This is a genomic window from Streptomyces sp. NPDC014801, from assembly GCF_043082085.1.
Lineage (GTDB): Bacteria > Actinomycetota > Actinomycetes > Streptomycetales > Streptomycetaceae > Streptomyces.
The window spans coordinates 57,183-113,007 of the sequence record NZ_JBIBXG010000018.1; the positions used below are offsets into that span (position 1 = coordinate 57,183).

Annotated in this window: 51 protein-coding genes and 6 pseudogenes (2 of these 57 only partly in view); 27 read left to right on the forward strand and 30 right to left on the reverse strand. The window is 71.7% G+C overall.

The features are described from left to right. A protein-coding gene (locus ACF1AL_RS35580) for a hypothetical protein (protein ID WP_391780807.1) crosses the window boundary here: on the reverse strand, positions 1–319 show its 5' end (the start). The gene continues 1,151 nt to the left of window position 1, outside the view; only the first 319 of its 1,470 coding nucleotides appear in the window; the start codon lies at positions 317–319; its stop codon lies beyond the left edge, outside the window. Positions 320–1,065: 746 nt separating this feature from the next. On the opposite strand from ACF1AL_RS35580, the gene ACF1AL_RS35585 reads away from it, so the two are divergent. Continuing rightward, positions 1,066–1,644 (forward strand): LLM class flavin-dependent oxidoreductase, encoded by a 579-nt coding sequence (locus ACF1AL_RS35585; protein WP_391780808.1) that lies wholly within the window; start codon positions 1,066–1,068, stop codon positions 1,642–1,644. Between the two features lie 381 nt (positions 1,645–2,025). Here the strand turns inward: ACF1AL_RS35585 and ACF1AL_RS35590 are convergent, their stop codons facing one another. Next, positions 2,026–2,736, reverse strand: coding sequence for a CGNR zinc finger domain-containing protein (locus tag ACF1AL_RS35590; RefSeq protein WP_391780809.1), 711 nt, complete (start codon positions 2,734–2,736; stop codon positions 2,026–2,028). A gap of 64 nt (positions 2,737–2,800) precedes the next feature. Here ACF1AL_RS35590 and ACF1AL_RS35595 point away from each other — a divergent pair, with 64 nt between their 5' ends. The 4 genes and pseudogenes from ACF1AL_RS35595 to ACF1AL_RS35610 form a co-directional block, all read left to right on the forward strand. Further along, positions 2,801–3,565 (forward strand): AzlC family ABC transporter permease, encoded by a 765-nt coding sequence (locus ACF1AL_RS35595; protein ID WP_391780810.1) that lies wholly within the window; start codon positions 2,801–2,803, stop codon positions 3,563–3,565. Further along, the gene (locus ACF1AL_RS35600; protein ID WP_391780811.1) at positions 3,562–3,870 is read left to right on the forward strand and encodes an AzlD domain-containing protein; all 309 of its coding nucleotides are present in this window, start codon (positions 3,562–3,564) and stop codon (positions 3,868–3,870) included. The genes ACF1AL_RS35595 and ACF1AL_RS35600 overlap by 4 nt, the downstream gene beginning before the upstream one ends. Positions 3,871–3,945: 75 nt before the next feature. Continuing rightward, positions 3,946–4,249, forward strand: a pseudogene (locus ACF1AL_RS35605) (ArsR/SmtB family transcription factor). After that, positions 4,246–4,350: pseudogene (locus tag ACF1AL_RS35610) on the forward strand (VOC family protein); the annotation flags it as partial. The pseudogenes ACF1AL_RS35605 and ACF1AL_RS35610, both read left to right, overlap by 4 nt. An 80-nt stretch (positions 4,351–4,430) precedes the next feature. Here ACF1AL_RS35610 and ACF1AL_RS35615 read toward each other — a convergent pair. After that, positions 4,431–4,901, reverse strand: a complete 471-nt coding sequence (locus tag ACF1AL_RS35615; protein WP_391780812.1) for a ricin-type beta-trefoil lectin domain protein — start codon at positions 4,899–4,901, stop codon at positions 4,431–4,433. 192 nt (positions 4,902–5,093) lie between these two features. Here ACF1AL_RS35615 and fxsT point away from each other — a divergent pair, with 192 nt between their 5' ends. Beyond that, entirely contained in the window at positions 5,094–7,391 is a 2,298-nt protein-coding gene (gene fxsT / locus ACF1AL_RS35620; protein WP_391780813.1) for an FxSxx-COOH system tetratricopeptide repeat protein, read from the forward strand. Between the two features lie 226 nt (positions 7,392–7,617). On the opposite strand, the gene ACF1AL_RS35625 is transcribed toward fxsT, so the two are convergent. After that, positions 7,618–8,598: a LysR family transcriptional regulator gene (locus tag ACF1AL_RS35625; protein WP_391780814.1), complete on the reverse strand. Its 981-nt coding sequence runs from the start codon at positions 8,596–8,598 to the stop codon at positions 7,618–7,620. A 150-nt stretch (positions 8,599–8,748) separates the two neighbouring features. Between ACF1AL_RS35625 and ACF1AL_RS35630 the strand changes: the two genes are divergently transcribed. Beyond that, positions 8,749–9,990: a hypothetical protein gene (locus ACF1AL_RS35630; protein WP_391780815.1), complete on the forward strand. Its 1,242-nt coding sequence runs from the start codon at positions 8,749–8,751 to the stop codon at positions 9,988–9,990. Positions 9,991–10,068: 78 nt separating this feature from the next. On the opposite strand, the pseudogene ACF1AL_RS35635 reads toward ACF1AL_RS35630, so the two are convergent. Continuing rightward, positions 10,069–10,284 (reverse strand): annotated as a pseudogene (locus tag ACF1AL_RS35635) (hypothetical protein); the annotation flags it as partial. A 527-nt stretch (positions 10,285–10,811) separates the two neighbouring features. On the opposite strand from ACF1AL_RS35635, the gene ACF1AL_RS35640 reads away from it, so the two are divergent. Beyond that, positions 10,812–11,603 (forward strand): hypothetical protein, encoded by a 792-nt coding sequence (locus ACF1AL_RS35640; protein WP_391780816.1) that lies wholly within the window; start codon positions 10,812–10,814, stop codon positions 11,601–11,603. Between the two features lie 252 nt (positions 11,604–11,855). Here ACF1AL_RS35640 and ACF1AL_RS35645 read toward each other — a convergent pair whose 3' ends face one another. Then, positions 11,856–12,821, reverse strand: coding sequence for a LysR family transcriptional regulator (locus tag ACF1AL_RS35645; protein ID WP_391780817.1), 966 nt, complete (start codon positions 12,819–12,821; stop codon positions 11,856–11,858). Positions 12,822–12,892: 71 nt separating this feature from the next. Here ACF1AL_RS35645 and ACF1AL_RS35650 point away from each other — a divergent pair, with 71 nt between their 5' ends. Further along, positions 12,893–13,780, forward strand: coding sequence for an SDR family NAD(P)-dependent oxidoreductase (locus tag ACF1AL_RS35650; RefSeq protein WP_391780818.1), 888 nt, complete (start codon positions 12,893–12,895; stop codon positions 13,778–13,780). A gap of 43 nt (positions 13,781–13,823) precedes the next feature. Further along, complete coding sequence (locus ACF1AL_RS35655) at positions 13,824–14,753, forward strand: SDR family NAD(P)-dependent oxidoreductase (RefSeq protein ID WP_391780819.1); 930 nt, start codon at positions 13,824–13,826, stop codon at positions 14,751–14,753. Between the two features lie 84 nt (positions 14,754–14,837). Here the strand turns inward: ACF1AL_RS35655 and ACF1AL_RS35660 are convergent, their stop codons facing one another. Next, positions 14,838–15,380: a TetR/AcrR family transcriptional regulator gene (locus ACF1AL_RS35660; RefSeq protein WP_391780820.1), complete on the reverse strand. Its 543-nt coding sequence runs from the start codon at positions 15,378–15,380 to the stop codon at positions 14,838–14,840. A 76-nt stretch (positions 15,381–15,456) separates the two neighbouring features. Here ACF1AL_RS35660 and ACF1AL_RS35665 point away from each other — a divergent pair, with 76 nt between their 5' ends. From ACF1AL_RS35665 to ACF1AL_RS35695, 7 genes are all read left to right on the forward strand, one after another. Beyond that, positions 15,457–16,506 (forward strand): aldo/keto reductase, encoded by a 1,050-nt coding sequence (locus ACF1AL_RS35665; protein ID WP_391780821.1) that lies wholly within the window; start codon positions 15,457–15,459, stop codon positions 16,504–16,506. A 237-nt stretch (positions 16,507–16,743) separates the two neighbouring features. Further along, positions 16,744–17,037: a hypothetical protein gene (locus tag ACF1AL_RS35670; protein WP_391780822.1), complete on the forward strand. Its 294-nt coding sequence runs from the start codon at positions 16,744–16,746 to the stop codon at positions 17,035–17,037. 10 nt (positions 17,038–17,047) lie between these two features. Beyond that, the gene (locus ACF1AL_RS35675; protein ID WP_391780823.1) at positions 17,048–18,070 is read left to right on the forward strand and encodes an SDR family oxidoreductase; all 1,023 of its coding nucleotides are present in this window, start codon (positions 17,048–17,050) and stop codon (positions 18,068–18,070) included. A 967-nt stretch (positions 18,071–19,037) separates the two neighbouring features. Then, entirely contained in the window at positions 19,038–19,910 is an 873-nt protein-coding gene (locus tag ACF1AL_RS35680) for a universal stress protein (protein WP_391780824.1), read from the forward strand. A 249-nt stretch (positions 19,911–20,159) separates the two neighbouring features. Then, positions 20,160–22,958: a cation-translocating P-type ATPase gene (locus ACF1AL_RS35685; protein WP_391780825.1), complete on the forward strand. Its 2,799-nt coding sequence runs from the start codon at positions 20,160–20,162 to the stop codon at positions 22,956–22,958. Then, entirely contained in the window at positions 22,955–23,614 is a 660-nt protein-coding gene (locus ACF1AL_RS35690) for a potassium channel family protein (protein ID WP_391780826.1), read from the forward strand. Before ACF1AL_RS35685 ends, ACF1AL_RS35690 begins: the two co-directional genes overlap by 4 nt. Continuing rightward, on the forward strand, positions 23,611–24,270 hold the full coding sequence (locus ACF1AL_RS35695) for a potassium channel family protein (RefSeq protein ID WP_391780827.1): 660 nt from the start codon (positions 23,611–23,613) through the stop codon (positions 24,268–24,270). The genes ACF1AL_RS35690 and ACF1AL_RS35695 overlap by 4 nt, the downstream gene beginning before the upstream one ends. Before the next feature lie 41 nt (positions 24,271–24,311). On the opposite strand, the gene ACF1AL_RS35700 is transcribed toward ACF1AL_RS35695, so the two are convergent. The 8 genes from ACF1AL_RS35700 to ACF1AL_RS35735 are packed head-to-tail and all read right to left on the reverse strand — an operon-like array spanning position 24,312 to position 31,809. Next, a complete protein-coding gene (locus ACF1AL_RS35700; RefSeq protein WP_391780828.1) occupies positions 24,312–24,953 on the reverse strand; it encodes a V-type ATP synthase subunit D in 642 nt (213 codons plus the stop codon). After that, a complete protein-coding gene (locus ACF1AL_RS35705; RefSeq protein ID WP_391780829.1) occupies positions 24,950–26,422 on the reverse strand; it encodes a V-type ATP synthase subunit B in 1,473 nt (490 codons plus the stop codon). Before ACF1AL_RS35705 ends, ACF1AL_RS35700 begins: the two co-directional genes overlap by 4 nt. After that, positions 26,419–28,182 (reverse strand): V-type ATP synthase subunit A, encoded by a 1,764-nt coding sequence (locus ACF1AL_RS35710; RefSeq protein ID WP_391780830.1) that lies wholly within the window; start codon positions 28,180–28,182, stop codon positions 26,419–26,421. The genes ACF1AL_RS35705 and ACF1AL_RS35710 overlap by 4 nt, the downstream gene beginning before the upstream one ends. Next, the gene (locus ACF1AL_RS35715) at positions 28,179–28,706 is read right to left on the reverse strand and encodes a hypothetical protein (RefSeq protein WP_391780831.1); all 528 of its coding nucleotides are present in this window, start codon (positions 28,704–28,706) and stop codon (positions 28,179–28,181) included. Before ACF1AL_RS35715 ends, ACF1AL_RS35710 begins: the two co-directional genes overlap by 4 nt. Further along, positions 28,703–28,939: a hypothetical protein gene (locus ACF1AL_RS35720; RefSeq protein WP_366839220.1), complete on the reverse strand. Its 237-nt coding sequence runs from the start codon at positions 28,937–28,939 to the stop codon at positions 28,703–28,705. The genes ACF1AL_RS35715 and ACF1AL_RS35720 overlap by 4 nt, the downstream gene beginning before the upstream one ends. Beyond that, a complete protein-coding gene (locus tag ACF1AL_RS35725; protein WP_391780832.1) occupies positions 28,936–29,358 on the reverse strand; it encodes an ATP synthase subunit C in 423 nt (140 codons plus the stop codon). The genes ACF1AL_RS35720 and ACF1AL_RS35725 overlap by 4 nt, the downstream gene beginning before the upstream one ends. Continuing rightward, positions 29,355–30,863 carry a V-type ATPase 116kDa subunit family protein gene (locus ACF1AL_RS35730; protein ID WP_391780833.1) on the reverse strand — a complete coding sequence of 503 codons (1,509 nt, stop codon included), beginning with the start codon at positions 30,861–30,863 and terminating at the stop codon, positions 29,355–29,357. Before ACF1AL_RS35730 ends, ACF1AL_RS35725 begins: the two co-directional genes overlap by 4 nt. Then, positions 30,850–31,809: a V-type ATPase subunit gene (locus tag ACF1AL_RS35735; protein ID WP_391780834.1), complete on the reverse strand. Its 960-nt coding sequence runs from the start codon at positions 31,807–31,809 to the stop codon at positions 30,850–30,852. The genes ACF1AL_RS35730 and ACF1AL_RS35735 overlap by 14 nt, the downstream gene beginning before the upstream one ends. Positions 31,810–32,500: 691 nt before the next feature. Between ACF1AL_RS35735 and ACF1AL_RS35740 the strand changes: the two genes are divergently transcribed. Continuing rightward, complete coding sequence (locus ACF1AL_RS35740; protein WP_391780835.1) at positions 32,501–33,361, forward strand: CBS domain-containing protein; 861 nt, start codon at positions 32,501–32,503, stop codon at positions 33,359–33,361. 46 nt (positions 33,362–33,407) lie between these two features. Here the strand turns inward: ACF1AL_RS35740 and ACF1AL_RS35745 are convergent, their stop codons facing one another. The 10 genes and pseudogenes from ACF1AL_RS35745 to ACF1AL_RS35790 all read right to left on the reverse strand — a co-directional run bounded on the left by ACF1AL_RS35745 (position 33,408) and on the right by ACF1AL_RS35790 (position 44,919). Next, on the reverse strand, positions 33,408–33,653 hold the full coding sequence (locus ACF1AL_RS35745) for an acyl carrier protein (RefSeq protein WP_366839214.1): 246 nt from the start codon (positions 33,651–33,653) through the stop codon (positions 33,408–33,410). Positions 33,654–33,655: 2 nt separating this feature from the next. Next, a complete protein-coding gene (locus tag ACF1AL_RS35750; RefSeq protein WP_391780836.1) occupies positions 33,656–35,179 on the reverse strand; it encodes a 2-oxo acid dehydrogenase subunit E2 in 1,524 nt (507 codons plus the stop codon). Between the two features lie 2 nt (positions 35,180–35,181). Next, positions 35,182–36,177, reverse strand: a complete 996-nt coding sequence (locus tag ACF1AL_RS35755; RefSeq protein ID WP_391780837.1) for an alpha-ketoacid dehydrogenase subunit beta — start codon at positions 36,175–36,177, stop codon at positions 35,182–35,184. Next, positions 36,174–37,265 (reverse strand): pyruvate dehydrogenase (acetyl-transferring) E1 component subunit alpha, encoded by a 1,092-nt coding sequence (gene pdhA / locus ACF1AL_RS35760; RefSeq protein ID WP_391780838.1) that lies wholly within the window; start codon positions 37,263–37,265, stop codon positions 36,174–36,176. The genes ACF1AL_RS35755 and pdhA overlap by 4 nt, the downstream gene beginning before the upstream one ends. Next, positions 37,262–39,052: an acetate--CoA ligase gene (gene acsA / locus ACF1AL_RS35765; protein WP_391780839.1), complete on the reverse strand. Its 1,791-nt coding sequence runs from the start codon at positions 39,050–39,052 to the stop codon at positions 37,262–37,264. The genes pdhA and acsA overlap by 4 nt, the downstream gene beginning before the upstream one ends. 373 nt (positions 39,053–39,425) lie before the next feature. After that, positions 39,426–40,006 (reverse strand): annotated as a pseudogene (locus ACF1AL_RS35770) (alcohol dehydrogenase catalytic domain-containing protein); the annotation flags it as partial. Positions 40,007–40,109: 103 nt separating this feature from the next. Next, positions 40,110–41,720 carry an FAD-dependent monooxygenase gene (locus ACF1AL_RS35775; protein WP_391780840.1) on the reverse strand — a complete coding sequence of 537 codons (1,611 nt, stop codon included), beginning with the start codon at positions 41,718–41,720 and terminating at the stop codon, positions 40,110–40,112. After that, positions 41,717–42,283: a hypothetical protein gene (locus ACF1AL_RS35780; protein WP_391780841.1), complete on the reverse strand. Its 567-nt coding sequence runs from the start codon at positions 42,281–42,283 to the stop codon at positions 41,717–41,719. The genes ACF1AL_RS35775 and ACF1AL_RS35780 overlap by 4 nt, the downstream gene beginning before the upstream one ends. 166 nt (positions 42,284–42,449) lie before the next feature. Further along, entirely contained in the window at positions 42,450–43,925 is a 1,476-nt protein-coding gene (locus ACF1AL_RS35785; RefSeq protein WP_391780893.1) for an AAA family ATPase, read from the reverse strand. 103 nt (positions 43,926–44,028) lie between these two features. Continuing rightward, positions 44,029–44,919, reverse strand: coding sequence for a universal stress protein (locus ACF1AL_RS35790; RefSeq protein ID WP_391780842.1), 891 nt, complete (start codon positions 44,917–44,919; stop codon positions 44,029–44,031). A gap of 216 nt (positions 44,920–45,135) precedes the next feature. On the opposite strand from ACF1AL_RS35790, the gene ACF1AL_RS35795 reads away from it, so the two are divergent. The 5 genes from ACF1AL_RS35795 to ACF1AL_RS35815 all read left to right on the forward strand — a co-directional run bounded on the left by ACF1AL_RS35795 (position 45,136) and on the right by ACF1AL_RS35815 (position 48,542). Beyond that, entirely contained in the window at positions 45,136–45,567 is a 432-nt protein-coding gene (locus tag ACF1AL_RS35795; RefSeq protein WP_391780843.1) for a universal stress protein, read from the forward strand. Positions 45,568–45,702: 135 nt separating this feature from the next. After that, positions 45,703–46,320 (forward strand): hypothetical protein, encoded by a 618-nt coding sequence (locus tag ACF1AL_RS35800; protein ID WP_391780844.1) that lies wholly within the window; start codon positions 45,703–45,705, stop codon positions 46,318–46,320. A gap of 40 nt (positions 46,321–46,360) precedes the next feature. Then, positions 46,361–47,758 (forward strand): nicotinate phosphoribosyltransferase, encoded by a 1,398-nt coding sequence (locus tag ACF1AL_RS35805; RefSeq protein WP_391780845.1) that lies wholly within the window; start codon positions 46,361–46,363, stop codon positions 47,756–47,758. 10 nt (positions 47,759–47,768) lie between these two features. Further along, on the forward strand, positions 47,769–48,080 hold the full coding sequence (locus ACF1AL_RS35810) for a DUF1876 domain-containing protein (RefSeq protein ID WP_391780846.1): 312 nt from the start codon (positions 47,769–47,771) through the stop codon (positions 48,078–48,080). A 3-nt stretch (positions 48,081–48,083) separates the two neighbouring features. Next, positions 48,084–48,542, forward strand: a complete 459-nt coding sequence (locus ACF1AL_RS35815; RefSeq protein WP_391780847.1) for an Hsp20/alpha crystallin family protein — start codon at positions 48,084–48,086, stop codon at positions 48,540–48,542. 45 nt (positions 48,543–48,587) lie between these two features. Here the strand turns inward: ACF1AL_RS35815 and ACF1AL_RS35820 are convergent, their stop codons facing one another. Both ACF1AL_RS35820 and ACF1AL_RS35825 read right to left on the reverse strand, forming a co-directional pair. Then, on the reverse strand, positions 48,588–48,797 hold the full coding sequence (locus ACF1AL_RS35820; protein WP_391780848.1) for a hypothetical protein: 210 nt from the start codon (positions 48,795–48,797) through the stop codon (positions 48,588–48,590). A gap of 44 nt (positions 48,798–48,841) precedes the next feature. Beyond that, positions 48,842–49,297, reverse strand: a complete 456-nt coding sequence (locus ACF1AL_RS35825) for a Crp/Fnr family transcriptional regulator (RefSeq protein WP_386912061.1) — start codon at positions 49,295–49,297, stop codon at positions 48,842–48,844. A 264-nt stretch (positions 49,298–49,561) separates the two neighbouring features. Here ACF1AL_RS35825 and ACF1AL_RS35830 point away from each other — a divergent pair. Both ACF1AL_RS35830 and ACF1AL_RS35835 read left to right on the forward strand, forming a co-directional pair. Continuing rightward, a pseudogene (locus ACF1AL_RS35830) lies at positions 49,562–49,989 on the forward strand (universal stress protein); the annotation flags it as partial. A 1-nt stretch (position 49,990) separates the two neighbouring features. Beyond that, a pseudogene (locus tag ACF1AL_RS35835) lies at positions 49,991–50,155 on the forward strand (hypothetical protein); the annotation flags it as partial. Between the two features lie 55 nt (positions 50,156–50,210). Here ACF1AL_RS35835 and ACF1AL_RS35840 read toward each other — a convergent pair. After that, on the reverse strand, positions 50,211–50,666 hold the full coding sequence (locus ACF1AL_RS35840; protein WP_391780849.1) for a universal stress protein: 456 nt from the start codon (positions 50,664–50,666) through the stop codon (positions 50,211–50,213). 506 nt (positions 50,667–51,172) lie between these two features. Beyond that, the gene (locus ACF1AL_RS35845; protein WP_391780850.1) at positions 51,173–52,117 is read right to left on the reverse strand and encodes a helix-turn-helix domain-containing protein; all 945 of its coding nucleotides are present in this window, start codon (positions 52,115–52,117) and stop codon (positions 51,173–51,175) included. Between the two features lie 244 nt (positions 52,118–52,361). Here ACF1AL_RS35845 and ACF1AL_RS35850 point away from each other — a divergent pair, with 244 nt between their 5' ends. Then, entirely contained in the window at positions 52,362–53,852 is a 1,491-nt protein-coding gene (locus tag ACF1AL_RS35850) for an MFS transporter (RefSeq protein ID WP_391780851.1), read from the forward strand. Between the two features lie 222 nt (positions 53,853–54,074). Here the strand turns inward: ACF1AL_RS35850 and ACF1AL_RS35855 are convergent, their stop codons facing one another. Further along, a complete protein-coding gene (locus tag ACF1AL_RS35855) occupies positions 54,075–54,686 on the reverse strand; it encodes a hypothetical protein (protein WP_391780852.1) in 612 nt (203 codons plus the stop codon). Between the two features lie 413 nt (positions 54,687–55,099). Between ACF1AL_RS35855 and ACF1AL_RS35860 the strand changes: the two genes are divergently transcribed. Continuing rightward, positions 55,100–55,825, forward strand: the 5' portion of a protein-coding gene (locus tag ACF1AL_RS35860) for a sensor histidine kinase (protein WP_391780853.1). The gene runs 444 nt beyond the window's last position; 726 of the gene's 1,170 nt are visible here — the first part of the coding sequence; its start codon is at positions 55,100–55,102; the stop codon falls past the right edge of the window.

A 55,825-nucleotide genomic window follows, 5' to 3' on the forward strand; every position in this document is an offset into this window, starting at 1 on the left:
ACCGGGCGAGCGTGAGGGTGAGGCCGGGCCGCAGCAGCCCGTACGGGGCGACGCGGGGCATGTGCCAGCGCAGCAGATCCGGCGAAAGCCGGCGCAGGTCCGCGCGGAGGCGTCTGACCAGGTCGGTGCCGTGGCGGTGGCGCACGGCGCTCAGATCGAGATCGACGTCGATCCGGGCGGCGGCACAGGCCCCGGCCCAGTCTCCGGCCGCGCGGCGTGCGGTCGCGGTCTCGATCATGGACGGTGGCACGGCGTACTGACGTACACGCTGCCACATCAGCAGGCGGGGAGGGATGTCGTTCGCGGTGTGATGTGCCATCAGCACTCACCCGAAGCGAACGATTCCCCCCATCCATACGAGGAGTAGGTGATCATCTCCGTCAGCGTAACCCTTCCGAAGACGATCCGGCAGTCCCTTTTCCGGACCACGCGCCGCGGACCAGCGCGGTGTTGGCTTGTGCAGAGGAGAGGCGAGAGCGGGTGGTACATCCGCCCCGGACGCTCCAAGGTACAAAGGCCCGGACGGCGCCGACCTCGCCATCGAGGGCGCCGTAATTCCCGATGCCGTCGCCCAGGGCCTCGCCCTGGCCCGTAGGGGCGGTGCCAGGTCGTTCGCGGGGCTCAAGCCACAGAACCCAGCCAGTGGCAGGCTCCATCTGTGTCGGCCGGGGCCGCTCTTCGCCCCCCACTCAGTCGCCCTTCAAGGGACTGGGGAAGTTCAGCGAGCGAGGGGACGTCAATGAGCTTGGCTGCCTGTCGCGGCGGAGCATGTCGAAAAGGCGATGGAGTGGATCGCAGCCGAAGTCACCCCGCGACTCACCTGATGCCGTAGCGGGGGAGGCCGCCTGGTTGATCAAGCCGCCGCGTGGAGGAGGCGTCCGAGCCGGCGGATGCCCTTCGCGCTCGGCTGAGGCGAGATGGGCGTAAGCAGGGCCGGGTCGGCCTTGGGGTGGTGCCCGAGCCGGTCGGCATCATCGACGGGGACGGCATGGCGCGGGCCGAGGAGCGGTACGGCCGGTTGGACGTGCCGACGAGCAACACGGCGGTCACCCGAGTGACCTGGGAGTGGTCCGGCGACGCGGATCTGCGGCCGGTCCGGGAGACGAGGGCCGGCTGCTCCTCGGTGTCGCTCCTGGCTACCTCGAGCCGGAAATGGCCGCGGTGGGTGTGCGGCTTTCCGAGCGGGGCGGCCGCACCGACGAGTACCTGGACGCGATGCGGCAGTTGTGGAACGAGCCGCAGCCGGCGTTCCACGGCCGCTATGCGAACTTCGAACGCGTCGACGCATATCCGCGCCCGGTGCGTCCCGACGGCCCGCGGATCATGATCGGCGGGCACAGCCCGGCCGCGTACCGGCGGGCGGTCCTCAAGGGGCACGGCTGGATCGGCAACGGCAGCTCTCCGGAGGACCTGGAAACCCACCTCGAAGGTCTGCGCAAAGCCGTGGCGGAGGTGTCCCGGCCGGCGCAGCTGGGCCGTTTGGAGATCAACTTCATGCAGATCAACCCCGTCGAGGTGGACGCGGACAGCGCGCGGCGCTACGCGGAACTCGGAGTGGACCGGCTGCTGGTCTACCCGCTGCCGCTGGAGGACCCGGCCGAGGTGAGCGCGTTTCTGCAACGGCACGCCGATCTCACACGCTGACCGAGAGCGTTTCGGCGCAGTCGTGTGACGTGGGCGATCGGAGGTCCGTTCGCCGATCGCCCACGAGCGAAGTCGCTTCCAGCGGCCCCGGCAGATGCGGTCGACGAGCACCACGAGCGCGGTGATGCGGTACCCGCGTCAGGCATGCCGCGGCGCCCGTCTGATGGTCCGATAGCACTGCGGGCAGGACCGGGGCCTGCTGTGCAGGCTCGCCGTCGAACAAGTCGGCAGCGGCGCGCTGGGGGAAGGGGCCGGCCGTCGGACTCGGGTGCGGCGGGTCCGTGCGCGACTCCGCTCGCGCATGAGAGCAGTCGGCCGTCCGGCCGGCCGCTGTGGCCGAGCCCGTCCGCGAGCGGTCGGGGGAGGGGGGCGGTGGGTCGCTCAGGCGCGGGAACGGTGGTAGTGGCGGCGGGCGCGATCCCGGTTGCCGCAGTCGCCGGAGCTGCACCAGCGGCGCGTGCCGCTGCGGCTGCGGTCCAGGAAGAACCATCCGCAGCCCGGGCCCTCGCAGCGCCTGATCCGCTGCACGAGCGGACTGGCGAGGAGTTCGTCGGCCTGCAGGGCCAGGGCATGGGCCAGGTCCTCGAAGGCGGTCGCCCGTACCTGCCAGCGCAGCGGCAACACCGGTGGCAGCTCGGCCTCCTGACGGGCCCTCACGATCGACCGGCGCAGGATCTCCCAGGGACCGTCCGGCAGCGGGCTGCGCTCGGTCAACGCGTCCAGCACCTCCCAGAGGGCGCTCCGCAAAGTCTCCAGCCCGGCGAGATCGTACGAGGAGCGGGACGGATCATCCAGTTCCTCGCCGTCGGCCCCCGCGGCCCGCGCGCTCTGTTCACCGCAACCGCTTCGTTCGTCGGGCACGGTCGGGTGCGGCAGCTTCGTGGCTTCCTTGGCGGGGAACAGTCCGACACGGCCGGCCCAGCGGATCCAGGCCTCGACGCCTTCCACGCGGGCGACGCGGCGGTGGGGGTCCGTGCGCCAGGCGACGGTGTTCGCGAAGTCGAGGACGGGGTGTCCGCCGACAAGGGCCACCTCGGCATGGGTGGGGCGCGCCGCCGGTCCCTTGCCGGTCGTGTCCTGGGCTCTGTTCACCTGCACCAGCCTAACCACCCCCTATCTAATGGTCATAGGCGCTTATGGCTGTTAGGTTGTGCTTATGTTCAAGCAAGTTCCCCCGCACGAAGGCGCGTTACCCCGACAAGGACTGCGCGCGGGACTGCGCGTCGGGTGCACCCTCGGGACGGCTTCGTTCCTGCTGGCGGTGAGCTTCGGGGCGATCACGCAATCGCAGGGGTGGGCCGCTGCCGGCGCCGTCCTCTGCTCGATGGCCGTCTTCTCCGCTTCGGCACAGTTCGCGCTCGTCTCGACGCTCGGCGCGGGAGGCGGGGTGGCCTCGGCCGTCGTCGCCGCCGCCCTCGTCAACGCGCGTTTCCTGCCCATGGGTGTGGCGGCCTCCGGTTCCCTGCGCGGAGGGCGGTTGCGCCGGGCCGCGGAGGCCCAGGCGGTGGTGGACGGCTCGTGGGCCGCCGCGCACCTGGGGGGAGGCCGCTTCGACCGACGGGTGCTCTTCGCTGCCAGCGCCGTCCAATGGGGCCTGTGGGCCGCGGGCACGGCGCTCGGTGTGGTGCTGGCGCCCAGCCCCCATCTGCTGACCTCTCTCGGCCTGGACGTCGTGGCGCCCGCCATGTTCCTGTTCCTCCTTCTCGACGCGCCCGGGGCCGGCCGTCTCTACTGGACGACCGCGCTGCTGGGCGGAGTCATCGCCGCGGGACTGTCCTTCCTCCTCCCTGCCGGGCCGGCGCTGATCGGGGCTGCTTGCGCCTCCCTGCTGGCCCTGGCACGCCCCGTGCCGAAGGAGGACCGGGGCGGTCCACGCCGGCGGCAGACGAACGATCAGCCCGGAACGGAGCCCTTGCAGTGACCCCCTGGCCGGCCATCGCAGCCGTCGCCGTCCTCAGCTTCGCCCTCAAGGCTGCCGGCCCGACGACGCTCGGCGAGCGCGAGCTGTCCCCTCGAACTCGGGCGGTGATCTCCCTCATGGCTCCCGCCCTGCTGGCAGGACTCGTGACGACCGGTGTCGCCGGTGACAGGTGGCGCACGGTGGACCCCGCTCTCCTGGTGGCCCTGACGGCCGTCCCACTCCTGCGCCGATTCCGGCTGCCCCTGCCGGCCGTCCTCGTCGCCGCGGCCCTCCTGGCCACCGCCGTGCGTGGACTGACGACCTGACCACTCGGAGAGCCGACTCGGTGCCCGGCGGATCTCGACTTGACAGGCAAGGGAGAGCTTGCCCCTTCCGTGGTCGTGGCCGAACACCTTTTCAAAGCCATGGCCGACCCCGCCTGCCGCACCATCCTCGACAAGCTCGCGGCGCAATCCGGGCAGACACTGTTCGAGAGCTGCTCGCGGCTGAGCATGAAACATCAGCTCGGGATCTCGCGCCAGGCAGTCTCCGGCACCTCGCCGTGCTGGAAGCCGCCGGGCTCGTTGAGACCAGGCGGGAGCCCCGCTACAAGTTCCACGACCTGAATTCGGCCCCGCTGCGGCACAGATCACCGAGCGATGGCTCGTGCCCGACGCATCGGGACCGGTGGAGATCGCTCCATAAAGACCTATCTGGCCAGTGTCTTCGTCGACGACCAGGCCAGAGCCCTGCGTTTTTGCACCGAGGTCCTCGGCTTCGTGAAGAAGCACGACGTCCCGGTGGGCCCGCGCACTCTCGTGGAGGTTGCAGGGTGGCGGGCCGCCGGTGAGGGCGGCCCGCCCGGCTCACAGGGTCGGCCGCGGGGTCATACCGGGTCGATCACCCAGCGGGACGCCGTGCTGATGGTGGGCTGGAAGACGACCGTGGCCCCCACCCGTCCGTTCGCGTCCAGGTACTTGCCGCTCCAGTTGTGCTGGATGGACTTCGGGCTGCCGGACGTGGTCGTCCACTTCTGGTACGCGCCGCCGTTGCAGGGGAACGTGTAGACGTCCGTGCCGTTCCCGTCGAGGCAGTGGCCCGACGCCGGGTTCCTGAAGACGCCGCCGCTGATCTGCCACACCTGCTTCGCACTGCGGTCGCAGGTGCCGAGTACCAGGTCGCCCTTGCCGCCCGAGATGTTGACCTGGAGGCAGGAGTTGCTGCTGTTGCCGTTGATCACCTGGTAGTTCACGGCCGCCGCCTGGGCCGAGGCCGTTCCGCCGACCAGCAGCGCCGCACCGCATGCGAGCGCCGCCCCCGCGCCGGCGAGTCGGGTGAGGCTTGCCTTGAGTTCCATGGTTGATCCCCTCGTGGAGTTCAGGTCGTTGAGTGCTGTCCGTGCCGCCGTCCACGTTGACGGGTGGCGCCGCTCGGGCGCGGTGGTCCCGGAGGAGCCCGGATCAGCTGGTCGTTTCCGCTGGACGCGCCGCGTCCGAGGGCTCCGGAGTCCGGACGGTTCCGGAGAGCGGAGCGGGGGAAAACCGCGTACATGAGGGAACCTGGCTCACCACAAAGCTGGTTCGTCAACCGGTTGCAGCGGTTGCGCGCGTCCGCGGGCTCACCGGCCCAGGCGCTGTTGCTGGCCCACGACGAGCACAAGGTCCTCACCCGGTCGTCGCTGTCGGACCTGCTGGCGGGCAAGTTCAGCAGACCGCCGCCCTGGGAGCGGGTCGCGGCCTTTGTGACCGCCTGCGTCCGCGCCGCGCACGCCCGCCGGATCGACCTCTCCTGCGAGGAGGAACTCGCGCGGCTGCGGAGCGACCACGCCACGCTCACCGACCTGTTCGAGACCGCTGGCGGAAAGGACCGAGCGCCGGCGGCCCGCCTTCCGGGTCCGCGCCACCGTCCGGCGACCTACCGGCTTCCGCCGCGCAACACCCACTTCACCGGCCGCGACGCCACCTTGCGCGAGTTACGGCAGCGCCTGACCTCGGACGCCGAGGGCGCGATGCAGGTCGTGCACGGGCTGGGCGGCGTCGGCAAGACACAGCTCGCGGTCGAGTATGCCTACCTCTACCGGTCGAAATACCGGTTCGTGGCGTTCGTGGACGCCGAGGACCCCGATCTGGTGCCCTCGCAGTTCGCTTCGCTGGCCCGGGAGCTGGGACTGGCGGAGGTGACCTCGGAACAGGTCGTCCCCCGGGTCTACGGCGAACTGCGGGACCACCGGCCCTGGCTGATCATCTTCGACAACGGTGAGAGACCCGGCACGCTCCTGGACGCGCTGCCGTCGGGTGATGCGGGCAGCGGCGGCCATCTCATCGTCACGACCAGGCTGCGCGGCTGGTCGGGCAGAGCCGGCGTCGTCGACCTGGACGTCTTCTCGAGGCAGGAGGCGGTGGAGCTGCTGACCCGGCGGGTGTCCGGCATGACCGCAGCGGTGGCGGACCGGATCGCCGAGCACCTGGGGGACCTGCCGCTGGCACTGGAGCAGGCGGCCGGGTACATGGACTACCACCACACCGCGCCCGCGGAGTACCTGGCTCTGCTGGCTTCGCGGCTGGAGGACATGATCGCGCTGGGGGAACTGACCGACCGGCCCGCGGTGGTGGTCGCGACCCTGTGGCAGCTCAGCGTGCGCAAGCTGCAGAGCCGGCGGCCGCAGGCCATGCGGCTGCTGGAACTGTGTGCGCTGCTGGCACCGGAGCCGATCCCGCTGGACCTGTTCGGTGACGGCAAGGAACCGCTGATCGCGGCGGCTGCCGACCCGGTGGCGTGGGACACGACGGTCGGCGCTCTGGCCGGCCTGGGGCTCGCCCGGCGCGGCGCGTCCTCCCTGGTGCTGCACCGCCTGGTGCAGGCCGCCATCCGCGCCGCGATGCCGGACGACGTGCTCACCGACGCGCGCACGCGGCTGTGCCGAGCGCTGCTCGCGGCCGTGCCGCACGACATCCACGGTGACCCGCAGGCGCCGTCGCGATGGCAGGAACTGCTCCCGCACGTGCTCGCGGTGATCAAGGACGAGCCGCCGGCCGAGTGCGCTGCCCAGGCGGCGACGCTGCTGCGGCTGGCGTCCGCCTTCCTCCTCTCGATCGGGGAGCACTCGGTGGCACTGCCCCTGTGCGATCGGGCTCTCGCGATCGACGAATCGCTCGGACAGCGGGACGCGGAGATCGGCTTCGACCTGATCACCCTGGCGCAGATCCACCGGGACCGCGGCGCTCCGGAGCGGGCCCGTCCGCTGGCGGAACGTGCGCTGGAACTGCACGAGTCCTGTCTGCCGGCGGACAGTCCGGCCATCGCGACGGACCTGGCCACCCTGGCCCGGATCCGCCACCTCCTCGGTGATCACGAGGCGGCGGTGCCCCTGGCCGAACGGGCGCTGCGGATCGACGAGGCGGCGTACGGGCCGGACGACCCGTACGTGAGCTTCGACCTGATAGCCCTGGCCAGTGTCCACCTCGACCTGGGCGACCACGCCGTGGCCGTGCCGCTGATCTCCCGGGCGCTACGGATCCGCGAGGCCAGTTACGCGCCGGACCACCTGTACATCGGGTACGCCCTGCTCCTCAAGGCCCGGGCCGTGCACGCGCTGGGCGACCCGACCGCGGCGGCCCTCGCGCGCCGAGGCGCACGGATCCTGAACAGCCGGCTCGGCACGTCCCACGCCAAGACGCAGGACGCCCTCGCTCTGGCCGAGCGCTTGCTGGACGGAGGCAATTGCCGCGAACACGGGGAACGCTCCGCAGCCGCCCAGGCCCACGACACAGAGGCCGCCGCACCGGTCCCGGGCTCGCGTCCGACACGAATGCCGGGGAACGGTGACGCGATCCGTCGCGGGGGGTGACGTGTGGGGTGACCTTCTGTGGCGCGGTGTTGAAGCCGCGGATCGTGGAGGCCGGGGGCGCGCTGCGTCCAGTCGAGGGACGGCACGATTCCGGAGCCGGAGCCGGAGCCGGAGCCGGAGCCGGCCTTCCCGTGGCGTCCGGAGGACGGGCCGCCGCCCGTGGTGTGGACGTGGTCTCGTACGGATCGCCCGGCGCTGAAGGTGATGACGGCGACGGCGTGCATGTTCACGCCGTCGTCGGCGTGATCACTGTGCGGGCTGTCTCCAGCAGGGCGGACAGGACCGGCCGTTCCTGGGTGGTGGGCATCCAGGCGAGAGCGGCCGTGGACTGGGGCGCGTCGGCCACGTCCACGTAGGTGACTCCGGAGCGTGGGTACAGACAGCGCGCGGCGGCAGGCAAGAAGCTGATGGCCTGGCCGCGCGCGACGATGTGCAGCAGGCTCTCGATGTCCGCGGCCACGGGACCGAAACGTACGGGCGAACCGTCCGGGCGCGGGTTGACGGCCCAGTCGTCCCACCAGTCGCGCGGCGCCTGTGTCGGCATGTCGACCACCAAGTGGTCCGCGAGGTCTGCGAGGCTGACGGGCCGCTCGGTGGGGAGGGAGGCCAGGCGGTCCGCCGATGGCAGGCAGGCCACCCTGGGTTCGGTGGCCAGCCGGATCGTACGCAGCGCACGCGGCAGCGGGAACCTGAGCAGGGCTGCGTGTACGTCGCCGTTCCCCAGTGCCTCGAACTGGTTGCCGAACGACAGTGCGCGCAGTTCCACCGTGATGCGCGGCTGGCGTCTACGGAGTTCACCGAGGATGGTGTGGGTGTAGGGCATCGCCGCCTCGCCTGCGATGAACCCGAGAACCAGGTGGCCGCGCACCTGTCGCGCGTGCTCGGCGGCGCGGCGCCGTAACCGGGCCATGGCCCACACCGCTTCCCGGGCCTCGGGGACGAGCGCCCGGCCGGCGGGTGTGAGTGCCACCGACCGGCTGGTCCGGTCGAGCAGGGTGACTCCCAGCTTCCTCTCCAGCAGCCGGATCTGTCTGCTGAGGGTGGGCTGGCTCATGAACAGCCGGGCTGCCGCCCGGCCGAAGTGCAGCTCCTGTGCCAGCGTGAGGAACAGACGGAGCTGGTGGGTGCTGGGATCCCGGTCGCCGCCCAGGAGCTCGAGGCCGTCCTCCTCCGGAGACGGCTGGTGTCCATCCGGAACGCCTTCCATAGAACAAAGGTTATCGATCAGGCGGCAAGAGTGATGAAAGAGCTGTGGTCGCCCCAGACGGGCTGGGTGAAGGATGGTTCGCGGGTATCGTCCCGCGCCGACGTCACAGACCGAAGGAGGCATGCACCGGTGAGGAGGAACCTGCTGTCCATGCGTGCCACCTGGCGTCGGCGGTACGCCTTCTCGGCCGTCACGGCGGTGACCGTACTGGTCGCCGCGCTGGCAAGCTGCACCTCGCCCGGTGGGGACACATCCGACGATGTCCCGTCGATGAGCGACCTGATCCAGCCGATACGCAAGACTTCCGCCCTGCACTGGAAAGGCACCTGGCGAGCCGGCATCGGGAAACTCGACCCGGACACCCTCCAGCCGGACGACGCCGACGTGACAGCAGACCTGCGCGCGCTCGGCCACGGCGAGGTGTTCGGCACCATCACCGTCAGCGGCGCCGGCGCCCAGGTTCTCCAGCTGGACGAGAAACACCAGTTCATCAAAGCAGGCGCCGACTTCTGGCGCAGGATGAACCAATCCCTCATCCCCATCACCGACCTGGCCGGCCAATGGGTCGCACAGGAAGACGACCCTCAGGATTTCGGCCTCGACCTGAACCGCCTGGTCCCTGCACAGCTCGCCACCCGCCTGTCCGCCTACACCCCGCCAAGCCCCATACCGAGTGACCCCCTGGACGACCCGCACAGCTCCTCGACAACCCCCGACTGGCGCGCTGCCCCCAGCGACAGCCCCGCACCGCGCCCACGTCCGGCCGGCGTGCCAGGCGACGCCCTCCGCTTCGACATGGACGGAGGGGTCAGCGGGCTGGAGGGCGAACCGGACGGCTCGTACTGGTTCACCGCGCGAGCACCCCACCATCTTCTCGGCTACTCCGGCGACGGCTGGGCCAGCGATGCGCAACTCACCGTCACACAGGCCGGCGCCAAGGATGCCTACGCCGATCTCGCCGCCGCCCTGCGAAGCATCCCGGCCACCGTGACCACCAACAGCATCCACGACGGCCTGGACGTAACGCTGCCTGAAGAGGTGACACCGTGCGCGCGAGGGGCCTGCCTTCCCGTGCGGGTGCCGGTGCGGGTGCGCAACGACTCCTCCACCCACACCATCGGCGAGAAGATCACCGTCACGCTCTACGGCACGGGCGACTTCACGTCCCCGGACGCGATCAAGGACCCTGTAGGGGACTGCTCGTTCACCGTCCCACCGCTCAAGCCCGGCACGTCACTGACCCGGATGTGCACCTTCAACGACCAGCGGATCACCCGCATCCTCGACGGGCACCCGTACGTGTTCTTCCGCGTGGACGCTGCCGGCATCACCACCAAAGCCACCGGACCCAGCGAGGCCAAGGAGTTGGCACAGCGACTGCCCGAACAGTGAGGAACTGCCCGAGCACTGTCTGAGGTCCTCGGGCGGCGGAAGACCGGAGGCCGTGGAGGCCGCTGCGGTACTGATGCCGGAGGTGTCGAGCCACTGGCCGTCGTCGAGCATCAGCAGGAGGGGCCGCTGTGCGGCGAGCGCGAGCAGATCGAGCACGGCGATGCCGAGGGGCATGACCGAGGGAGGTGAGGCCTCGCTGCCGCCGAAGACGACGTCGAACACCTGCCGGTGGCCGGCCTCCAGGCGGTCGATGTGGGAGAGCAGCGGATGGAGGAACTGGTGCAGACCGGCGAACGCAAACCCTCGTCCCGTCATTGAGTCCTCCTGAGGTCTGCACTCGGCAGGCGCGCCTCCTGCGCAAGGCGGATACGGTCCGCCGCAGCAGACGACGCGCGGCCGCCCCTCGCCGGGCCGGCACGCACGTCATGACGACAGCGACCGCCACTCTCCCCGCCTGCGCCTGTCTGGGGCCGCCGCACCGCCCATGCCATCGCCCTGTGCGCCGTCCCCTCCGGGCAGCGTCGCATCGCCATGGCATCCGGCATCTACGTGGCTGCAGCGACCAGGTGCTGCGCGACGTCTTCGACATCCCCGACTGGGCAACGCCTACGTCATGCCCTGCGGACGTATGACCTCCGTCGGCGGCACCACCCGCCGGAACAGCGTCCCGACTCGTCTGGCACCAACCGCTCCACCAGATCCGTCACGCACGGCTCAACGAACGATCACGCCATCAGAAGCGGTGTCTTGGGTCGCCTTGGGACATGACCTGCTCCAGATCGGTTATGGTCGCGATCGCCTGTGCAACAAGGGGAGTTGACATGAGTAGCCCGGACGAATACGAGGCGACGGCAACGAAGGCCGGCCTGGGTGAAGTGGTCGCGGTGCACCCGCGGTACCGGCCGGTGACGCTGGCGATGCAGGCGTGGATCGGCGGTGCGGCCTTGGCCATCGGCATGGGCGCCGGTGTGGCCGTCGGCACGTGGTGGCCCCTGGCGGCGGCCGTCGTCGTGGCGATCGCGGCCGGGATCGCGTATGGGCGCCTGGCACCGGTCCAGGGACTGCAGGCCGTGTTGGTGTGTCAGGGTGGTCTGCTCCTCGACGCCGAGGCCGGGCCGGATCGCATCATCCGCTGGGACGACATCCGGGCCACCGAGTACACCCCGGAGAGCTACCGGGACGAGCGACTGGGGGCCGGCCAAACCCGGACCACCCGCACCTACGAGCAGGGCACGATCTGGATCACTGCGGCCGCCGGGCCGATCACTCTGCTGCACGTGCGGCGCATGGCCCGGCTGTTCGAAGAGATCGACGACCGGATCATTCCGGCCATCCAGGTCGACCTTGACGAGACGATGCGTGCCGAGGGAAGCGTTCAGTTCGATCGCGGTCGGCTCGCCGTCACGCCCGCCGGGCTGGTCCACACGCCGCCGTACGGGCAGGGCGGGGAGTTCGCGTGGTCCCAGGTGCGGTCCGTGAAGGCGGCGAGCCACGGCGAACTGGAGATCAAGGTGACGGGCCAACCTCCGATCCGGTTCGGACTGTTGAACGCCCGGGCGGCCGTGGAATGGATCGAGGAACTGCGCTCGGCGGGCGGCAGCGGCCGGCCCTGAGAACGGAGACCGGAGCCACCGCTCGTGAACCGCTCACGGAAACAGAGGCAACGGCCCAGTGGAGTCCTCCCCGGCGGGGAAGCCTTCGGGGTCGGCGTCCTGATCCGTTACCACCTTCTCGGCCCTGTCATGGGTGTCTGATGTGTGGACGGGACCCAGTGGCGCGGCCTGGGCACCAGGAGTGCGCACCGTCTCGGGGCTGAGGGCGGCCCCTTGGGCGGGTTCGGGTGGAGGGTGGCGGCTCGGGGACGGTCAGGGTGCGGTTGGCGTTGGGCCGTCCGGTGGCGAGGAGCGCGGAGTGGGCGTGTCTGCGTCGAGGGCTGCGGCGCGCAGAGCGGCCGCCACGCGTGTGACCGGCATACTCGGCGACTGGGGGAGTCGGGCCAGGAGCAGCCGGCGTTGTTCCTGGGGGCCGCCTCGGACGGGGAGGATGCGTACGCCCGGTGGTGCGGCCGGGGCGAGGGTGGCAGGCACGGTCGTCAGTCCCAAGCCGGCCGCGACGAGGTGGAGCTTGGCGAGCCAGTCACGCGCGGTGTGCGCGATGTCGGGCCGCTCGTCCAGGCCCGGCCACACACCCATCAGCCGCTCTTCTCCCGAGGAGGAGCCTGCGATCCAGCGCTGCCCGCGCAGGTCGGCCACGTCGACGAAGTCGCCGCGGGCGAGCGGGTGGGTGGCCGGCAACGCCAGACGCAGGGCCCGTTCGGTGAGGGTCTGCAGGGCGAGCGGCGGCGTTTCCGTGTCCGGCGGCCTGAACGGCGGCGCGGAGGCGAGCAGGGCCAGATCGAGACTGCCGGCCCGCAGGGCGCGCACCAGCGCCGGCGTGCTTCCCTCCCGGCCGACGACGTGCAGGTCGGGGTCTGTCCGGCGGAGGGCGGCAAGGGCCCGCGGCACCAGCACCGCCCCCGCGCTGGGGAACCATCCCAGGCGGACGGTCCCGGTCTGACCGGGCAGGCCGGACAGTTCGCGTGCGGTCGCTTCGACCTGGTCGAGCACGATCGTGGCGCGGTTCATGACGACGCGGCCGGCTGCGGTGAGCCGTACTCCCTGGCGCCGCCGCTCCAGCAGTTCGGTACCCGCCGCCCGTTCGATCGCCGCGATCTGGCGGGACACCGCCGACTGCGTGTAGCCCAGCGACGCGGCGGCTGCCGTGAAGGTCCCCTGCTCGGCGACGGCGCGGAAGACGCGCAGGGCGGTCAACGACACATCCGTGAAGTCCATGACGTTTACGCATACCACACGTGAAAAACTTTCGTTGGACTCATGGATCGCGGGCTCCTAGCGTGGCGTGCATGACTGCTTCGCGCACCGCCCTGGTCACGGGCGCCAACCAGGGGCTCGGCCGCGCCCTCGTCGAAGGACTGGCCGCCCGCATGAACCCGAACGACCTCGTCCTGCTCACCGGCCGGAACCCCCAGCGGGTGGCGGACGCCGCACGCGAGGTCACAGGACTGCCCGGCACGCGTGCCCGAGTCGAGGGCCGGGTCCTGGACGTCACCGACACCGATGCCATCGCCCGTCTCGCCGAAGAGGTCCGGGCCCGGTTCGGAGGAGCAGACGTCGTCGTCTCCAACGCGGTCGCACGCCTGTTGCCCGACGAGCCGCAGGCGGAGCGGGCGGACGAGTTCATCGACGTCTCCAACATCGCCACCCATGCGGTCCTGCGTTCCTTCGGACCAGTCCTGCGGCCGGGCGGCCGGCTGCTCGTCGTGGCCAGCAGCCTGGGCACCCTCGGCCACCTCAGCCCTGGGCTCCACCACCTGTTCGACGGCGCGAGCCTCGACCAGGTTCAGTACGCCGTAGAGTCCTGGCGCAGCGCCCTCCACCACGGCACCGCACAGGAGGCGGGCTGGCCCGTCTGGCTGAACGTGCCCTCGAAGGTGGCGCAGGTCGCCGCCGTCCGCGCGGTCGCCGCCGAGCGCCGCAAGCACGACCTTGCCACCGGGACTTTGATCGCGGCCGTGTGCCCCGGCATGGTCGACACCGCCACGTCGCGCCCCTGGTTCAGCGACTACAGCCAGGCCCAGTCACCGGCCCAGGCCGCCGAGGCCCTGCTCGACCTGATCTTCACCGACGGCGTCGACCCCGCCTTGTACGGCGAGTTGGTCCGTTTCGGCAAGGCCCTGCCCTGGCGCGGCGGCACGCCCCCGGTCGAACAGGACCGGATGCTCACCCCTTGACAGGCCGTCCACTCGCTCTGCAGCACACCGCAGGAGTTCATTCATGGGTTCCCTCACCACCCCGTTCGGTTTCTCCAGCACCGCAGCGGAAGTCTCGGAAGGCATCGATCTGACCGGCCGTCGTGCGGTGGTCACCGGCGCCTCCTCCGGCCTCGGAGCCGAAACGGCCCGGGCCCTGGCCGCCACGGGCGCGGCTGTCACCCTCGCCGTGCGGGATGTGACGGCGGGTAAGCGTGTCGCCGAGGACATCACCGAGTCGACCGGCAATCAGGAGGTGCGTGTCGCGCCCCTCGACCTGGTCGATCCCGCGTCGGTCGCCGCCTTCGCCGCCGCCTGGCGGGGCCCGCTGCACGTCCTGGTGAACAACGCGGGCGTCATGGCCTGCCCCGAGCAGTACACCGAACAGGGATGGGAATGGCAGTTCGCCACCAACCACCTCGGTCACTTCGCCCTGGCCACCGGCCTCCACGACGCTCTGGCCGCCGACGGCAACGCGCGCATCGTCGTGGTGAGTTCAGCGGGCCATCAGCGGTCACCGATCGTGTGGGATGACGTCAACTTCGCCTTCCGCCCCTATGACCCGTGGCTCGCCTACGGCCAGTCCAAGACCGCGAACGTCCTCTTCGCGGTCGAAGCCACCCGCCGCTGGGCCGATGACAACATCACCGCCAACGCCCTCATGCCCGGCGCCATCTACACGAATCTGCAGCGTCACACCGGCGGCCGCGGCAGCGGCAGAGTCCCCGCTCACCTCATCAAGACCGTCCAACAGGGTGCGGCGACCTCCGTGCTCCTTGCCGTCTCACCTCTCCTCGAAGGCGTCGGCGGCCGCTACTTCGTCGACTGCAACGAGACAGAGGTCGTCGACCGCCGCTCCGGCACCCTGCACGGCGTCGCCCGGTACGCCGTCGACCCGGACAACGCCCGACGCCTGTGGACCCTGTCGCAGGATCTCCTCGCACGCACGTACTGAGCAGTCGGCCGGACGAGCGCCGCGGGCCCTCCCTGCGGCGCTCGTCCGGAGGGGAAGCCGTCGGCAGGGTTCCGACGAGCCCCCCTAGCGCTGGGATTGGGTGCGCAGTCCGTCGAGGATGAGCGCGAGCATCCGTGGTGCCCGGTCTTCGGGGCTGGACGCGGCGCGCCAGAGTGCGCCGGTGAGCTGGAGGAAGTCGCCGGGGTCGGCGTCCGTGCGGATGCTTCCGTTCTTCTTGCCGGCGTCGAGGATCTGTGTGATCGCGGCGATGACCGGTCCGTAGCTCTGCTCGCTGATCGCCTGGTGTGCGCTGGGGCTGAGCGCGTCGCCGAGACCGTGTTTCCTTCGCATGGCCTCGACGAGGTCGGTCGTCCATCGGCGCAGCGCTTCGAGCGGGGGCATGTCGGCCAGCAGGTCGGGCACGGTGCCGACGATGCGTGTGACCTCGTCCTGGTAGACGGCCAGGACCAGCGCCTCGCGGGTGGGGAAGTTGCGGTACAGCGTGCCCGCGCCGACGCCGGCACGCTGGGCGACCTGGTTCATCGACGTGGCGCTGTCCTCGGCGAACGCCTCGCGGGCGGCTGCCAGGATGCGCGCTCTGTTCTCGCGAGCGTCTGAACGGACCACGGGACCTCACCTTGCTAAGTGGAGAGCTCTCCACTACGGTATCCGGAGAGTTCTCCGCTTACTTTAGAGGGGCATCATGCGCTACATCAAGCTTGGCTCCACCGGCCTGGACGTCTCACCGATCGCGATCGGCGCCATGACCTACGGCGAGCCCGACCGGGGTCATCCCGTCTGGTCGAAGGGCGAGGAGGAGGCGCGCCCGCTCATCAAGCACGCGCTGGAGGCGGGGATCAACTTCTTCGACACCGCGAACCTGTACTCGTACGGCTCCAGCGAGGAGATCCTCGGCCGCGCGCTCAACGATTTCGCCGACCGCGACGAGGTGGTGATCGCCACCAAGTTCCGGCACCCGATGCGGCCCGGTCCCAATGGCCGTGGTCTGTCGCGGAAGGCGGTCATGACCGAGGTCGACCACTCCCTGCGCCGCCTCGGCACGGACTACATCGACCTCTACCAGATCCACCGCAACGACCACGCCACCCCGTGGGAGGAGACGCTGGAGGCGCTCAGCGACCTCGTGAAGGCCGGCAAGGTCCGCTACCTCGGTGCCTCGTCCATGCACGCGTGGGAGTTCGCCAAGGCGCTGCACCTGCAGAAGCAGAACGGCTGGGCGCGCTTCGTGTCCATGCAGAACCACTACAACCTGCTCGCCCGTGAGGAGGAGCGGGAGATGATCCCGCTGTGCCTGGACGAGGGGGTCGGCACGATCATCTGGTCCCCCCTGGCCCGCGGCCGCCTCGCCCGCGCCTGGGACGACGCCCGCTCGACGGTGCGCTCCGAGACGGACGGCGCCTACGCGGACATGCTCTACTCGCCCGCGCAGGAGTCCTCCAACCGCGCGATCACCGACGCGGTCGGACAGGTGGCGGACGCTCACGGAGTCACCCGCGCACAGGTCGCGCTCGCCTGGCTGCGCCGCCAGCCGGTCGTCACCGCGCCCCTGGTCGGGGCCGGTTCGATCCGGCAGATCGACGAGGCCGTGGCCTCCCTCGACATCGAGCTCACCGACGACGAGGTGCGCGCCCTGGAAGCCCCGTACACGCCGCGCTACGACTGGCAGGGCATCTCCGACGAGGCCGAACTGGAGGCCATCCGCAGGCGCGTCCCCGGCATGGCCCCTTCATGAACCCCATCGTCCGCTCCGCGCAGCCGCCCGCGCCGGAGCCCTCCTCATCCTCCTCGGCCCGCTCGTGTCCTGGCTCGCCGAGTTCAGCACCGCCGCCGCATGGCAGAACCCGCCGTAATAGCCCCCGTACAACTGGGTCAGTCACCTCGGCCTGACCGGCCCGGCACAGACCGCGTTCGGACAGGTCGCGAAGTAGCCCGTCTGATCCCGTTCCACACCTTCGGCGCGCAGGGTGTCATGCTCGCCGGCAACATCATGGCGATCGCCGTCGGAACCGTCGGATCCCGGATCGGTCTCGGCAGAAGCCGGTCGATCACGATCACCGTGCTCGGCACCACCGGACTGACCGCGTTCCCCCTCTTCATGGCCGACGTGTCCACCGGCTGGATGTCGAGCATGGGCATGTTCGAGCGCGCCGTGATCTACCCCATCATGATCGGCCACGCCCTCCTGGGAAGCAGCCTGGCCGCCACCCGGCGACTTCGTGCGACGCGGTCGCCGTCACCGCCCCGAGCACAAGTCGCCAACTGAGGAGACACAGATGACACAGGTACTGGTCACCGGAGGGACAGGATTCATCGGGAGCTGGTGCATCCTGAGCCTGCTCGACGCCGGACACGCCGTACGCACCACGGTCCGCGACCTGCGGCGCGCGCCGGCACTGCGCTCCTGGCTGCACGCAGCCAAGCCGTTCGACGACGAGCGTCTCACCGTGGTGCGCGCGGACCTGCAACACCCCGACGGTTGGGACGACGCCGTCGCCGACTGCGACTTCGTCCTGCACGTAGCCTCACCGACCCTGCGCGGTACGCCGGCGAACGACGACGAGATGGTGCTCCCGGCACGGGAAGGCGTCCTGCGGGTACTGCGCGCCTCCCGCGACGCCGGGGTGCGCCGGGTCGTCCTGACGAGCGCCTTCGGTGCCATCGGCATCGGCCACCCCCCGCGCTCCACTCCGTTCAGCGAGGCGGACTGGACCAACGTCGACGGCGACATCCCGCCGTACCAGCGGTCCAAGACGCTCGCCGAGCGCGCCGCCTGGCAGTTCGTCGAGGACGAAGGCGGTGGTCTGCAACTCTCGGCGGTGCATCCCGTGGGGGTCCTCGGACCCCTCCTCGGCCCTGACGATCCGCCGTCCCTGCGCCTGGTGCGCAGGATGCTCGAGGGACGGGTCCCTGCCTGCCCTCCCTTCGGGATGGGCTACGTCGACGTGCGTGACGTGGCGGACCTGCACCTGCGCGCGATGACCCATCCGGCAGCCGACGGCGAGCGCTCTCTCGCGATCGCCGGGCACAGCCTGCGCCTCGTCGACATCGCACGCGTTCTGCACGACCGCCTGGGCGAGCGCGCCGCGAAGGCCCCGACCCGTGAGCTGCCCGTGTGGCTCACGCGCGCGCTGGGTATCGTCAACCCCGAACTGCGGCTGCTGCGGCACCAGCTCGGCCGGAATCTCGACGCCACGAGCGCCAAGGCGGAACGCCTCCTGGGGTGGCGGGCGCGCCCCATCGAGGACACCATCGCGGAGACCGCCGACAGCCTGCTCGCCCACGGCATCGGGACATGACCGGCTCGTCATCGGACCCACCGCAGGCGGGAGGGAGGAGTAGTCGGTGGAGTGGGGCGGCTTCTCAAGGAGTGGTCATGGCCGCTGGGGGAGTGGTGAATGGTCCGACGCCAGGGCGGCGGATTTTCCTCGGATATCACTGTAGGCGTCGATGCCGTGCGCGAGTACGAAGCAGCCGTAGTCAGCGTGGGGATGGCCGGCCTCTGTGAGTCGGTGCGGCGGTCGAACTTCGTGGTCTGAGTTTCGCGCGGTCTTGGGTGACGCGGTCGGGCAGGTTCGACGGGGGTCAGTCGTCGTCATCGCGGGCACTGCCCTTCGTTGCCACGGACCACGGCAACGGAGTCCACCAGGGCCTGACCCACCGAGCCGAGCGGGAGCCCCGTGAAGCCGCCGCGGCCGCGAGCGCCGGCCACGACCAGCTGCGCCTCACGGCCGGCCCCGATCAGGGCCGGCGAATCCGGCAGGCGCCAGGCGAGGCTCCACGGCGATCCGAGGATGGCGCTCTTGTCACGGGCCAGACTCCCGTCCAGGGCTTGAGACGGCCCGCGCGCTCCACGTTTCCCACACGTGGAGCGCGAGCAGGCCCACGCCGCGCAGTGACGCTCCGGTGAAAACGCACTCGACGGCATCCGCGCCCGCCGGAGCGCCGTCAACCGCCCAGTCCGCGGCTGCCGACCACGACGAGCGAGCGGTGCCTGACTCGATCTTCAGCATCACCAGCGGTCACCGGCGGTGACCTTCGCGTTCTCTCCAGCCGGCACGGCTCCGCGGGGCCGCTGCCCGGCCTTGACCAGTGTCCCCTCCACCAGCTCACGCAGCGCATGTCCGCCTTCGCGCCTTCACCCTCCGCCAGGATGCGGCGCCCCGCTTCGAGACCCGGCACACCCACGTGGCGGGCCTCGCCGGCAGGGGTGAGGCTGGAAGCACAGCGAGCAGCCCGGCGGCGCGGAGAACTGCTGGAGGCATCATGAACGGTGCGGACGGGCGTCGGCCGATCGTGGTGGGCGTCGACCCCGATCGTTCGAAACGGCTGGCGCTGGCCTGGGCCGCCGACGAGGCGGACCGGCGGGGCTTGCCGCTCCGGCTCGTCCACGCCCAGGGCGTACCGACCCGCGGGTACCGCTCGGGGGAGGTGCGCCCCTCCTGGGAGGAGTGGAACAGGGCGCTGCACGGTCTGGGTGAGCAGACACTCGAGGAGGCTGCCGGCTTCGTCGAGTCCCGGCGGCCGGCGGTGGAGGTGTCGACGCTTCTGGCGGAAGGAGAGCCCGCGTGGGTCCTCCGTGAGGAGGCTCGGACAGCCGCCCTGGTCGTGGTGGGCTCCTGGCACCTGAGCAGGCGGCGCGAGATGTTCTCCTCCGCCTCCGTGGCGCTGCCGCTCACCGCCCACGCTCCCTGCCCGGTCGCCGTCGTACCGGAGCCGGAGCACGTCACCCAGCAGCCCGCGTACTTCGTCGTCGGTGTCGACGGCAGTCCGCATTCGGCTGCGGCCGTGGACATGGCGTTCGAGGAGGCGGCCCTGCGTGGGGCGCTCCTGCGGGCCGTGTACGTGTGGCATCCGCCGCTCCTCGGCGTGCTGGACGAGGACGCGGCTGTGCGGGAGTGCCGCCGTGTGCTGGCGGAGACGGTCGCGGGCCGTACCGCGACGCACCCGGAGGTGGAGCTGCATCACGAAGTCGTCCGTGGCCACCCGGTGCAGGTACTGACGGAATCCTCGGAGCACGCCCTGGGGCTGGTCGTGGGGACCCGGGGGCATGGAGGGTTCACGGACATGCTGCTGGGCTCGGTGAGTCAGGGCGTGCTGCACCATGCCCGCTGTCCTGTCATCACGGTTCCGGCGTGAGCCGGCGAACGGTCCGGCAGCCTGCCCCGGACGGCCCTGGCGGCGCCGGACGGCCCGGCACACGATGAGAGAGCGCCGCCGATCGGGGGCGGCCGGGCCGGCGACCCGCCCGCCGACCTCCTTGGAGTCCGCGATGGAAGCCTCAGCCACCATCCTCCGCCCGACCCGCTCGGCCCCGTCGGCGACGAGGACCTCGCCACTGTGCGGGCGTGGATGATGCGCACGGGTACGGACCCGCTGGTGCGAGGCGTGAGGAAGGACGAAGGGGCCGGTGCCACGTCCGGTTCCGGTCCGTTTCCCCCGGTGCGGGAACTCACCGCCGGTGATGTCTTCGCCTCGCTGGACACGTCCCGGCGGGGCCTGTCGGCGGCGCAGGCACGGACCCGGCTGGGGCGGTACGGGCCCAACGAGCTTCCCCGTGCGCAGGGCCGAGCCGTGTGGCGACAGCTGGGAGCGCAGTTCACGGACCTGTTCGCGGTCGTGCTGATCGTCGCCTCGGGGATCACCTTCCTGGCGTACGGGCTGCAGGAGCCGCGGGACGTGGGCACCCTGCAACTGGCGGTGGCGATCCTGGGGGTCGTGGTGTTGAACGCCGCCATCGGCTTCGCCCAGGAGTACTCGGCCGAGCGCACGGCCGAGGCGCTGGAGGCGATGGTGCCCCACACCTGTCGCGTGGTGCGTGGCGGTGAACGGCTGGAGGTCCCCGCCCGGGAACTGGTGCCGGGCGACGTGGTGGTGCTGGAGGCCGGGGACGCGGTGTCGGCGGACTGCCGGGTGGTCGAGGCGCATGAGCTGGAGGTGAACAACGCACCGTTGACCGGGGAGAGCAACGCCGTGGCGCGCAGCGCGGAACCCGTGACGGCCGGCCCGCCGCTGGAGGCCCGCAACTGTGTTTTCATGGGCACCGACGTCGTCGCCGGCTCCGGGCGGGCCGTCGTCTTCGCCACCGGCGCGGCCACCGAGTTCGGGCGGATCTACCGGCTGGCCGCGGCGGCTCCCCGGCAGAAGACGCCGCTGCAGGTCCAGGTGGCCTCCATGGCCCGGCGGGTGGCGGGGGCGGCCCTGGCCATCGGCGCCCTCCTGTTCGCCGTGCGGCTGCCCACCGGGGAGTCCATGGTGACCCTGTTCGTGTTCGCCCTCGGGGTCATGGTGGCGCTGGTCCCGGAAGGGCTGCCCGCGACACTGTCCGTGTCGCTGGCGATCGGTGTACGGCGCATGGCGCGCCGCCAGGCCTTGATCAAGCAGCTGCTCGCCGTCGAGGCGCTCGGCTCGACCACGGTGGTGTGCACCGACAAGACCGGGACGCTCACCCAGGCGGAGATGACCGTCACGCAGGTCTGGGCAGAGGGCGTGCCGCACGCCGTGAGCGGTGTGGGGTACACGCCGAGCGGTGAGGTCGCCGACGCGGCGTCGGTGCGTGAGGTGCTGCGGGTGGCGGCCCTGTGCTGCAACGCCCGGCTGGTTCCGGCGGAAGGCCCAGGAGGCGGGGAGCACCGGCGGGTGCTCGGCGACACCACCGAGGGGGCGCTGTTGGTCGTCGCGGCCAAGGCCGGCCTCGACCTGGGCGCGGAGGAGGCGGCGGCTCCGCGCACCACGGAGTACCCCTTCGACTCCACCCGCAAGCTGATGACCACGGTGCACAAGAGGGGCACGGGCTACCAGGCGTGTGTCAAGGGAGCGCCCGGGGAGCTGCTGGCGCGTTGCACCCGTGTGGCCTGGGAGGGCCGGTGCGGGCCGCTCACCGCACAGGACAGGGCGGCGGTCGTCCAGGCGAGCGACGGACTGGCCTCCCAGGGGCTGCGGGTGCTGGCCGTCGCACGACGGGACGTGGACGAGCCCCGCCCCGCGCAGGAGGAGGCCGAGTCCGGACTGACGCTGCTGGGCCTGGTCGGCATGCTGGACCCGCCCCGCCCGGAGGTCACCGACGCGGTCGCCGCCTGCCGGCAGGCCGGCCTCCGGATCGTGATGGTCACCGGCGACCACCCGCTCACCGGGGAGGCGGTGGCCCGCAGGGTGGGGATCGTACGGCGGCCGGATCCGGTCGTGGTGACGGGCGCCCGGCTGGACACGATGGACGACGAGGCGCTCGACACGCTGCTCGCCGAGCCGTCGGAGCTGCTGCTGTGCCGGGTCAGTCCGGAGCACAAGATGCGTGTGGTCACGGCCTTCCAGCGGCGGGGCGAGGTGGTGGCGGTCACCGGGGACGGAGCGAACGACGCCCCGGCGCTCAAGCACGCGGACATCGGTGTGGCGATGGGAGCCTCCGGCACCGATGTCGCGCGGGAGGCGGCCTCGATGGTGCTGCTGGACGACTCGTTCGCATCCATCGCCGCAGCGGTGCGGCTCGGAAGGGCGGTCTATCAGAACATCCGCAAGTTCCTCGTCTACCTCTTCAGCCACAACCTCGGGGAGCTGGTCCCCATCCTGGCGGCGACCTTCGCCGGGTTCCCGCTGGTGCCCATCAGCGCGGTGCAGATCCTGGCGATCGACCTGGGCTCCGATGTGCTGCCCGCCCTGGCCCTGGGTGCGGAACCGCCGGAGTCCGACGTGATGGAGCGCCCGCCGCGCTCACGGCGGGAACGGCTCTTCTCGGCCCCCGTGGTGGGACGCATTGTGTTCCTCGGCGGCATCCAGGCGGTGTGCGTCACCGCCGTCTTCTTCTGGCACATCGATGCCTCGGGCATTCCGTTCGAGGACTTCACCAAGGAAACGCCCGCCTACCGGGAGGCGATCACCATGGTCCAGGCCGGGATCGTGCTCAGCCAGTTCTTCAACGCGCTCACCGTGCGCAGCGAGCGCCAGAGCATCCGCACGGTGGGACTGCTGTCCAATCCGGCCCTGCTGGCGGCGGGCGGCTTCGGTGTCGCCCTCATGGTCGCGATCAGCTGTCTGCCGCCGCTGCAGGCCGTTTTCAACACCGCCCCGCTCGACGCCGCCGACTGGGCGGTACTGGCCGGCCTCGGCACCCTGCCCCTGCTCGCGGACGAGGCCCGCAAAGCGTGGTTGCGCCGCCGCGACGAGCGCCGGATGACGGGAGCCCAACGGTGAAGGTGATCGTCGTAGGCTGCGGACGGGTGGGGTCCTCTCTTGCCGGTCTGCTCGCCGCGGAAGGGCACGACGTACAGGTGGTGGACCGGCGTGCCAAGGCGGCCAGGCGGCTGCCCGACAGCCCCCGCATCCGCTTCCACGAGGGCAACGGCTACAGCCGCGCCGTACTCACGGCCACAGGGATCGAGCATGCGGACGCATTCGTCACCGTCACCTCCCGGGACAACAGCAACATCGTCAGTGCGCGGACGGCGAAGGAGACCTACCGGGTGCCCGTCGTCCTCGCCCGCCTCTACGATCCCCGGCGCGCCGACCTCTATCGCGAGCTGGGCATCCCCACCATCTCCAGTGTGGGCTGGACGGTGCACCAGATCCACCAGATGCTGTTGCACCGCCATCTGCGCCCGGAACTCAAGTTCGGCAACGGTGAGACGCTGCTCGTGCGCTCCGAGGTGCCGGACTACCTCATCGGACGCCGGCTGGCCGAATTCGACGTCGACGGAGAGATCCGCGTCGTCGAGGTCACCCGCGCGGGCCGTTCCCGGATCCCCGCGCACGGCACGCCGGCGAACGCCGGTGACCTGGTCACCTTCGCCGTCGCCGCCACCGCGCTGGGCAGGCTGCGCGGCTTTCTGGACAAGGAGCTGGGGACGTGAACGTGCTCATCGCGGGCGCGGGACGCCTGGGCACCCAGATCGCCCAGGTCCTCTCCGCAGCCCGCAACGAGGTCACGCTGGTCGACATCGACGACGACCGCGTCGCCGAACTCCAGGGCCGGCTCCCGACGGTGCGGCTGGTCGCGGGGGACGCGTGCGAGCCGGCCCTGCTGGAGCACGCCGGTGTACTGGTCACCGACCTGGTCGTCGTCACCACCGGCAACGACGAGGACAACCTCGTCATCAGCCTGCTCGCCAAGCGGCGCTTCTCGGTGCCCCGCGTGGCCGCCCGGGTCAACGACGCCGACAACGCCTGGCTGTTCGACGCACGCTGGGGCGTCGACGTCGCCGTCCCCGCCGCCACCCCCCTGATCTCGCTCATCGAGGAGGCCACCGGGGCCACCGACACGGTCGCCCTGCTCCGGCTCAGCAAGGCCGGCGTCGACGTCATCGAAACGGCCATCACGCCGCAGTCCAGGGCGGTGGGCCAAGCCCTGGCCGACGTCCGGCTGCCCGACGGGACGGTGGTCGCGACGATCGTCCGCGACGGACAGCCCACCGTTCCGGATCCGGCGATCCGGCTCCGGGCCGGGGACGAACTCCTCCTCGTCTCGCACGCCGCGACCGAACAGGAGATCCACGCCGCATTCCAGTGACCCCCCAGGCAGGTGGAGGATTGTGGGCCTCACGCCGACGGTCACTGCCCGGCCCCCGATCCGCTCTCCCCGGCTTCCCCCGCGGCCCAGCGCCGCCGGACGCCGTCCTCGTGCTCGGCCTGTTCAAGGGCCAGGTCGGCCCGGTCGAGGGCCTCCCGCAGCCGGGGTATCCAGTGGCGGCGCAGGGCACGGACCCGGTGCCGCGTGCTGATCACCTCCGCACTCACCGACTCGGCGGCGGCGTGGGCCGCCGCGAACTCTGCGGCGGCACGCACGGCACGGCCGTATGCCGCCTCGGCGTGCACCAGGGCCGTGTTGGTGGGAGCGGAGGCGGTGGACGGACGGGGCGGTACGAAGAGGGAGACCGCCGCCGGATGACGTACTCCCATGGACGTGGCCCAGCGCACCGTGACCTCGGCGGGGCCGATGCCCATGGCGGCCGAGGCGAGAGCCTGTTCCCCGCCCAGGAGCAGTCCCCGCAGCAGCCAGCTCTCGGCCTCGGACAGCAGATCCCGCCAGGACCGGGCAGCTGCCTCCTCCGCGCGCTGCAGCCGCTCCTGTTCGGAGCGGAGGATGCGCAGTTTCTGCTCCAGCAGGTCGGCTCCCCGCTCGGCGACGTCGTGGCTGTGCCGCAGCCGCATGCGTCCCGCACGCCCGGGCGGCGTACGGCGGGTGCCGGTCACCGGGGAGCCTCCTCGCCGGGATCGTCGCGGGCACCGGCACGGCCGGAATCACCGGCATCGCCGGGAGCATCGGCATCGGTGAGTTCGTCGAGGTCCTTCGCCCCACGGGCGTCGAGGAGCCGGGCCGGGAGCATGGACAGCTGGCTGCGGGGCAGCGTGAGCAGTGCCTGCCAGCCGCGTTCCAACGAGGCGTCGAGGCCGCGCGGTGCGTCGCTGCGCTGCTCGGCGAAGTCCCGCAGGAACGCCTCCTCGAAGTTCAGGTAGCGGCGGTCGGTGGGGCTCAGCGCCGCCTGGCCGACAAGGTCCGCGAGATCGCGCACCTGCCGGGCCCGGGCCAGGGCGGCCAGCAACTGGGCGGCGACGTCGAGGTGGTCGTCGCGCGTACGGCCGGGGCCCGCTCCCTTGCGCATCAGGCGGGAGAGGGAGGACAGGGCGTCGAGGGGCGGGTAGACGCCCCGCGCGTGCGTCTCGGGCGAGAGCACGATCTGCCCCTCGGTGATGTAGCCGGTCAGGTCCGGCACAGGGTGGGTGATGTCGCCCGCGGGCATCGTGAGCACGGGCAGCACGGTGACCGAGCCGGGACGGCCCTTGATACGTCCGCACCGTTCGTACAAGGAGGCCAGGTCGCTGTAGAGGTAGCCGGGGTAGGCGCGGCGGGCGGGGATCTCCCCGCGGGCGGCGGAGACCTCGCGCAGCGCTTCGGCGTACGTCGTCATGTCGGTCATCACCACAAGGACGTGCCGTCCCTCGGTGAAGGCGAGGTGCTCGGCGACCGTGAGCGCGATCCGCGGGGTGAGGATCCGCTCGATGACCGGGTCGTCGGCCGTGTTCAGCAGCAGGACCAGTTCTCCGGCGGCGGACCGCTCTTCCAGGGCGTCGCGTACGAAGGAGGCGTCGGCGTGGGTGAGCCCCATACCCGCGAAGACGACGCTGAACGCCTCGCCGGCCGCGGTGGACTGGGCGGCGATCTGGGCGGCCAACTCCAGGTGCGGCAGCCCGGCCACGGAGAACACCGGCAGTTTCTGCCCCCGTACCAGCGTGGTCAGCGCGTCGACGGCCCCCACACCGGTGAGCACCGGCTCGGACGGCGGGTCGCGCCGCACCGGGTTGATGGGGGCGCCGCCCACCTCGGCGGTGTGGGAGCCGACGACGGGCGGGCCGCCGTCCAGGGGCTCGCCGCGGCCGTTGCAGACGCGGCCGAGCCAGTCGGTGCCGACCGGGACGCGCAGCGGGCTGCCCGAGAAGGCGGCCCGGACGCCCTCCGGGTCCATGCCCGCGGTGCCCTCCAGCACCTGGACGACCGCCAGGTCGCGGTCGGCGTCCAGGACCACGCCGTGGCGCCGCTCGCCCGAGGCGAGAGTGAGGTGGACGTATGCGTCCCAGCCGACCCCGGTCACGCCGTCGACGACAGCGAGCGGTCCTCGAAGCTCGCGCACCGATGTGTACTCGATCAGGTCGGACAGGCTCATGGCCGCATGTCCCCCAGCCTGGCGAGCATCGCGTCCCGCCGCGCCGCCACGCCGGTGGCGTCGTACGGGCCGGTGTCCTCCCGGGCACGCAGCAGGGGGCCGAAGTCGACCTCCTCCACCGAAGCCGCCGGGACACCGGAGTCCACCAGCTCGCGGCAGCGGTCGGCGACCGCGAGGACGGCGTCGGCCAGCGAGGCCGTCTTCTCCGGGCCGCAGTACGCGTCCTTCTCCGACAGCGCGCTCTGCTGCAGCACGCCCTCGCGCATCAGCCTCCCGGCCAGGACGCTGATGCGCTCCCGGGCCGGAAGAGCCGCGATGCCGATCAGTTCCACCAGGTCGGCCAGCCGGTCGGCCTCCGCGAGTACCGCTCCCACCCGCTCGCGGCGCCGGACCCAGGCCGGATCGCCGAGCGCGCGATGCCCGGCGGACAGGACCGGTACGTCCCGGGAGAAGGACCCGGCCCAGGAGACCGCCGGGTAGTGGCGGGCGTAGGCGAGGTCGCGGTCGAGGGTCCACAGGCAGCGGACGAAGCGTTCGGTGTGCGCGGTCACCGGTTCCGTCATGTCCCCGCCCGGTGGGGACACCGCGCCGATGACCGTCACCGAGCCGCGGGCGCCACCGAGAGTCATCACGGAGGCGGCCCGTTCGTAGAAGGCGGCGATGGCGGAGGCCAGACCGGCCGGGTAGCCCTCCTCCGCGGGCAGCGCGCCGGTACGGGAGGCGAACTCGCGCAGCGCTTCCGCCCACCTGGAGGTCGAGTCGGCGATGACCACGACGTCCAGGCCCATGTCGCGGAAGTACTCGGCGACCGTCATCCCCGTGTACACGCTTGCCTCACGCGCCATCATCGGCATGTTGGAGGTGTTGGCGATCGTCACGGTGCGGTCCGCGAGGCGTCCGCCCGTGCGAGGGTCCCGCAGTTGTGCAAGTTCGGTGATGACGTCGGCCATCTCGTTGCCGCGCTCCCCGCAGCCGACGTAGACGATGACGTCCGCGTCGCACCACTTGGCTATCTGCTGCAGCAGCATCGTCTTGCCGGTGCCGAAGCCGCCGGGCACCGCCACCGTGCTGCCCCGGGCCACGGGAAAGAGCAGGTCGATCACCCGCTGGCCGGTGGTGAGGGCCTCGTGGCTGTCGACGCGCTCCTTTACCGGGCGTGGCCGGCGCACCGGCCACAGAGCGCCGACCGTCACCTCGGCGCCGCCCACCACGGCCACCGTCGCGTCGCGCGCATGCTCTCCGGCACCGGAGATCTCCGCGACCTCGCCCGCGCAGCCGGGCGGCACGAGGACCCGCACCGGCACCGGTCCCGCGTCACGGATCTCGCCGAGCATCTGCCCCTCGGTCACCTGCTCACCCTGCGTGACCAGGGGAGAGAAGGACCAGGCGCGTTCCTCGCCAGCAGTCCGCTGCGTGCCGGGCAGCAGCCAGTCGCCGGCATCGGACAGGGGGCGCAGCAGACCGTCGAAGATCCCGCCGAGCAACCCGGGGCCGAGCCGGACCGACAACGGGCGGCCCTGGGGCTGAGCCGTCTGTCCCGGAGCGAGCCCCCCGGTGTACTCGTACGCCTGTACGGTGACCACGTCACCGCGGATGGCCACCACCTCGCCGGGCAGCCCGGCCGGGCCGATCGAGACCAGGTCGTACATCGCGATACCACTTGTGTACCCCAGCTCGACCAGCGGCCCGGTGACACGCAGGATCCGGGAGACCGGCTGCCGGGCAGCGGGCCGCCGACGCCGTCCACCGGCTTCCGTCATGGCTCCCACAGGCTCCGCACCTCCGCTCCCAGCCCAGCGAGCGTGCGATCGGCCAGCGCGGTGAGCGAGAGGTCGATCCGCTTGCCCGGCACCTCGGCCACCACACCCCCGTCGGGGTGCTCGCTCACCTCGGCGCCGGGCCCCAGGAGGCACCGGGCCCGGCGTTCCAGCCGCTCCCGCAGGGACGCGTATCCCTCGCTCCCGCGCAGCTCCCGAACCCGTGCGACGGCCTCGCGGCGCAGTTCCTCATATGCCTCCCGACGCGCGGCGAGCGTGTGTGCCCTGGCCTCCCGGCGGGCTTTGACAAGAAGGTCGCGGGCGGCGTCCGCGCCATCCGCCTCGCCCTGGCGCGCGGCCTCGTCGAGGACCGCCCGGGCCTCGGCGCGGGCCCGGTCGAGCAGCGTGGCCGCCTCCTGCTCGGCGCGGGCCAGGAGCGCTTCGGCATCGGAGTGAGCCGACCGCAGCAGCTCCGCCCGGACCGGGTGGAGTGCGCTGGTCGTCCCTTCGGGGGCCGGGGTCGTCATGGCGGCATCACGGCGGTCAGCGGGCGGTGGCTCCCGGCCGCCGCGGAGTCGGGTTTCAGCGCCTCGGCCGCGGCAGGGGTGAGGATCACCAGGTCGACGCCCTCGGGCAGACTCCGCCAGACCCGGCGCACGGCCTCGGCGTCGTCGGCGACGAGAACGTCCACTCCGGCCAGGGCCAGACCGGCCACACGGGCGCGCTCTCCGAGGGCGGCGACGCGCCCCACCGTCCTCACGCCTTCCCGATGAGGATGACGGCCACGACCAGCCCGTAGATGGCGATGCCCTCGGCCAGGCCGACGATGACCATGGCGCGGCCGAAGAGTTCGGGCCGTTCGCTGAGGGCCGCGAGGGCGGCCGCACCGGTGTAGGCGACGGCGATGCCGGCGCCTATCGTCGCGCCGGCCACCGCGATCGCGGCACCGATGAGGGCGGCGGACCCGGAACCGGAACCGGAGTTCTGCGCTGCGGTGCTCGCCGCCTGGGCGGATCCGCCGCCGAGCGCCAGTGTCAGCACCGCGGTGGCGGCCAGCAGGAGCACGGCGTCGGCGGCGACCATCCACCACAGGGCGGTGCGGCCCGAGCGCCGCAGCACCAGGCGTACGGCGACGAATCCCGCCACGACGACCGGAAGGGCCAGGAACCAGGTGATCACGGATACTCCTCCCTCGCCGGGGTGTGTGGGCCGGCCACGTGCGCGGCGAGCGGCCCGGCCGCGACGGCAGACGGCGTGCGGTGCTGCACGGGCAGATGCCAGGGCCTGAAGGGGCGGCCCTCGCCCTCGAAGAGGCGGGAGAACAGCTCGTAGAACTCCAGCCGGAGCGCCTGGACGCCCGCCACCAGCGCCTCCAGCGAGAAGGCCAGGGCATTGCCGAGCAGGAAGACGAGTGCGGCCGCCGCGACGCCGACCGGGCCCCGTCCGGCCAGCGCTGTCGTGCCTTCCCAGACGATGGAGCCGAGCGCCGCGTGCGTCAGGCCGAAGGCCGCGAGCCGCGCGAAGGACACGACGTTGGAGCCGATCCTCACCACGGCGTCGAAGAGCTGGATGCCGGTCTGTACGGCACCGCCCGGGCCGCCGGCCGTGGTCGTGTGCAGCCCCACCCCGGCAAGCACCAGGCCGGCCACGGCGATCACACCCCCCACCACGCCGTACGCCGCACGGCCGAGCCACACGTACCCGGCGACGACGGCAAGACCCAGGTAGAGCATCGCCCCGGCCACACCGGTTGTCGCGTACAGGGCCGTCGCCGGGCCGCCCTCCCGCCAACGGTTCGTGATCCCCGCGGCATAGGCGACGGCCAGCAGCACGGCACCGAAGGCGACCGCGGTGGCCAGCAGCCGCATGGGCTCGTCCAGCGGTTCCAGCCACAGCACGGGCAGAACACCGGTCGGACCGAAGAACTCGCCGTACGCCACTCCGGCCAGGGTGGCGGCCAGCCCGGCCCCGGCGACGAAGGGCCACAGCGGGCGCAGCGTCGCCGCCCGGCGTGGCCGGCCCGCCCGCAGCAGCAGCGCGAAGGCGACCAGCAGCAGCCCATGCCCGGCGTCGCCGAACATCAGGCCGAACATCACCACGTAGACGATTCCGGCGGCCATCGTGGGGTCCAGGTCGGCGTAGGGCACGGTTCCGTACGTCGTGACCAGCGGTGTGAAGGAGCGGCGTACCGTCGTCGCCGGGTGCGCCTGATGCGCCGGGGGTGCGGAGGCGGCTCCGGCGAGCAGAGTGGGCGGGTCGACGCCACGCGGGGTGCGCAGCGGCACCAGCGCGCCCCCGGCACCGGCGATGCGCGCCGTCGTGGTGCCCAGCTCCGCCTCGGGACACCAGCCGGCCAGTGCCGCGACCGCGCCGCGCCGGATCGCGCTGCCGAGACGTTCCTCCATCTGCGCCTCACCCGCCAGCAGGTCCGCCCGGCCCTCGCGCTCCAGGGTCTCCAGGTCGGGGGGAACCTCGCTGAGAACCGGTTGTGCCGGCTCGGCGCGCAGCCGCTGCAGCCGTCTCGCCGCGGGGCCGCGGACATCCGGCCCACCGTCGTCGGCCAGATCGATCTCGACGCAGCCCGCCTCGGCGATGCGCACCAGGCTCTCGCGCAGTGCCCGCTCGGGGGCGACGACGGCCACCCTGCGCATGCGGACCGGGATCGCCGACTCAGCCCGGAGCATCGAGCACCTCCGCGGGCCAGTCGCCGGGGCCGCCGCCCCGGGCCGCCAGTTCCAGCGCGCCGCGAGTGCGCCAGGCGTCGGCGGACAGCACTGCCACGGCTCCCACCACGGGCTCCGGCCCGAAGCGGGAGCGGCGCAGCAGCTCCCGGCCGTCCCGCTCGACGGCGTCCCACCACCGTGCCTCCGCCCGCCACAGATTCGCCGCCTCGTCGAGGCTGTTCAGCAGCCACTTCGCGGTGGCCGGCAGCGCCTGCCGGAAATCGGCGTACGACCCCGCCCGTACCGCCCGCCCGCCCAGCAGCCGGGCCGCCCGGCGGACGGAGACGTCCGGCAGGCGCCGGCCGACGACGAACACCTCACGGCCGAACAGCAGGGCGAGCCGGGCCGCCGCCCAGCGTGCCGCGTCGGGAACCTCCGTCGCGAGCCGTACGGCGGCGGAGACCCGCATGCCCGTGGCGACCGCGGCCGGGGAATCGCCCCCGGGGTCGCCCCACGGGGAGGCCGCCAGCGCGGTCCGCAGTTCCGCCGGCGTACGGGTGCGGGCGAGCCGTGTCCAGGCGATCGCCAGCGCGCCCAGGCGGTAGGGCGGGGGAGGGAGGCGTTGGGGGCCCGGCCGGCGCGGGTCGGCCGCGAGAGCCCTCAGGTGTTGTTCGGTGTTGGAGATCTCGAATCCGGCGGCGAGTGCCCGGACGGCGTCGGCGCCGGTGGCCGGCTGCCAGCCGGCGAGGACGCGCAGATGCCACAGCAGGGTCGTCGAGACCGCACGCTGGGCTTCGGCCGTGGTGGCGCCCGGGGTGACGTCGTGCCGGTACGCGGTGGCGGACAGGTAGCGCAAGGCGTCGTCCAACGTCCGGGAGCCGGCCACGTTCCGGACACCGTCCGGGCCCAGGCACCTGGTCCGCAGAGCGCGTGCCCGGGTCACACCGGCCACCCGACCGGCTCCCATCAGGGACACCCCCCGTGGGGTGTTCCGTGATCCCCGGCCCGGTCAGGTGCCGGTGGCGATCCCTCCCGCGCCGCGAGATCCTCCAGCACCCTGACGAGCACGCGCTCGACCAGTGGGGACGTACGAGCCCTGGCACGGCCACGTATGACGGCTGCCTCACGCTCGGCTGTCGCGCGCAGTGCCGCGGCCTCGCCCTCGGCGGCACGCAGCACCTGCTCGGACGCGTCCCCCCGTACCCGGCGGGCCTCCTCACGGGCGTGGGCAGCGATCATCTCGGCCTGCCGTTCGGCATCCCGCAGACGGGACGCGGCCGTGGCGGCGGCCCGCTCGCGCACGGCCCGGGCTTCCGACTCCGCCTCTTCGAGCAGGGCCAGCGGTGGTGCGAGTTCCGCGCGAAGCTCGGCGGAGCGGTCCGCGGGGACACCACCGGGCGCGGCACGGCCCGGCGAGGCTGCCGGCCGGAACCGTGTCAGAAAGTTCCGGAAACCCGCCACGAACTCTCCTCCAGGTCTGTCCAAGACCCCGTTCCCCGTGTCTTGGTGGCGCGCTTCCCAGTCTCCACGGTGGACGGAGACCTGTCGCGCCGCGCTGGGTCACGCGTCCCCCGGCGGGACCGTTCGGCCCGGAGGCCACCCCACCGGATCGATGTCAGACTGACCCCGTAGGTGGAGGCGTCCCCCGGGAGGCAGCCGTGAGCGACTTCGAGCACAGCTCCGCGGAGAAAGAGGCCCGCCGTACCATGCCTGGCCGCCCCTGGACGCCTCAGGAAGAACCGCGGCAGGACGCGCTGCGCCGCTATCTCGGAGCGGTCGCCGCCGCCGCGTCGGCAAGGAGCGCCGAGCGGTCCGAGCCTGCCGCCTCGGGTGAGGCACGAGACACGCCTGCCGCGGACGCGGACGCGTTCTCCGCCGAGGCTCCGGCCGTACCGCGCGTGCGGGACGTCATGCACGTTCCGGCGGTCTCGGTCCCCGGCGACATGCCGTTCCTGGACGTGGCCCGCGTCCTTGCCCGGGAACAGGTGAGCGCCGTACCGGTGGTCGACGCCGACGACCACGTGATCGGTGTCGTCTCGGAGTCGGACCTGCTGGCCAAGGCCGCCGTCATGGCGGAACCACACCGGCACGGACCCGTCGGCAGGCTGCGGCGACATCGCCTGTACGAGAAGAGCCAGGGCGACACCGCGGCCACGCTGATGACCTTCCCGCCGGTCACCGTCCATCCGGCGGAGCGGGTGTCGGACGCCGCCTGGACCGCTGCCCATGCGCGGCTGAAGAGGCTTCCCGTGACCGACTATCACGGTCGGCTCGTCGGTGTGGTGAGCCGACGCGATCTGCTGCGGGCCCTGGTCCGTGACGATGCCGAGATCCGCGCCGAGGTCGAGTCCCTGGTCGGCCGGTATGTGCTGGGGCCGCGCGCCGTCGATGTGACCGTGGAGAACGGCGTGGTGATCATGACCGGGAAAGTGGACAAGGCCGTGGTCCCCGAACTGATTGCAGCCGTACGGGAGATGGACGACGTGGTCGATGTCGTCGACGACCTCGAAGCGGTCTGAGCCATGGGTCGCCCCCGCGACCGGGGCCGACGGCCGCCTGCGCACGTCACGGCGTGTGGGCGACGAGGAAGTCGGCGCTGGCGGACAGCGTGGTGAGCCGGGGCGTGTCCTCGTCGTCGATGCGGACACCGGACCGTTCGCTGAGGACTTCCACAAAACTCAGGAAGTCCAGCGAGTCCATCTCCAGCACGTCGCGGAACGCGTCGTCGGGCCCCAGCGCGGCGACCTCCGCGTCGGGAACGACGGCGGAGATCGACTCCCTGACCAGGTCCAGTGCATCGGTACGGTTCATGTTCACAGTTGCTCCGGGTTCTGCAGCAGGCGGGTGACCGCCGTGAGGTAGCGGGCGCCGAGGGCGCCGTCCGTCGCCCGGTGGTCGGCCGAGAGCGTCGCCGTGACCACGGGCCGTACGCCCAGCAGGCCGTCCACGGCGCACGGCCGGTCGACCACCCGCCCGAAGCCGACCAGGGCCACCTGCGGCGGGTAGATCACACCGAAGACCGCTTCCACGCCCTGATCGCCGAGGTTGGTGACGGTGATCGTGGCGTCGGACACCTCGGAACCGCGCAGCCTGCCCGCGCGGGCCCGGGTGACGAGGTCCTTCAGGGCGGTCATCAACTGGGGGAGTGCCAGGGTGTCGGCGTGGTGCAGCGCGGGGGCGACGAGCCCTCCGCCGCGCAGGGACACGGCCACGCCGAGGTGCACGCCCTCGCCTGCTGTGAACCGGTCATCGGTCCAGAAGCCGTTCAGCTGAGGGATCTCCCTGGCAGCCAGGGCCGCCGCCTTGAGCAGCAGGGCGGCGGGGAGCAGCCGCTCACCGACGGGGCTGCGCCGGTTGCGCTCATGCAGCCAGTCCATCGCGGCGGCCATGTCGACGGTCGTGGAGAGGTAGTAGTGGGGGATGTCCCGGTTGGCGCGGGTCATGAGGCCGGCGATCGCCTGGCGCATGGCCGCCGCCCGGTCTTCGGCCGGGCGTGCGGCAGAAGACCTTTCAGCGGATGGACGCACCGGGGCCGCGCCGTCGTGTGCGGGTGGGGCCGGAGCCGACGGGCCCGGTGCTGCCGCTTGGCGTACGTCCGCGGCACGGACGGCCGACTCGCTGCCCGTCCCTGTCACCGTGGCGAGGTCGACGCCCAGTTCGGCGGCGAGCCGCCGGGCGCGGGGGGTGGCCCGTACGCGTGGCGGCCGGCCAGTGGCTCGGGCGGCCGCCGCCTGTTCGACGTCGGTCCGGGTGACGCGCCCCCCAGGACCGGAGCCGTGGAGTGTCTCCAGGTCGACGCCGCTGTGCTCCGCGAGGTGCCGGATCAGGGGGCCGGCCTCGAGGTGACTGTGCTGCCCGGCCGCGGCCGGCACCGGCATGGGGGCCAGGACGGGTACGGGGGGCGGGTTCGGGGACTCGGAGGGCTCGCCCTTCTTCGACACGTGGCGGACCGGCCGACGCCCGCCCTTCCCGGCTTCCGTGAGGCCCTCGGCTTTTCCGTCCTTCCCCGGCGTGCCGTCCTTCCCCGGCGTGCCGGCTTTCGCCGGTTTCCTCGGCTTGCGCGACTTCGTGCCCGCCTGTTCCGGCTCCCGCTGCTTCCTCTCCGTCGGGCCGATCAGGGCGAGCGGCGTGCCCACCGGCACCGTCGTGCCGGGCTCCACGAGCAGTTGGGTCATGGTCCCCGTCTCGAAGCACTCCACCTCGATCGTCGACTTCGCGGTCTCGACGACGGCGACCGGATCGCCCTTGTGGACGAGGTCACCGGGACCCACGAGCCACTCCAGGAGCGTGCCCTCGTCCATGTCCGCGCCGAGGGACGGCATGGTGAACTCGGCCATGATCAGTCCACCGCCCGGTGCGCCGCCGCGACGACGCCGGCGGTCTGCGGCAGGGCGGCTTCCTCCAGCCGCCGGGCGTACGGCATGGGCACCTCCGCGCTGCACACCCGCTCGACGGGTGCGTCCAGTTCATAGAACGATCCTTCCGCGATGCGGGCGGACACCTCCGCGGCGAGGCTTCCCGTCCGCCACGCCTCGTCGACCACCACCGCACGGTGGGTACGGGCCACGGAGGCGGTGATGGCCGAGTCGTCGAGAGGGCGGAGCGTGCGCAGGTCGATCACTTCGGCGCTGATGCCCTCGGCGGCCAGCGCGTCCGCCGCCGCGAGGACTTTGGGCAGGGAACCGCCGTACGTGATCAGAGTGACGTCGGTGCCGGGGCGGCGGATCGCGGCGTGGTCCAGGTCCACGGGTACGGTGGACTCGGGGAGTTCTCCGGACACGTTGTAGAGGCTGCCGTGTTCGAAGATCAGGACGGGGTCCGGGTCGGCGAGTGCCGGGGCCAGCATGTGGCGGGCGTCCTCGAGGGTGGCGGGGGCGAGGACGCGGATGCCGGGGATGTGCGCGTACCAGCCTTCCAGGCTGTGGGAGTGCTGGGCGCCGAGCTGCCGTCCCGCACCCGTGGTCATGCGGATGACCAGCGGCACGGGCAGTTGGCCGCCCGACATGTGCAGCAGGGTGGCGGCGTTGTTGAGGATCTGGTCGAGGGCGAGCAGGCTGAAGTTGACGGTCATGATCTCGACGATGGGCCGCATCCCGGCCAGGGCGGCGCCTATGCCGGCGCCCACGAACGCGGACTCCGACAGCGGAGTGTCGCGGACGCGTTCGGGCCCGAATTCCTCCAGCAACCCGAGGCTGACGCCGAAACATCCGCCGTAGCGGCCCACGTCCTCGCCCATGAGGAAGACTCGGTCGTCCGAGCCCAGGGCCTCCCGCAGCGCCTCGCGCATCGCCTCCCGGTAGGTCGTCTTCGCCTCGTGCGTTCCGTCGTCGCTCACGGTCGGCTCACCACCTCCGCCGAGGAACTCGTGACGTGGTGCAGCAGATGCTCGACCGGTTCCTCGGGCGCCTGTTCCGCTGCTTCGACGGCGTGGTCGATCGCGGCGGTGATCCGGTGCTCGATGCGGGCCAGTTCGCCGTCGTCCAGCTCACCGCTCTCGCGCATGCGCTCCGTGAGCAGGCCGACCGGGTCCCGGGACTTCCACCGCTCGATCTCCGGCTTGTGCCGGTAGCGGTCCGGGTCGTACATCGAGTGGGCGCGGAAGCGATAGGTCCGCAGCTCCAGGAAGTGCGGTCCCGTGCCGGCCCGGATGCCCTCCACGGCCCGTCGGGTGGCCAGTTCGACGGCCTCGACGTCCATGCCGTCCACGGCCCAGGCGACCATGCCGTAGGAGGCGGCGCGCATGGCCAGGTCGGTCTGCGCCTCGTGCCGCTCCAGCGCCGTGCCCATCGCGTAGAGGTTGTTCTCGCAGACGAGCAAAAGCGGCAGTTTCCACAGAGCCGCCAAGTTCGCCGTCTCGTGGAACTCGCCTTCGGCGAACGCCCCGTCGCCGAAGAAGCAGCAGGTGACATGGGACTGCCCGCGCATGCGGTCGGCCAGGGCGAGGCCCGCGGCGAGGGGAAGTCCGCCGGCCACGATCGCGTTGCCGCCGTAGAAGCGCCGGCTCGCGTCGAACAGGTGCATGGAACCACCCCGGCCGCCGCTGCACCCGGTGGTCCTGCCGTACATCTCCGCCATGACGGCCTCGGCCGTGATCCCGCGGGCCAGCGCGTGACCGTGTTCGCGGTACGTGGAGACGACCGCGTCCTCGGGTGTCAGGGCCTCGTTGACGCCGACGGCGACGGCCTCCTCGCCGATGTAGAGATGGACGAAGCCGCGGATCTTCGCCGCGCTGTACAGCTCGACACACCGCTCCTCGAAACGCCGGATGCGCAGCATCGCCTCCAGCAGGTCCGTCCGATGTCCGGCGGCACCTCGCCGCGGCAAAGACGCGGTGCGTGCGTTCCGCTTGGCCGTCCCGGCCTTCTTGCCGGACGTCCCCTGCGCCGGGTCCTTACGCGTGCGGGTAGGGCCCTCCACACTCATGCGGATCCCTCCAAGGTCGACAAGTCGCCTGCAGGCAGTCCGAGTTCGCGCGCACGCAGGAGTCGGCGCATGACCTTGCCACTGCGGGTCTTGGGCAGGTTCTGGTCGAAGGTGATCTCCCGGGGTGCGACGGCGGCCCCCAGCTTGCGACGGCCGAAGGCCAGCAGCTCCCGTTCCAGATCCGGGGTGGGCTCGACACCTGGCCGCAGTGACACGAACGCTTTGACGATGTTCCCGGCGACCGGGTCCGGCCGCCCGATCACGCCGGCCTCGGCCACCGACGGGTGCTCCATCAGTGCGCTCTCCACCTCGAACGGGCCGATCAGGTGTCCCGCCGACTTGATGACGTCGTCGGCGCGTCCCACGAACCAGTACCAGCCGTCCGCGTCCCGCCTGACCAGGTCACCGGTCAGGTACCAGCCGTCCGCGAACGCGGCGTCGTAGCGCTCCTTGTCGTGCAGATAGCCGCGGAACATCGACGGCCAGCCCGGCCGCAGCGCCAACTCGCCCTCAATACCCGGGACGTCCTCGTGGGTGACCCGGCCGTCGATGACCAGCGCCCGGCCGTCCTCGCCCTGCCTCAGCACCGTCGCGTCGATACCGGGCAGCGGACGCCCCATCGAGCCGGGCCGGATCTCGCAGGCCGCGAAGTTCGCGATCATGATGCAGCCGGTCTCGGTCTGCCACCAGTTGTCGTGCACCGGCAGGCCCAGCACGTCCCGCCCCCACACGACGGCTTCCGGATTGAGCGGTTCGCCGACGGAGGCGATGAAGCGCAGGGCCGACAGGTCGTAGGAGCGCGGCAGGTCGTACGGGCCGTGGCGTGGCGTGGCGCGCATGAGCATGCGCAGGGCAGTGGGGGCCGTGTACCAGACAGTGACCCGCTGTTCGCCGAGGATGCGGTACCAGCGCCGGGCGTCGTAGTCGCCCTCGTCGACGACGACCGTCACACCGTGCACGAGCGGGGCGATGATCCCGTACGACATGCCGGTGACCCAGCCGGGGTCGGCGGTGCACCAGTACACGTCCTCGGAGTGCAGATCGAGGGCGTACGCGGCGGTGGCGTGGTGGGCGACGACGGCCTCGTGGACGTGGACCGCGCCCTTGGGTGTGCCGGTGGTGCCGCTGGTGAAATGCAGCAGAGCCATGTCGTCAGGCGACGTCGGCGGGATGGTGAAGGTGTCCGGGGCGGCGGACATCAGGTCGTCGAAGGAGACGGTACCGGGCAGTTCCTCGGCGCCGGGGCCGACGATCAGGACATGGTGCAGTCCGGGGACGGACGTCCGACGCTCTTCGACCTTGCGCCGGTACAGGGCAGCGGTGGTGACCAGGACCCGCGCGTCACCGAGACACAGTCGCTGTTCGACCGGGTCCGGACCGAAGGCGGAGAAGAGCGGACAGAGCACGCCGCCGGTCTTCAGCGTGCCCAGCACCGCGGTGTAGAGCTCGGGGCAGCGGCCGAGCAGGGTGAACACCCGGTCCCCGTGGCCGACGCCGAGTGACGACAGCACGTTCGCGAAGCGGGCTGTACGACGGGCAAGTTCCGCGTAGGTGACGGTGGAGACGGAGTCGTCCCGGGCGACGCACCGCAATGCGGCCTTGTCCGCGAGGTAGGAGATCGCGTGCCGGTCGACCGCCTCGTAGGCCATGTTGAGGCCACCGCCGGGCAGTCCTGCCAGCGCGGCACGCGCCTGCGACCAGGTGAAGGTGGAACGCGCCCGGTCATAGTCGGTGAGACGGGGGCGGACGACGGGCGCGGTGTCCTTGTGGATGGTTTCCCAGCGCATGGGCGCTCCTCCCGCACTCCCCCCTCACCCCAGATTCACCGAGCGGGGCATGGGCCGCACCTCGGCCGCAGGACATGAGCCGACGCGACGGGAGGCGGTCGCTGCCGACGGTGATGGAGCCGGGGGCCGCCCGCTTCTTGCGGGCCCGAATCGCACGGTGCGCGGTTTCGCTCCGCTTCGCCGTGTCTCTCTACGGCCCTCGGCTCACTTCCATGGCACCGCTGCTCGCCGTCGGCTTGTAGGGCCGGACGGCCCTGACCGCAGGCCCGTCCGGCCCGTTCGGGCGGTTCACTCGCGGCGCAGCACGACTTTGAGGGCGCCGGTGGAGGGCCGTGGGAGGAAGACGTCGTAGGCGACCACCGTTTCGCTGAGGCCGACGCGGTGAGCAGATCCGGGCGGTGACGACAGTGGCGAGCCCGATGGGACCGGCGCGCACGACCACGACGGTGTCTCCCGGGCCTGGGTGTCCGTTCCGCCCCCCACCTCGTAGGCGGTGGGCAGGACTTCGGCGAGCAGGACGGCGTCCGCGAGCGCCAGTGCGCCGGGCCGCCGCCGGGTGGAGAAGTCCGCGAAGGGGACCCGCACGAACTCTGCCTGAGTTCCGTTGATCAGCCTCCCGAGGATCCAACCCCGGCCATCGCCGCACTGTCCGGACATGCGGTCCCGGCAGAACTGACAGCGGCCGCAGGCCGAGACGGACGACACGATCACCTGATCGCCCGAGGCGATGGAGCGGACCTCGCGGCCGCCTTCCACCACCTCGCCGACCGCCTCGTGGCCGAGGACCGTTCCCGGCCTGACCTCCGGCAGATCTCCTCGCCGGATGTGCAGGTCGGTGCCGCAGACGGTGGTGGCGTCGACGCGGACGACGGCGTCGGTGGGGTCCTCGATCGCCGGATCGATGATCGTGTCCCAGGAGATCTGTCCGGGGCCGTGGTAGACGAGGGCTCGCATGATCACCTACCTTCAGGCCGGCTCGGCCCCCTGTCCCCACCGTCGCCCCAGGACGGACACCCGGGCAACCGCGACCGTCGGCCTGTGCCGCCGTCGGAGCCGGTCATGGTCGGACGGGTGGAGACCCCGGCGCGCAGACCAGTGACAGCCAGCCGGTCAGGGCGGCCGGATCGGCGGTCTCGCTCCGGAAGCCGACATGTCCGTCCGGGCGGACGGCCAGCAGACCGCGACCGGGGCTGTTCGCCAGCCGGACGACGGTGACCAGGGGGCCGAGCACCTCTTCGGGCGGCGAGTCGGCGTCGCACTGCAGCAGCACGTGCACGCCCGGGCGGGCCAGCAACTGGTGCAGCCGCCTGGGAGCTCCTTCGACGCTGACGGTCGCATCGGGCAGACGGTCTCCAGGGCGAGGAGCGCCACGCAGGCGCGATGTTCCCTCCACCGACAAAGGGCTGTGCCGGCAGTTCACCCGAAGCTGGGAGATGAGACGGACGACCTCGGCGACCGGCCGTCGCCGGTCCAGGACGGCGGGTATGACCGGGGCCACGAGCGGAGCGGCCACCGCGCGCAGCCAAGAAGGGACGCGGCCGGTGGATGCCTCCGCCCAGAACGCCGCGTGCGTGAGGATCAGCCGTCGGTGCGCAGCCGACCTGCGCTCCCTGTCATAGGAGGCGAGCAACGTGTCGGCGTCTCCCTTCCCGGCTTCCGTCCGGTCGGCGGGCTCCCCGCTGAAGCGGCTCACCGCGAAGCCGAGCTTCCATCCGAGGTTCACCGCGTCCTGGATGCCGGCGTTCATGCCCTGGCCGGTGGCCGGCGAGTAGGTGTGCGCGGCGTCCCCCGCGAGGAAGAGCCGTCCTCGCCGGAATCGCCGGGCGAGGCGGCACTGCAGCGGCACCCGCGCGGACCACGCGAGACGCTCGATCCGTGCCGGCATCCCCGCGTCGCTCAGGAGATGCTGAAGCTCGGCTCGCGGGACGGAGGGTCCCGGCTCGCCGAAGTCCTGGCCGGCTGCGCCGGCGGAGGGCCGGGTGGCCAGCAGCCGCCAGGTGGCCTGTTCTCCGAGCGGGAAGAGGAACAACAGCCCCTGGCGCCCCGCGAACACCTCAGCACAGGATGCCCCGGTGCGGCCGGGCATGCCGTCGATCTCCAGGTCGGCCAGGACCACCTCTTCGGCGTAGGGCCTGCCGTGCCACCCGATGCCGGCACAGCTCCGCACGGTACTGGCCGGGCCGTCGCAGCCGACGACGAAGGGACAGCGGATCTCCTCGATGCCGTCGCGTGATCGCAGCACGGCACGCGCGCTGGACCCGTCGTCGCGGGCAGTGAGCAGGTCGGTACCCCGTTCCACTGTCACCCCGCGCTCGGCGAGTGCCCCCGTCAGCACTCTTTCGACATCCATCTGCCGCAGGAGTGACAGGTGCGGGAAGGCCGTGTCGGGCAGGTCGAGATCGGCGAGCCGGGCTTCGACGACGTGCGAACCGAGATGCAGATGTGCCGTCGGGGCGGTGTCCGCCAGCTCAAGCAGCTCGTCCGTGACGCCGAGGGGGCGCAGAACTTCCAGGGTGCGCGGGTGCAGGATGAGCGCGCGCGACGGCCGGAACGGCTCCGTACGCCGTTCGACGACCCGGACCCGCGCTCCGTGATCATGAGCCTGTAGCGCCAGGGTGAGGCCGGTCGTACCGGCGCCGACGATCAGGATGTCCACCGCTGTCGTCACACCCCGGCTTGAACGCGCCACCATGCCGCGGTGTCGGGCGGTGCCTGGCCCGCGACCCTACCGGACGCTGTGATCATGTCGTCGCGGCGTACCCCGGGTACAACGGCATAACTGATCGATCCAGGCGCGCTGACCAGGGCAAGAATCCGCCACAGGGAACGCGCGTAGCGTTCGGCGCGCTGCGGGCCGTCCCACTCGTACACGCCGCGGTAGCGGCCCTGCTCGTCGTGGCTCAGCCACAGCTTCGAGGTGAAACCGGGGAATCCCACGAAGAGCGGGGTGTTCAGCAGGCTCTCCCTGCGGAACAGCGCGTGCCGGGGTCCGTGCACCAGGCGCAGCCTGAAGGTGACCGCCAGTGTGCAGGGGTCCTTCGCCAGGCCGCTGCCGAGGCGGGTCTCCCGGTACACCCGGGCCGAGGTGCCGTCGGCGAAGCGGAGCCGCATGCCCACCCGTTCCTTCGGCAGGCGGATCCGGTGCCGGGCGAGCAGCGCGAACGTGGTGAGGACGCATGAGGCAACGGCGCGCCATGCCTCGCCGGGAGCGAGCGGTCTCTGTTCGCCCATGGTGGCCTCCTTCCGGGGGGCCTGACGGGCCACTGCACCGGGTCCACTGCCCTTGCCGGTCGGACGTTCCCCGTACGACCCACCATGAGGGAATCCGCCGCCTTACGCGAAACGGGGAGACGCGGCGCGGTTCTGGTCCCCGCAAGCCGCCGGGATGAGCACTCCTTCAGTCCGGCTCCATGTAAGGGCGGCGGAAGACCGGGGCGTGGCCAGTGCCCCAGGGACGCACGGCAGCCAACGCCTGGGCGACCGTGGATTCCAACGGGCCGCTGGTGTCGACCGCGACGGCTTCGGGCCACGGCGATTCCCGGGCAGCCATGGCGGTGGCGATCTCCAGGTCGGCGTCGGAGGGGCCGGGCCCGCGCGCGGACAGGCGGGCCGCTGACACCTCGCGGGGAACGTGGCAGTGCAGGGCCACGAGGTCGGCGCCGGCGCGTTCGGCCATGCGCACGGCCGCTTCACGCTGCGTCTCGTCGGTCCAGGAGGCGTCCAGGACGACGGATTCACCGGAGGACAACAGGGCCGCCGCTCGGTCGAGCAGGGTGGCGTAGGTTCGGGCGGTCCACTCGGGCGTGTACAGGCCCTCGCCGTAGTCGGCCGCCGCGGACTGCTCCGCGGGGATGCCCGCCAGTTCCTTGCGGACGCGGTCGCTGCTGAGCAGCGTCACTCCCAGCCGATCGGCCAGGGCCCCGGAGAGGGTGGACTTTCCGCTGCCCGGCAGCCCGCTGACGAGCGTCAGGCAGACGGCGGAGGTGCGCAGGTGGCGCAGCGTCGTCGAGACCAGTCTGCGCGCCGCCGTCTGCGCGCCGGCCGCGCCCTGCCGTGCCTGGATCAGGGAGACCTTCGCCCGGACGAACGCGCGGTAGGCGACGTAGTGGTGCCACAGGGAAGGAGGCGCGGGATCGCCGGAGTACTCGCTGTACCGGGCGAGGAAGTAGGCCGCGGCATCAGGTGCGCCGAGCTGTTCCAGGTCCATGGCGAGGAAGGCGGCGTCGTCGAGGCCGTCGACGTAGCGAAGGTGGTCGTCGAACTCCAGACAGTCCAGTACGCGTGGGCCGTCGTCGAGGCAGAACACGTCCTCGGCAAGCAGGTCGCCGTGACCGTCGACCACCCGCCCCTGCTCGATGCGGGCGTCGAACAGCCGCTCGCGGCCGACGAGGTAGCGGCGCACGAGCCGCTCTACCTCCGTCACCCCTTCGGGCACGAAGCCGTCCGCGGCCAGCGCGTCGACCTGCGCGAAGCTCGCTTCCCAGCGCGAGGACAGCGCGTCCCGCGTGCCTTGTTCCGCGACGTCCCGGCCGCGGGGCGCTTCCGCGTGCCAAGCGGCGAGGTGCCGGGCGACGGCCCGCAGGACATCGTCCACGGCCACCCCTTCCCGCACCAGCCGGGACAGGCGGCGGTCCGCGGGCATCCGGCGCATCACCACCATCGGTTCGGCTTCCGCCGTATCGGGGCTGCGGATCTCGCCCAGGCCCAGGTAGACGTCGGGGGCGAAGCGGCGGTTGAGAGCGACCTCGCGCTCGCACGCGGCCCGGCGAGCCGTCACCGTGGTGTAGTCCAAGAACCCCAGATCGACCGGCTTCTTGACCTTGTAGGCGCGGTCGCCGGCGAAGAACACGATCGCGCTGTGGGTCTCGCACACCTCGGCCCGCGGCGGCGGCCGGACGTCGTGATCGGCACCGGTCGGCGGCGCGGAGGTGTCTGCCCCGGGCGTCGGCCGGACCGGCCTTACCCGGTGGCCGTTCTCAGTCATGCGGGACGACTGCGACGGGGCAGCGACCGTGGTGAATGGCGGCCTGCGCCACCGGACCCAGATGCGGCGCCCGGCCCGGACCGTGCTTGCGTCGGCCGACGACCAGCAGCGCGGCACCTTCGGCGGCCTCCACAACGGCCTTGGCCGGACTTGCCAGACGAATGTTGTCGGTCGCCTCCACCCGCGGATACTTCTCGTGCCAGGGTCTGAGCGTCTGGCTCAGCCGTTGGTGGGCGTCCTGCTTGATCTCTTCGGTGATGCCGTGGTCCACGCCCCAGGGCACGCGTGCGTGAAGCGGCACGCTTCGGCCGTGGACGGCCAAGAGAGGGACACCTCTGGCCGCAGCGGCTCGGAAGGCGAAGTCGAGCAGGTCGTCGGAGGACCCGTGCGGATCGTCGGAGGCCCCGTGCAGTTTCAAGGCCACGACCACGCGGCTCACGGATGACGGGGGCGCCCCTTTGCCGCGCGCCGTGGTGCGGACCAGCACCACCGGCCGCTCGGCACGTGCCGCGACGGGCATGCTGACGTCACCGAGGAAGTAGCTCTCGACGGACTCCAGGCCTCGCGAACCGAGTACGAGCATCGCGGAGTCCGACGCCGCCTGGAGCAGCGCTTCCTGGGCGTCGTCGGCGACCAGGTTTCCGACGACGGACAGACCCGGGTGGCGTGCCTGGAGCTCCGCCCGCGCGGTATGGACGAGACGTTTCGCCCAGTAGTTCTGATCCACTTCCGAGGGAATGCTGGTCGGCTCCGGCGCCAGCAGCGGCCACGCGTGCAGCAGACGCAGGGTGAGTCCCTGCTTCTCCGCCTCGTCGGCGGCCCAGTGGGCAGCGGCGAGGCTCTCGGGTGAGCCGTCCAGGCCCACGGTGACGACTGGCTCCATGGGGGCTGCCTCCGCCTCGTAGGAAGCTGGAAACGACGGTGGATCACGGTGAACGAGTCCGTGGACGGTCCGGACGGCGCCGACATGCCGATGGTGTGTTCTCTCCTTCGAGAAGTACCGCACTCCTCACCTCGACGCATGTGGACCGGCCGAGGAAGGGACCCCCGGCACGGGGTCCGGTCCGAGCGGATCTGGCACGCACAGGGGACACGTGCGGTGACGTTTCCCCTGGTGGTCGGTGTCGACGGGTCGCAGGCGAGCCTGGAGGCGGTGGACTGGGCCGCCGACGAGGCGGTCCGGCGCCGTCGCGTGCACGCCACCGCCGGGGAGCGCGAGGTGTCCGAGGTGATCGGCGCGGCCTCACAGGGTGCATGCAGGGGTGCCCTTCAAGCGCTGCGGCGCCCATCGGTGCAGGTGCTCGACGAGGCGCTGCGCGAGGCAGCGGAGCGACACCGGGATGTGCCGGTGAACAGCGAGGTCGTCGAGGGTGCGGTGCGACGGGCGCTCTTGGACGCCGCGGCCGACGCTGATCTGCTGGTGGCCGGGGCTCGCTGGCGGCATGGGCACGTCGGTCTGCAGCTGGACCTGGTCAACCACGTGGTGCTGCATCACGCGCCGTGCCCGATCGCGGTCGTTCCGCGGACGTGAGCGGTGGGGGCGGGATGAGCCGAGTGGTGGCCGACAGGGACCTTCGGCCCCGTGACCGCGTTCTGCCCGGTCCTGGAAGGTGGTGGAGAAGCCGGACACGAGGGGGACGCACCAGCGACGGCTGGAGGCCAGACCATGGGCACGCAGGATTCGCCGCACGCATCCCGTCCCGACGGGCCGCAGAGGCAGCAGCGCCCGGCCAAGGGCCCGAAGCCACTGGGACGTAGCGCCGACCGGATCGAAGCCTGGTGCTCTCGGTTGCTGCTCCTGGTGCTGGTCCTCGGACTGCCGGTGGCCTCGGTGAGCGCGGGGCTCGCCGCCCACGCGTCCACCTTGCGCATCGCCCAGGCCCAGTCTGAGCAGCGGCACCAGGTACCGGCGAGAGTGACGTCGGCCCCCGGGGCAGCACCCGGCAGTGCCGCGAACGAGAAGCAGACGGTGCGGGTGACCTGGACGGGGAAGGACGGCCGGCAGCGGACCGGAACCGCTCAGGTACCCCTGGCCGTGACCGTGGGGTCCAGCGTGCGCATCTGGGTGGACCGGGCGGGATCCGTACAGGATCCACCGCTGTCCGCGAGCAACGCGACCGCCACCGGCTGGCTGACCGGCGGCCTCACGGCGGTGGGCGTGTACACCTGTTACGTCACCGGGCGAATGGGTGTGCGACGGGCGCTGAACCGCAGGAGGTACGCCCAGTGGGACGCCGAATGGGAGCGGGTGGAGCCCCTGTGGTCCGCCCGGTCGCAGGGGTGACAGATCCGGGCCCGGGAACGGCGCCGGGGAGGTGACGCTGATGTCCGATGCGACGACCACTGATCTGTACGAGGTCACCATGGCGATGTCGTACCTGAAGGAGGGGCTGACGGGCTCGGCGACGTTCAGTCTCTTCGTCCGTGACATGCCGCCCGACCGGGGCTTCCTGGTGGCCGCCGGCGTGGAGTCGTCGCTCGATTTCCTCAACGACTACCGGATCACGGCTCAGGACGTCGACGCCTTTGCCTCGGCGCTGCACCGGCCCGCCCGCGATCTGGAGCCGCTGTGCGGCATGGAGTTCACCGGTCAGGTGCGGGCGGTGCCGGAGGGGCGGATCGTCCTCGCGGGAGAGCCCTTGCTGGAGGTGACCGCTCCGCTTCCGCAGGCACAGCTGGTCGAAACCTACGTACTCAACCAGGTCAATCACCAGACGACGCTCGCCTCGAAGGCTGCCCGCTGTGTCCTGGCCGCAGCCGGACACCCTGTCGTGGACTTCTCCCTGCGACGCACCCATGGCCTCCAGGCCGGCTACCAGGCCGCCCGGCTGAGCGCTATGGTCGGATTCGCCGGAACGAGCAACATCGCCGCGGCCACGTCCGAAGGGCTGACGGCCGTCGGCACGATGGCGCACTCCTACATCGAGGCGTTCCCAGACGAGGAAGAAGCGTTCCGCGCCTTCGTCCGCTCACACCCCGGTCCGGTGACGTTCCTCGTGGACACCTACGACACCGAGGCGGGCGTCCGTGTGGCCGCGCGTGTGCTGCGAGACATCGATCACGCCACCTGCGGGCGCGGCTGGGCGGTACGGCTGGACAGCGGTGACCTCGGTGTCCTCGCCGTGAGGGCGCGCGCGATCCTCGACGCGGCGGGGCTGCCGGAGGCACGGATCGTCGCCAGCGGCGGTCTCGACGAGTACGCCGTTGACGAACTGATCCGCGCCGAAGCGCCGATCGACGTCTACGCCGTCGGCACGCGTGTCGGTGTCTCGGCGGACGCCCCGTACCTGGACTCCGCCTACAAGCTGGTCGAGTACGACCGGCGGCCGGTGATGAAGCTCTCCACGGCCAAGGTGAACGCCCCCGGACAGAAGCAGGTCTTCCGCCGTCCCGGGTACGGCGATGTGATCGCGATGCGGGACGAGCCACCGCCCTCGGAAGGGGAGCCGATGCTGGTGACGATGATGGAAGGGGGGACGCGCGCCGGCGAACGCGCCACCGCGGCGGAGAGCGGAGAGAGATTCACCGCCGACCTGGCCGGGCTCCCGCCGGCCGCGCGCGGGATCCGGGCGCCCGTCGCGCCCCGGGCGGTGACCTCCGGGCGGCTGACCGCACTGACCGAACAGGTCCGGCGCCGCATCGAGGACAGGGTCCGGGCCTCGGGCACCCATGTGCGAACCACTGGGCCGAGCGCATGCGGGCCGCAGCGCTCCGCACGCTGAGGAGAACGCCATGTCGCATACCGTTGAATGGAAGGTCCGCCTCTACCTCTTCGAGGAAGAGGGAACGACCAAGGCACGCGTGGTGCTGGACACCAGGACAGCGCAGCTCACCGGCCACGGCTCCGCACACCGCAACCCCGCTGACGCGGACGTCCCGGAGATCGGAGACGAGCTGGCGGCGGGCAGGGCGATGCAGGACCTCGGCCGGCAGCTGGTGGAATTCGCAGGGCGCGACATCGAGGGCGTCGCCGCGTCCTCGACCGGTGGGAGTGCCGGGCCGGAGACCGGCCGTCAGTTGCCGGACCAGGCACAGGGAGGTTGAGCGATGACATCGCCCGTCCGTCGTGACAGGGGTGTTCCCCCGGTAGGGGACCCCTTCCGCGAACTCGAGGAACTGCACACGCGGATGGACCGGCTGATGCAGTCCGTCTTCCCCGGCCGCGGTGAACCGGGAGTCGCCGGGGCATGGGCGCCGCCGGCCGACATCGAGGACACCGAGGACGCGTATCTGGTGGAGCTGGAGCTGCCCGGCGTGGACAAGGACCAGATCACCATCGAGGTCTGGCAGTCCGAGCTCGACGTCCACGGCGAGATCAAGGAGAAGGAACGCGCCGGCGTCGTACGGCGGCAGGCCCGGCGCATGGGGCAGTTCGACTACCGCATGAGTCTGCCGCCGAACTCGGACACCCAACACATCAGCGCCGACCTGACCAACGGGGTGCTCACTGTGCGCGTTCCGAAGGCCGAGAAGGCCACACCGCGTCGCGTCGAGATCACCGGCTGACTTCAGAGGGGGATCGGCGGCTGACGGCGCGGTGCCGCAGCGGCGTCATGTGCCGTCGTGGGACGGACGAGAGCCATCCGTCCGGCACGCCATGTGCCCCGAGACGGACACCACGCCGCCCGCACCACGGCACAGCCGCTCGATCACCGGGATCAGGGCCTCGGCCTCGGCGGATCCGTCCGGAGCCACCTGCCCCTCGCGCCCCTCGACGGCGACCGAGACGAGCGAGGTGTCACGGATGCGGCCGCTCACCATGTGCGGGGTTTCGGGTATGTCCCCAGACACCGCGTTCTGTCGCGTCAGGGCACCTCGCCCGCACCATGCGGCGCGTACAGGTCGAGCAGGCGCATCCGGGCGGACCTGAGCCGGCGCGCGATCACGCCGGTGACATAGGTGCACAACTCGTGATCCAGCGCCGGGTCCTCGGCACACATCTCACGGACCGCCTCCGCATCGAACTCATAGGCGCGCACCGGGCTGGCGGCTTCCGCCCCCAGATGCCAGTGGTGGGGAGGGACCAGCGCGGACCAGCCCAGCAGTCGTCCGGCGCCGAGGCTCTCGATGACCGCTGCCTGCCGGCCAGGCACGTGGACGTCGAGTGCGACCGTGCCCGTGTGGATGATCCAGAAACGATCGGCCCTTCCTCCCTCGTTGAAGATGCGCTCGCCCGTCTCGAACGACACCTCGCGGGCGAGCGTCATCAGCTGCTCGCGACGTTCCTGAGCCAGGGCGCCGAAAACGCCGGGCCTGGTCACCACGATGGCCTTCCCTTCTCCATGGCCTCGAAGGTGGAGGGCGGGCTTCGTGTCCGGTCGGCTTCGCTTCCGATCAAGGACCTCTCACCCTGTGGGCCGTGGTCTCCTCCGGCATGAAGGCGGCGTCGGCGATGGGGCCGCCCCAGCGCTGTGTTCCTGGGGGCCGTAATTCCACGATGGCCGCAAACGGGCGCGGTGCAACCGGGGAGGGAAGTCTGCTCTCGAAGCCGATCCGCCTGCCTCGAAGCCTCCACGCCTGCCTCGGTGGCGGCCACGTGTCGCGCGGCAGGATCAGATTCCAGTCTGCGGGCCGTGGACTGGGCGCGGACGGGGCCGCGCGCCACAGCCTGCCGCTGCGGCTGGGCTGGTCCATGCATCCCTGTGGGAGGGGTACGAACGAGGCAGCCCGTCCCTCACCGCCAATCGCCCGTCCGAAGAGATCATGGCCGAGCACAGGGATGATGCTCGGGTCGGTCAGCCTCACGGTGGCGGCCCGCGCCGTGTGCCCGGTCATCGTGGTACGAGGCGGGGAACGGAACCGGCAAGGCTCTTTCGGCCGACTGGTCCTCGGAGTCGGCGATCCCACCGAAGGCTCGGCCGCCGTACGGTTCGCCCTTCACGAGGCACAGGTGCGCCGCGGCACCGTGGACGCCGTGCGGGCCTGGCGTTACCCCGCTCAAGAGCACGCGGACGTTGTACGACGGTTACGACCCTGCCGCCGAGCGGCTGCGTGAGTCCCTGTGCACGCTCGGCCACGGCTACTTCGCCACCCGCGGTGCGGTGCCCGAACGCAGGGCGGGCCTGGTCCACTATCCGGCCACCTACGCGGCAGGGGTGTACAAGCGCCTGGAGTCGACCACGCCCACCTCGTCGCCGGCTTCCGGGGCGGTGACAGTGGACGCACGCAGGAACCTCAGTGTGCCGGATCTCGCTCCTGCCGGACTACGACGACCGGACAGACAGCATGTTGGGCACAGCGCTGACTGACGGATCCGAGCATGGCCCGGGCAAAATTGCCTCGCCCGCGCCGGCCCACGACAAGGATTTCCGCCCCCTCGGAAGCCCTGATCAACACTTCGGACGGATCACCCTTGACGAGACGCTCCTGCAGGGCCGGGGGCCGCTCATCCGGGAAGACGGCGCGCAGTTCCTCGGCGAAGCGCTGCCGGGCCTGCTCAAGGTCGAACTCCAGGTCAATCGTCGGTCCGCTGCTCCAGCCGATGGGCGCGGGCGTGTCCCAGGCATGAATCACTTCAACGACAGCGTTGACTGTCTGCGCATAGCGTGTCGCCCATCGCAGCGCCTCGTACGACGACGGAGACCCGTCCACCCCCACCACCACCCGACGCTCCGGCTCGGTGGACTGCATGGTGACCTCACCCCGCTCTCGACGGTGCTACCTCTACGCTGCGCCGCCTTCCGGCACAGCGTCAATCGAGCCGGCCGCACCACCTCGCTCGGAGCCTGGGTCAGGAACGAGTACGTGGGCCGGCACCGCATCCGCGGCAGGTCGGCCTGGGCGAGTGCCCGTAGCCATCCATGGGATTGCGGCCAGAGTGAAGGCGACTGTGGCAGCACCCCGCGGCGCTGCGGCGGTGCTGGTCGCGCCAGGGGCAAAGGCGCGCGTTGCGAGAAATGCTGCGAGCAGTGCCGTCGTGACCCACCCGAACCATGGCTGTACCTGTTGCAGGCGGAGGACCGCAGGGCCGTCAGGACGGTGCCGGCCGACTCGGAGGAACGGATCCACGAGACCCTCGACGCCAGCGGCCTGCCCCGCGCCTACGCTGCCGCGGTGCGCCGCCACCAGGACGCCCTGAACGTGCTGCGCACCCCTGACCGGCGGTGGACCTGCTTCAGTAAGACCCCACGCCCGACTCAGTCGGCGGAGGCGTGGGCCGGGCAGGGCGCGCTGGTGGGGCAGGGCTCGGTGGCCGGCTCCAGATGGACCGAGGGCGCCGCCTCCGTCCGGGCGTCCGCAGACTCCAACCTCAGCATGGCCTTCTCGTCCGGCGTGCCGGGGGCCGCCTGGTAGACCACCATCCGCTGGCCGCCAGTCCGGGCCAGTCGCATGACCTCATAGGTCAGGGTCATCGGGCCGACCTTCGGATGCCTGAACGACTTCTGCCCGCCGCCGCGCTCGCAGACGTCGTACCGCTCCCAAAGCCGCGCGAAATCCGGCGACTTCAGCACCAGTTCGCCGACGAGCGCGGTCAGCTCGGGGTCGTCCGGGTCAGCCCCGGCGACCGCGCGCAGATGCGCCACCGAGAGCGCGACCGTTTCCTCCCACGGCTCATACAGCGTCCGGCCGACCGGGTGGAGGAAGACATAGCGGATCATGTTGCGCTGGCTCTCCGGCCAGTCCCACAGCCCGGGCATCAGCCGCCGGCCGGGCGGGTTGGCGGCCAGGACGCGGTTGTACCGGTTCACCACATAGGCGGGCAGCGGACTCACCGACTCCAGCATGCGCACCACCGAGTCGCGGACGGTGTGGTCGGAGGACGCCGGCAACTCCGAGACCCGGCCCGAAGCCAGTTCCGCGAGCTCGTGCAGGCGTTCATAACCGTCGCCACGCAGCCGCAGGGCGCGGCCGAGGGCGTCCACGACGGCTGGGGAGGGGTTGGTCTCCCGGCCGCGCTCCAGGCGGATGTAGTAGTCGACGCTCACCCCGGCCAGCGCGGCCAGCTCCTCACGGCGCAGTCCGGGAGTGCGGCGCAGCCCGCCGCCGGCCGGGAGACCGACGTCCTGCGGGCGCACCTGCGCCCTGCGAGCCTTCAGGTACCGCCCGAGCTCCGTGCCCCTCGTATCCGCTGCTGCTGCCATTCGGTCATTGTCGCAGGTGGTCAAGAAGCGTGGGGGGCCGTGTCAGGGCCTGGAACGCCACACCCCGGGCACAGCGCGGTCTGCCGTGCGGGCGTGCGCGGGCACAGAGTTGATCCCGGAGCGGGCGGCCCGGTCGCCGGGGCCCAGGGGGTGCGAGACACCGGACCGCGGCCCCGGCGCGCTGCGACCGCCCGCCCGGTCATTCCCAGATGAGCCCTCACCTGCACATGCCCAGGAGTTCACCATGCCTGCTGCCCCACTCCCGTCTCGATCCACCTCCTCCCCTCGCAGGCACGACGACGAGCCATCGGCACCCGGGCCCCGGCTGCGAGGCCAGGCAGATGGGGTCCGAGCAATCACTTCACCCCCCGAACCGCCCGCCGAGTCCGCCGTACCACGGCGGAGCGGCGTCGCACTGGTCGCTTCGCTGCTCGGCTTCACAGTGATCACCATCGATGTCTCGGCCGTGAACATCGCGCTGCCCGCGATCGGGGACTCCCTCCGCGGTGGGATGGCCGGGCTGCAGTGGGTGGTGGATGCGTACACCCTGATGTTCGCGGCCCTGATGCTCTCCGCTGGAGCCCTCGCCGACCGGGCCGGTGCCCGCCGCGCCTACTCCTGGGGCGTCGCCCTGTTCACTCTTGCCTCCCTCGGCTGCGCACTCGCTCCCGGCATCTCCGTGCTGGTCGGCGCCCGTGTGGCACAGGGCGCCGCCGCCGCGGTCGTGATGCCGGCCTCGCTGGCGCTGATCCGGCAGGCCTACCAGGACGCGCGGGCACGCGCCCGCGCCATCGCGCTGTGGACGGTCGGCGGCTCGGTGGCGATGGCCGCGGGTCCCGTGCTGGGCGGGCTGCTCACCGACTCGGCCGGCTGGCGCACTGTCTTCCTCCTCAACCTCCCTGTGGGCGCGGCGATCCTGGGCCTGCTGATCCGGGTGCCGCGCTCCCCGCGTCGGCCCGCCGCGCTGGACGGCGGTGGTCAGCTCACCGCCGTGGTGACCTTGGCCGGGCTGGCCTTCGCGGTGATCGAAGGCGGCCACCTGGGCTGGACCAGCACTCCCGTGCTGGCAGCCGCCGCGCTCACCCTCGCCTCCGGGTACGCCTTCCGCGTCGTGGAGGCCCGGCACCGCCAACCCATGGTTCCCCTCGCCATGCTGACGAACCGCCAAGTGGCCGTCCCGCTCGCGGTCGGCTTCGCCATCAACGCCGCCTTTTACGGCGGGATCTTCCTACTCGGGCTGTACTACCAGCAGCTGCGCGGGATGACGGGCATAGCGGCCGGGCTGATGTTCGTCCCGATGTCGGCGGCGGTGACGGCGACCAACCTCATGTCACCGCGGCTGGCGGAGCGGATCGGGCGGCGGCCGGTGATCGTCGCCGGGCAACTGATCTTCACCGCTGCGATGCTGGCCATGCTGCCGCTCGCCGCGCACACCCCCGTATGGCTGGTGCTCGTACTGCTGCTGCCGCTGAGCGTCGGTGGGGCGCTCGCGGTGCCCGCACTGACCGCGCTGCTGATGGACGCCGTCCCGCAGGAGCGCGCCGGGGCCGCCTCCGGGCTGCTCAACTCCCTCCGCCAGACCGGCGGCGCGCTCGCCGTCGCTCTCTTCGGCAGCCTGCTCTCCGGCCCCGGCGGCAGCTTCTCCCTCCCGGGCATGCGCATCGGCCTTCTCGCTGTCGCCGCCCTCCTCCTCGTCACCGCCGCCCTCTCCCGCCTTCTCCTGCCCCGCGGCTGACCCCCAGCAGGACGGCCTTGCCGGCGTTGCTGGACCCCGTCTCGTTGTTCGCCGCCGGGGGGGGGACATGCGGGGCGGGGTCTGGCGCGTCTACCGGCGCTTGCGGACTTCCTCCGGATAGGTGTCGACCAGCGCCTGCCCTCGGGGGCAGCGGGCGTGACCAGCCTGCGTTCCCTGGTCCGTCGTCCGACTGCCTTGCTTGCACGCGCGACAAGGTGCCAGTCACCCGTGCCGGTTGCGCAGCCCGGACTCGTAGACGTCGGCTCCCCGGTCGGTGAGCTGGTCGAGCGTGCCCTGGACATCTGCTGGGCGGCTGCCGGCGGGGCCCTGGGCGGTGACGATGAAGCGGGCGTTTCCGTTGCACATCTGGAGGGTGCGGCCCGGGCGACTGCCTTTGCCGACCGACAGCCGGTAGGCGTGGTCGTCGATGACGTCCGGCGAGGCGGTGGCCGCGTCGAGGTCTTTGTCGACGCGATGTCTGGAGCAGGCCGGGCCGGTCCTTTCGTAGATGTCCACGGCGGCGTCCAGGTCCCAGATGCGCTGCTGGTGGTCGCTCAGGTGCATGGTGCAGGCGGCGTGCTGGTACGGCCACTGCTTGCCGTCGCTGGTCCCGTAGTCCATCTGTGTGGCGGGGTCGGCGATGTCGAAGGCGTAGAAGACGGTGTATCCCTTGAGTAGGGTCTTACCGCGGAAAAGGGAGCATGGTGCGGCTGTCCAGTAGTGGACCGCCTCCGCCCGGGGTGACGGGGGACGTTTCCCGTCGTCACCACCTTCCGTCGTACAGGCGGTGACCGCCAGCAGTACACCCAGCCCCAGCCCCCATGCGAACCGCATCCGCCCCCCAAGGTGGATTGCCTCTGGACGATAGGTGTTGTACCACCACGGCCGGTACCAGGGCAGGCAAAGCCGCTAAACCCCCTCTGCCACGCGCCACACCGATCTTCCTGTGACGCGTACCCGGGCGGAAATGCGTGCGGGATCCTGCCGCAGGGCGGCTCCTGGCCTCCGGAGGGCGCGGGAGAGACCAGGGTCCACGGAGCACCGCCTCGGGTACTTGTCGCACAGTGGCTTCCTGCTGCCATTGGCCGTGCTGGATGACACGGTCGTCGCCAGCGAGGGTGAGGTGGAAGCGGCCTGGACCCCTCAGGATGTGTTTTGAACGTCTGCTGCGAGTCGGTTCGGGTCAGCCGGGGCGATGGTTCCGGTGGATTTGCCGGAACCGTCGAAGAGCTGGATAAGGTCGTGTCGTGGACCGCAGCGGGGGACAGCAGGATCGCGTGTCGGCGGCGGAATCCGGGGGTGAGCTGCCGCCCCGGACGGCGCGGGCGCTGTGGTGCGGGTCGGCCGCCCTGGTGCTCGGCGTCCTCGGCACGTCGATGCTCGTCGCCGGTGCGGAGCACGGCAGTCGACTGCTCGTGGCCCTGGTGCTGGTCCTCGCCCAGGCCGTCGCCCTGAGGTGGCAGGCGCGTGCCCCGCTCGCCGTCCTGGCCGTCAACACGGTGACGGGCATCGCGGTGTGGGCGCTGCTGCCCGCGGTGACCTTGACGGGTGCGCTGCTCGCGGCGCAGATCACCTTGTGCGTGCTGTCGGCGACCAGGCCGCGGCGGACGTCGGCGCTCGCACTCGCCGCGATGTGCCTGCCGGCAGCCCCCGCGTGGGCGGCGGGCGGCCCCGCGGGCCTGGCCGTCTACCTGCTGACGGTGGTCCTGGCGTGGACCGCGGGCCAGTGGCGCAGGGCGCAGCAGGAGCGGACGAAGGCGGAGATGCGCCGCGCCGTGGTGGAGGAGCGGGCGCGCATCGCGCGCGAGGTGCACGACGTGGTGGCGCACACCCTGTCGGTGATGGTGGTGCAGGCGGGCGCCGCGGACGACGTGTTCACCGAACGGCCCGATCAGGCACGTCAGGCGCTGCGGGCCATCGAGGCGGGCGCCCGGTCCGCACTGGGCGAGCTGCGTCAGATGCTCCGGGCGTTC

Coding starts and splice junctions, on each gene's coding strand:
- ACF1AL_RS35705 (WP_391780829.1), bottom strand. CDS start 26,422: ATGAGCCTGTCCGACCTGATCGAGTACACATCGGTGCGCGAGCTTCGA.
- ACF1AL_RS35665 (WP_391780821.1), top strand. CDS start 15,457: ATGCGCTACATCAAGCTTGGCTCCACCGGCCTGGACGTCTCACCGATC.
- ACF1AL_RS35715 (WP_391780831.1), bottom strand. CDS start 28,706: ATGACGACCCCGGCCCCCGAAGGGACGACCAGCGCACTCCACCCGGTC.
- ACF1AL_RS35805 (WP_391780845.1), top strand. CDS start 46,361: ATGTCCGATGCGACGACCACTGATCTGTACGAGGTCACCATGGCGATG.
- acsA (WP_391780839.1), bottom strand. CDS start 39,052: ATGCGCTGGGAAACCATCCACAAGGACACCGCGCCCGTCGTCCGCCCC.
- ACF1AL_RS35630 (WP_391780815.1), top strand. CDS start 8,749: ATGCGTGCCACCTGGCGTCGGCGGTACGCCTTCTCGGCCGTCACGGCG.
- ACF1AL_RS35680 (WP_391780824.1), top strand. CDS start 19,038: ATGAACGGTGCGGACGGGCGTCGGCCGATCGTGGTGGGCGTCGACCCC.
- ACF1AL_RS35735 (WP_391780834.1), bottom strand. CDS start 31,809: ATGGGAGCCGGTCGGGTGGCCGGTGTGACCCGGGCACGCGCTCTGCGG.
- ACF1AL_RS35730 (WP_391780833.1), bottom strand. CDS start 30,863: ATGCTCCGGGCTGAGTCGGCGATCCCGGTCCGCATGCGCAGGGTGGCC.
- ACF1AL_RS35625 (WP_391780814.1), bottom strand. CDS start 8,598: ATGGAAGGCGTTCCGGATGGACACCAGCCGTCTCCGGAGGAGGACGGC.
- ACF1AL_RS35710 (WP_391780830.1), bottom strand. CDS start 28,182: ATGACGGAAGCCGGTGGACGGCGTCGGCGGCCCGCTGCCCGGCAGCCG.
- ACF1AL_RS35615 (WP_391780812.1), bottom strand. CDS start 4,901: ATGGAACTCAAGGCAAGCCTCACCCGACTCGCCGGCGCGGGGGCGGCG.
- ACF1AL_RS35670 (WP_391780822.1), top strand. CDS start 16,744: ATGCTCGCCGGCAACATCATGGCGATCGCCGTCGGAACCGTCGGATCC.
- ACF1AL_RS35790 (WP_391780842.1), bottom strand. CDS start 44,919: ATGGAGCCAGTCGTCACCGTGGGCCTGGACGGCTCACCCGAGAGCCTC.
- ACF1AL_RS35800 (WP_391780844.1), top strand. CDS start 45,703: ATGGGCACGCAGGATTCGCCGCACGCATCCCGTCCCGACGGGCCGCAG.
- ACF1AL_RS35640 (WP_391780816.1), top strand. CDS start 10,812: ATGAGTAGCCCGGACGAATACGAGGCGACGGCAACGAAGGCCGGCCTG.
- ACF1AL_RS35780 (WP_391780841.1), bottom strand. CDS start 42,283: ATGGGCGAACAGAGACCGCTCGCTCCCGGCGAGGCATGGCGCGCCGTT.
- ACF1AL_RS35745 (WP_366839214.1), bottom strand. CDS start 33,653: ATGAACCGTACCGATGCACTGGACCTGGTCAGGGAGTCGATCTCCGCC.
- ACF1AL_RS35595 (WP_391780810.1), top strand. CDS start 2,801: ATGTTCAAGCAAGTTCCCCCGCACGAAGGCGCGTTACCCCGACAAGGA.
- ACF1AL_RS35810 (WP_391780846.1), top strand. CDS start 47,769: ATGTCGCATACCGTTGAATGGAAGGTCCGCCTCTACCTCTTCGAGGAA.
- ACF1AL_RS35655 (WP_391780819.1), top strand. CDS start 13,824: ATGGGTTCCCTCACCACCCCGTTCGGTTTCTCCAGCACCGCAGCGGAA.
- fxsT (WP_391780813.1), top strand. CDS start 5,094: ATGAGGGAACCTGGCTCACCACAAAGCTGGTTCGTCAACCGGTTGCAG.
- ACF1AL_RS35850 (WP_391780851.1), top strand. CDS start 52,362: ATGCCTGCTGCCCCACTCCCGTCTCGATCCACCTCCTCCCCTCGCAGG.
- ACF1AL_RS35815 (WP_391780847.1), top strand. CDS start 48,084: ATGACATCGCCCGTCCGTCGTGACAGGGGTGTTCCCCCGGTAGGGGAC.
- ACF1AL_RS35645 (WP_391780817.1), bottom strand. CDS start 12,821: ATGGACTTCACGGATGTGTCGTTGACCGCCCTGCGCGTCTTCCGCGCC.
- ACF1AL_RS35675 (WP_391780823.1), top strand. CDS start 17,048: ATGACACAGGTACTGGTCACCGGAGGGACAGGATTCATCGGGAGCTGG.
- ACF1AL_RS35650 (WP_391780818.1), top strand. CDS start 12,893: ATGACTGCTTCGCGCACCGCCCTGGTCACGGGCGCCAACCAGGGGCTC.
- ACF1AL_RS35840 (WP_391780849.1), bottom strand. CDS start 50,666: ATGCAGTCCACCGAGCCGGAGCGTCGGGTGGTGGTGGGGGTGGACGGG.
- ACF1AL_RS35820 (WP_391780848.1), bottom strand. CDS start 48,797: ATGGTGAGCGGCCGCATCCGTGACACCTCGCTCGTCTCGGTCGCCGTC.
- pdhA (WP_391780838.1), bottom strand. CDS start 37,265: ATGAGTGTGGAGGGCCCTACCCGCACGCGTAAGGACCCGGCGCAGGGG.
- ACF1AL_RS35855 (WP_391780852.1), bottom strand. CDS start 54,686: ATGCGGTTCGCATGGGGGCTGGGGCTGGGTGTACTGCTGGCGGTCACC.
- ACF1AL_RS35750 (WP_391780836.1), bottom strand. CDS start 35,179: ATGGCCGAGTTCACCATGCCGTCCCTCGGCGCGGACATGGACGAGGGC.
- ACF1AL_RS35845 (WP_391780850.1), bottom strand. CDS start 52,117: ATGGCAGCAGCAGCGGATACGAGGGGCACGGAGCTCGGGCGGTACCTG.